At 72.5% G+C, this 55,842-nt stretch carries 57 protein-coding genes, 1 other RNA gene and 1 pseudogene (1 of these 59 only partly in view); 23 read left to right on the top strand and 36 right to left on the bottom strand.

All coding sequences use genetic code 11. The features are described 5' to 3' along the window. The 3 genes from ACI79O_RS07295 to ACI79O_RS07285 form a co-directional block, all read left to right on the top strand. A protein-coding gene (locus tag ACI79O_RS07295; protein WP_456913688.1) for a class I adenylate-forming enzyme family protein crosses the window boundary here: on the top strand, positions 1-872 show its 3' end. Its footprint begins 874 nt before the window's first position; the window shows 872 of its 1,746 coding nt (coding positions 875-1,746); its start codon lies beyond the left edge, outside the window; its stop codon occupies positions 870-872. Positions 873-941: 69 nt separating this feature from the next. Then, positions 942-1,991: a potassium channel family protein gene (locus ACI79O_RS07290; protein WP_456877727.1), complete on the top strand. Its 1,050-nt coding sequence runs from the start codon at positions 942-944 to the stop codon at positions 1,989-1,991. Positions 1,992-2,143: 152 nt separating this feature from the next. Continuing rightward, positions 2,144-3,670 (top strand): glycoside hydrolase family 6 protein, encoded by a 1,527-nt coding sequence (locus ACI79O_RS07285; RefSeq protein ID WP_456913687.1) that lies wholly within the window; start codon positions 2,144-2,146, stop codon positions 3,668-3,670. A 64-nt stretch (positions 3,671-3,734) separates the two neighbouring features. On the opposite strand, the gene ACI79O_RS07280 is transcribed toward ACI79O_RS07285, so the two are convergent. The 6 genes and pseudogenes from ACI79O_RS07280 to ACI79O_RS07255 form a co-directional block, all read right to left on the bottom strand. Next, entirely contained in the window at positions 3,735-3,911 is a 177-nt protein-coding gene (locus ACI79O_RS07280) for a hypothetical protein (protein ID WP_456877728.1), read from the bottom strand. A 159-nt stretch (positions 3,912-4,070) separates the two neighbouring features. Next, positions 4,071-4,400 (bottom strand): annotated as a pseudogene (locus ACI79O_RS07275) (universal stress protein); the annotation flags it as partial. A gap of 371 nt (positions 4,401-4,771) precedes the next feature. Then, positions 4,772-6,028, bottom strand: coding sequence for a tannase/feruloyl esterase family alpha/beta hydrolase (locus tag ACI79O_RS07270; RefSeq protein WP_456913686.1), 1,257 nt, complete (start codon positions 6,026-6,028; stop codon positions 4,772-4,774). A gap of 458 nt (positions 6,029-6,486) precedes the next feature. Beyond that, positions 6,487-7,554 carry an alpha/beta fold hydrolase gene (locus ACI79O_RS07265; protein ID WP_456888300.1) on the bottom strand — a complete coding sequence of 356 codons (1,068 nt, stop codon included), beginning with the start codon at positions 7,552-7,554 and terminating at the stop codon, positions 6,487-6,489. 388 nt (positions 7,555-7,942) lie between these two features. Next, complete coding sequence (locus ACI79O_RS07260; RefSeq protein WP_456877722.1) at positions 7,943-8,077, bottom strand: methionine/alanine import family NSS transporter small subunit; 135 nt, start codon at positions 8,075-8,077, stop codon at positions 7,943-7,945. Further along, complete coding sequence (locus tag ACI79O_RS07255) at positions 8,074-9,708, bottom strand: sodium-dependent transporter (protein ID WP_456913685.1); 1,635 nt, start codon at positions 9,706-9,708, stop codon at positions 8,074-8,076. Before ACI79O_RS07255 ends, ACI79O_RS07260 begins: the two co-directional genes overlap by 4 nt. Positions 9,709-10,307: 599 nt before the next feature. Here ACI79O_RS07255 and ACI79O_RS07250 point away from each other — a divergent pair. Beyond that, the gene (locus tag ACI79O_RS07250; protein ID WP_456913684.1) at positions 10,308-10,613 is read left to right on the top strand and encodes an antibiotic biosynthesis monooxygenase family protein; all 306 of its coding nucleotides are present in this window, start codon (positions 10,308-10,310) and stop codon (positions 10,611-10,613) included. 171 nt (positions 10,614-10,784) lie between these two features. Here ACI79O_RS07250 and ACI79O_RS07245 read toward each other — a convergent pair whose 3' ends face one another. Further along, complete coding sequence (locus ACI79O_RS07245; protein ID WP_456913683.1) at positions 10,785-11,669, bottom strand: MBL fold metallo-hydrolase; 885 nt, start codon at positions 11,667-11,669, stop codon at positions 10,785-10,787. 52 nt (positions 11,670-11,721) lie between these two features. Continuing rightward, a complete protein-coding gene (locus ACI79O_RS07240) occupies positions 11,722-12,387 on the bottom strand; it encodes a GntR family transcriptional regulator (protein ID WP_456913682.1) in 666 nt (221 codons plus the stop codon). A gap of 253 nt (positions 12,388-12,640) precedes the next feature. On the opposite strand from ACI79O_RS07240, the gene ACI79O_RS07235 reads away from it, so the two are divergent. The 11 genes from ACI79O_RS07235 (at position 12,641) to ACI79O_RS07185 (ending at position 23,438) form a co-directional block, all read left to right on the top strand. Then, positions 12,641-14,404: a PEP-utilizing enzyme gene (locus tag ACI79O_RS07235; RefSeq protein WP_456913681.1), complete on the top strand. Its 1,764-nt coding sequence runs from the start codon at positions 12,641-12,643 to the stop codon at positions 14,402-14,404. 11 nt (positions 14,405-14,415) lie between these two features. Next, positions 14,416-15,294, top strand: a complete 879-nt coding sequence (locus tag ACI79O_RS07230; protein WP_456888310.1) for a PEP/pyruvate-binding domain-containing protein — start codon at positions 14,416-14,418, stop codon at positions 15,292-15,294. Between the two features lie 103 nt (positions 15,295-15,397). Next, the gene (locus ACI79O_RS07225) at positions 15,398-16,228 is read left to right on the top strand and encodes an FAD binding domain-containing protein (RefSeq protein WP_456888582.1); all 831 of its coding nucleotides are present in this window, start codon (positions 15,398-15,400) and stop codon (positions 16,226-16,228) included. Continuing rightward, positions 16,225-18,336, top strand: coding sequence for a xanthine dehydrogenase family protein molybdopterin-binding subunit (locus ACI79O_RS07220; protein WP_456888311.1), 2,112 nt, complete (start codon positions 16,225-16,227; stop codon positions 18,334-18,336). Before ACI79O_RS07225 ends, ACI79O_RS07220 begins: the two co-directional genes overlap by 4 nt. A 73-nt stretch (positions 18,337-18,409) precedes the next feature. Further along, positions 18,410-18,865 (top strand): (2Fe-2S)-binding protein, encoded by a 456-nt coding sequence (locus tag ACI79O_RS07215; RefSeq protein WP_456888313.1) that lies wholly within the window; start codon positions 18,410-18,412, stop codon positions 18,863-18,865. Then, on the top strand, positions 18,862-19,710 hold the full coding sequence (locus tag ACI79O_RS07210; RefSeq protein ID WP_456888314.1) for a fumarylacetoacetate hydrolase family protein: 849 nt from the start codon (positions 18,862-18,864) through the stop codon (positions 19,708-19,710). Before ACI79O_RS07215 ends, ACI79O_RS07210 begins: the two co-directional genes overlap by 4 nt. A 1-nt stretch (position 19,711) precedes the next feature. Continuing rightward, complete coding sequence (locus ACI79O_RS07205) at positions 19,712-20,005, top strand: putative quinol monooxygenase (RefSeq protein ID WP_456888316.1); 294 nt, start codon at positions 19,712-19,714, stop codon at positions 20,003-20,005. Further along, positions 19,998-20,687: a histidine phosphatase family protein gene (locus tag ACI79O_RS07200; protein ID WP_456913680.1), complete on the top strand. Its 690-nt coding sequence runs from the start codon at positions 19,998-20,000 to the stop codon at positions 20,685-20,687. The genes ACI79O_RS07205 and ACI79O_RS07200 overlap by 8 nt, the downstream gene beginning before the upstream one ends. 37 nt (positions 20,688-20,724) lie before the next feature. Next, positions 20,725-21,399: an SRPBCC domain-containing protein gene (locus ACI79O_RS07195; RefSeq protein WP_456888320.1), complete on the top strand. Its 675-nt coding sequence runs from the start codon at positions 20,725-20,727 to the stop codon at positions 21,397-21,399. Between the two features lie 19 nt (positions 21,400-21,418). Further along, positions 21,419-22,834 carry an NAD-dependent succinate-semialdehyde dehydrogenase gene (locus tag ACI79O_RS07190; RefSeq protein ID WP_456913679.1) on the top strand — a complete coding sequence of 472 codons (1,416 nt, stop codon included), beginning with the start codon at positions 21,419-21,421 and terminating at the stop codon, positions 22,832-22,834. 7 nt (positions 22,835-22,841) lie between these two features. Then, positions 22,842-23,438 (top strand): adenylate kinase, encoded by a 597-nt coding sequence (locus tag ACI79O_RS07185; RefSeq protein WP_456888324.1) that lies wholly within the window; start codon positions 22,842-22,844, stop codon positions 23,436-23,438. A 154-nt stretch (positions 23,439-23,592) separates the two neighbouring features. Here ACI79O_RS07185 and ssrA read toward each other — a convergent pair. The 15 genes from ssrA to ACI79O_RS07110 all read right to left on the bottom strand — a co-directional run bounded on the left by ssrA (position 23,593) and on the right by ACI79O_RS07110 (position 36,772). Beyond that, positions 23,593-23,968: a transfer-messenger RNA gene (gene ssrA, locus ACI79O_RS07180) on the bottom strand. Positions 23,969-24,114: 146 nt separating this feature from the next. After that, the gene (locus ACI79O_RS07175; protein ID WP_456873985.1) at positions 24,115-25,257 is read right to left on the bottom strand and encodes a magnesium and cobalt transport protein CorA; all 1,143 of its coding nucleotides are present in this window, start codon (positions 25,255-25,257) and stop codon (positions 24,115-24,117) included. 268 nt (positions 25,258-25,525) lie between these two features. Further along, positions 25,526-27,139, bottom strand: coding sequence for an SLC13 family permease (locus ACI79O_RS07170; protein WP_456913678.1), 1,614 nt, complete (start codon positions 27,137-27,139; stop codon positions 25,526-25,528). Positions 27,140-27,184: 45 nt separating this feature from the next. Further along, a complete protein-coding gene (locus ACI79O_RS07165) occupies positions 27,185-27,718 on the bottom strand; it encodes a carboxymuconolactone decarboxylase family protein (protein ID WP_456888328.1) in 534 nt (177 codons plus the stop codon). Beyond that, a complete protein-coding gene (locus tag ACI79O_RS07160) occupies positions 27,715-28,599 on the bottom strand; it encodes an SCO6745 family protein (RefSeq protein ID WP_456913677.1) in 885 nt (294 codons plus the stop codon). Before ACI79O_RS07160 ends, ACI79O_RS07165 begins: the two co-directional genes overlap by 4 nt. A gap of 9 nt (positions 28,600-28,608) precedes the next feature. Next, positions 28,609-29,616: a GNAT family N-acetyltransferase gene (locus tag ACI79O_RS07155; RefSeq protein WP_456913676.1), complete on the bottom strand. Its 1,008-nt coding sequence runs from the start codon at positions 29,614-29,616 to the stop codon at positions 28,609-28,611. 43 nt (positions 29,617-29,659) lie between these two features. Next, a complete protein-coding gene (locus ACI79O_RS07150) occupies positions 29,660-30,037 on the bottom strand; it encodes a VOC family protein (protein ID WP_456913675.1) in 378 nt (125 codons plus the stop codon). Beyond that, complete coding sequence (locus ACI79O_RS07145; RefSeq protein WP_456913674.1) at positions 30,038-30,931, bottom strand: amidohydrolase family protein; 894 nt, start codon at positions 30,929-30,931, stop codon at positions 30,038-30,040. Beyond that, positions 30,928-31,848, bottom strand: coding sequence for an NADP-dependent oxidoreductase (locus ACI79O_RS07140; protein WP_456913733.1), 921 nt, complete (start codon positions 31,846-31,848; stop codon positions 30,928-30,930). Before ACI79O_RS07140 ends, ACI79O_RS07145 begins: the two co-directional genes overlap by 4 nt. Continuing rightward, on the bottom strand, positions 31,848-32,324 hold the full coding sequence (gene smpB, locus ACI79O_RS07135; RefSeq protein ID WP_456888337.1) for an SsrA-binding protein SmpB: 477 nt from the start codon (positions 32,322-32,324) through the stop codon (positions 31,848-31,850). The genes ACI79O_RS07140 and smpB overlap by 1 nt, the downstream gene beginning before the upstream one ends. 9 nt (positions 32,325-32,333) lie before the next feature. Beyond that, positions 32,334-33,383 (bottom strand): hypothetical protein, encoded by a 1,050-nt coding sequence (locus ACI79O_RS07130; RefSeq protein ID WP_456913673.1) that lies wholly within the window; start codon positions 33,381-33,383, stop codon positions 32,334-32,336. A 53-nt stretch (positions 33,384-33,436) separates the two neighbouring features. Continuing rightward, a complete protein-coding gene (gene ftsX, locus ACI79O_RS07125; protein WP_456888341.1) occupies positions 33,437-34,321 on the bottom strand; it encodes a permease-like cell division protein FtsX in 885 nt (294 codons plus the stop codon). 43 nt (positions 34,322-34,364) lie between these two features. Beyond that, entirely contained in the window at positions 34,365-35,054 is a 690-nt protein-coding gene (gene ftsE / locus ACI79O_RS07120; protein WP_456888343.1) for a cell division ATP-binding protein FtsE, read from the bottom strand. Positions 35,055-35,190: 136 nt separating this feature from the next. Continuing rightward, the gene (prfB, locus tag ACI79O_RS07115; protein ID WP_456888345.1) at positions 35,191-36,303 is read right to left on the bottom strand and encodes a peptide chain release factor 2; all 1,113 of its coding nucleotides are present in this window, start codon (positions 36,301-36,303) and stop codon (positions 35,191-35,193) included. Between the two features lie 49 nt (positions 36,304-36,352). Beyond that, complete coding sequence (locus ACI79O_RS07110; protein WP_456888346.1) at positions 36,353-36,772, bottom strand: hypothetical protein; 420 nt, start codon at positions 36,770-36,772, stop codon at positions 36,353-36,355. Between the two features lie 61 nt (positions 36,773-36,833). On the opposite strand from ACI79O_RS07110, the gene ACI79O_RS07105 reads away from it, so the two are divergent. Continuing rightward, on the top strand, positions 36,834-37,121 hold the full coding sequence (locus ACI79O_RS07105) for a DUF6343 family protein (protein WP_456873974.1): 288 nt from the start codon (positions 36,834-36,836) through the stop codon (positions 37,119-37,121). Positions 37,122-37,195: 74 nt separating this feature from the next. Continuing rightward, positions 37,196-38,095, top strand: coding sequence for an NADP-dependent oxidoreductase (locus ACI79O_RS07100; RefSeq protein WP_456913672.1), 900 nt, complete (start codon positions 37,196-37,198; stop codon positions 38,093-38,095). Here ACI79O_RS07100 and cutA read toward each other — a convergent pair. Further along, entirely contained in the window at positions 38,092-38,418 is a 327-nt protein-coding gene (cutA, locus tag ACI79O_RS07095) for a divalent-cation tolerance protein CutA (protein WP_456888350.1), read from the bottom strand. The two genes, ACI79O_RS07100 and cutA, sit on opposite strands and share 4 nt — an antisense overlap. A 50-nt stretch (positions 38,419-38,468) precedes the next feature. Here cutA and ACI79O_RS07090 point away from each other — a divergent pair, with 50 nt between their 5' ends. Together ACI79O_RS07090 and ACI79O_RS07085 are read left to right on the top strand one after the other, a co-directional pair. Next, positions 38,469-38,705, top strand: coding sequence for a hypothetical protein (locus ACI79O_RS07090; protein WP_456888351.1), 237 nt, complete (start codon positions 38,469-38,471; stop codon positions 38,703-38,705). Between the two features lie 250 nt (positions 38,706-38,955). Next, entirely contained in the window at positions 38,956-39,174 is a 219-nt protein-coding gene (locus tag ACI79O_RS07085; RefSeq protein WP_456873970.1) for a hypothetical protein, read from the top strand. Between the two features lie 13 nt (positions 39,175-39,187). On the opposite strand, the gene ACI79O_RS07080 is transcribed toward ACI79O_RS07085, so the two are convergent. The 4 genes from ACI79O_RS07080 to ACI79O_RS07065 all read right to left on the bottom strand — a co-directional run bounded on the left by ACI79O_RS07080 (position 39,188) and on the right by ACI79O_RS07065 (position 44,799). Then, positions 39,188-40,234 (bottom strand): glycoside hydrolase family 6 protein, encoded by a 1,047-nt coding sequence (locus ACI79O_RS07080; RefSeq protein WP_456888353.1) that lies wholly within the window; start codon positions 40,232-40,234, stop codon positions 39,188-39,190. Then, entirely contained in the window at positions 40,231-42,252 is a 2,022-nt protein-coding gene (gene glxA, locus ACI79O_RS07075) for a radical copper oxidase GlxA (protein ID WP_456888355.1), read from the bottom strand. The genes ACI79O_RS07080 and glxA overlap by 4 nt, the downstream gene beginning before the upstream one ends. Next, positions 42,249-44,045 carry a glycosyltransferase family 2 protein gene (locus ACI79O_RS07070; protein WP_456888357.1) on the bottom strand — a complete coding sequence of 599 codons (1,797 nt, stop codon included), beginning with the start codon at positions 44,043-44,045 and terminating at the stop codon, positions 42,249-42,251. Before ACI79O_RS07070 ends, glxA begins: the two co-directional genes overlap by 4 nt. A 571-nt stretch (positions 44,046-44,616) precedes the next feature. Continuing rightward, positions 44,617-44,799, bottom strand: coding sequence for a hypothetical protein (locus ACI79O_RS07065; protein ID WP_456888359.1), 183 nt, complete (start codon positions 44,797-44,799; stop codon positions 44,617-44,619). A 161-nt stretch (positions 44,800-44,960) separates the two neighbouring features. Between ACI79O_RS07065 and ACI79O_RS07060 the strand changes: the two genes are divergently transcribed. Then, positions 44,961-45,470, top strand: coding sequence for a DinB family protein (locus tag ACI79O_RS07060; RefSeq protein WP_456913671.1), 510 nt, complete (start codon positions 44,961-44,963; stop codon positions 45,468-45,470). 8 nt (positions 45,471-45,478) lie between these two features. Beyond that, positions 45,479-45,685, top strand: a complete 207-nt coding sequence (locus tag ACI79O_RS07055; protein ID WP_456888362.1) for a hypothetical protein — start codon at positions 45,479-45,481, stop codon at positions 45,683-45,685. Between the two features lie 295 nt (positions 45,686-45,980). Here ACI79O_RS07055 and ACI79O_RS07050 read toward each other — a convergent pair whose 3' ends face one another. Continuing rightward, complete coding sequence (locus tag ACI79O_RS07050; RefSeq protein ID WP_456888365.1) at positions 45,981-46,169, bottom strand: hypothetical protein; 189 nt, start codon at positions 46,167-46,169, stop codon at positions 45,981-45,983. Then, positions 46,166-46,399 carry a hypothetical protein gene (locus ACI79O_RS07045; protein WP_456888368.1) on the bottom strand — a complete coding sequence of 78 codons (234 nt, stop codon included), beginning with the start codon at positions 46,397-46,399 and terminating at the stop codon, positions 46,166-46,168. The genes ACI79O_RS07050 and ACI79O_RS07045 overlap by 4 nt, the downstream gene beginning before the upstream one ends. A gap of 482 nt (positions 46,400-46,881) precedes the next feature. Between ACI79O_RS07045 and ACI79O_RS07040 the strand changes: the two genes are divergently transcribed. Then, complete coding sequence (locus ACI79O_RS07040) at positions 46,882-47,571, top strand: hypothetical protein (RefSeq protein ID WP_456888370.1); 690 nt, start codon at positions 46,882-46,884, stop codon at positions 47,569-47,571. A 184-nt stretch (positions 47,572-47,755) separates the two neighbouring features. Here ACI79O_RS07040 and ACI79O_RS07035 read toward each other — a convergent pair whose 3' ends face one another. The 6 genes from ACI79O_RS07035 to ACI79O_RS07010 all read right to left on the bottom strand — a co-directional run bounded on the left by ACI79O_RS07035 (position 47,756) and on the right by ACI79O_RS07010 (position 51,300). Next, positions 47,756-48,223, bottom strand: a complete 468-nt coding sequence (locus tag ACI79O_RS07035) for a hypothetical protein (protein WP_456913670.1) — start codon at positions 48,221-48,223, stop codon at positions 47,756-47,758. Continuing rightward, positions 48,220-48,618, bottom strand: coding sequence for a TadE/TadG family type IV pilus assembly protein (locus ACI79O_RS07030; protein WP_456888377.1), 399 nt, complete (start codon positions 48,616-48,618; stop codon positions 48,220-48,222). The genes ACI79O_RS07035 and ACI79O_RS07030 overlap by 4 nt, the downstream gene beginning before the upstream one ends. Further along, a complete protein-coding gene (locus tag ACI79O_RS07025) occupies positions 48,611-48,817 on the bottom strand; it encodes a hypothetical protein (RefSeq protein WP_456873953.1) in 207 nt (68 codons plus the stop codon). Before ACI79O_RS07025 ends, ACI79O_RS07030 begins: the two co-directional genes overlap by 8 nt. Positions 48,818-48,846: 29 nt before the next feature. Further along, the gene (locus tag ACI79O_RS07020) at positions 48,847-49,788 is read right to left on the bottom strand and encodes a type II secretion system F family protein (protein ID WP_456913669.1); all 942 of its coding nucleotides are present in this window, start codon (positions 49,786-49,788) and stop codon (positions 48,847-48,849) included. A gap of 70 nt (positions 49,789-49,858) precedes the next feature. Next, positions 49,859-50,716: a type II secretion system F family protein gene (locus ACI79O_RS07015; RefSeq protein WP_456913668.1), complete on the bottom strand. Its 858-nt coding sequence runs from the start codon at positions 50,714-50,716 to the stop codon at positions 49,859-49,861. Further along, positions 50,713-51,300 carry an ATPase, T2SS/T4P/T4SS family gene (locus tag ACI79O_RS07010; protein ID WP_456913732.1) on the bottom strand — a complete coding sequence of 196 codons (588 nt, stop codon included), beginning with the start codon at positions 51,298-51,300 and terminating at the stop codon, positions 50,713-50,715. The genes ACI79O_RS07015 and ACI79O_RS07010 overlap by 4 nt, the downstream gene beginning before the upstream one ends. A gap of 173 nt (positions 51,301-51,473) precedes the next feature. On the opposite strand from ACI79O_RS07010, the gene ACI79O_RS07005 reads away from it, so the two are divergent. Continuing rightward, a complete protein-coding gene (locus tag ACI79O_RS07005) occupies positions 51,474-55,580 on the top strand; it encodes a tetratricopeptide repeat protein (RefSeq protein WP_456913667.1) in 4,107 nt (1,368 codons plus the stop codon). The last annotated feature ends 262 nt before the right edge of the window (positions 55,581-55,842 follow it).

Here is a 55,842-nt window from a genome sequence, read left to right as displayed (position 1 = left end):
CGGTCATCCACATGCGGTTCGACCCGGTCAGGTACGTCGAGGACGCCGTGCGGTACCGGGTGACCAGCATCGGCGGCGCCCCGCCGGTGTTCGTGGCGCTGCTGCAGGTGCCCGGCATCGAGGACGCCGACCTCTCGTCCGTGCGCGGGGTCTCCAGCGGCGCGGCGCCGCTGCCGGTGCCGCTGATCGAGCGGCTGCAGGCGCTGCTGCCCAACGCGGTCATCGGCGAGGGCTACGGGCTGACCGAGGTCACCATGATGGCCACCGGCAACCCGTCGTTCCGCTCGGGCACCCGCAAGGCCGGCACGGTCGGGGTGCCCATCTTCGACACCGAGATCAGCATCCGCCCGCTCGGCGGCGGCGACCCGTTGCCGGTGGGCGAGCGCGGCGAGGTGTGCATCCGCGGCCCGCAGGTCATGCGCGGCTACGCCCACCGGCCCGAGGCGACCGCGGAGTCCATCGACGCCGACGGCTGGTTCCACAGCGGCGACGTCGGCGTCATCGACGAGGACGGCTACCTGTCGATCGTCGACCGCACCAAGGACATGCTGCTCTACAAGGGCTACAACGTGTTCCCGCGCGAGCTCGAGGAGGTCCTCTTCGGCGTCCCCGGGGTGGCCGGCGCCGCCGTCGTCGGCCGGCCCGACGAGGCCGCGGGCGAGCTGCCGGTGGCCTACGTCGTCCGCCGCGACGACGACGCCGGGCGGGCGCTGACCGCCGAGTCGGTGATGGCCGCGGTCAACGACCGGGTCACGCACTACAAGCGGCTGCGCGACGTCGTCTTCATCGACGCCATCCCGGTGTCGGCGGCGGGCAAGGTGCTCAAGCGCGAGCTGGCCGCGCGGGAGCGGGAGGCGGCCGGGCAGGGCTGACCCGTTCGGGCGGCGGCCGCGGCGTCCTGCACGCCCGGCCGCCGTCCGCTCGCTATCGTCCGCCACGTGATGGGCGGACACGGCGCGGGTGAGGACCCGCACACCGGGGTGCAGATCGCCCACGAGGAGCCCTCGCCGATCCGTCAGGTGACCCGGCGTCTGCTCATCGCGACGGTCATCCTGGTGATCACCATCCTGCTGGTGTGGCTCGACCGGGACGGCTACCGGGACAACGCCGACGGCGACGTCACGCTGCTCGACGCCGCCTACTACTCCACGGTCTCGCTCTCGACCACGGGCTACGGCGACATCGTGCCCGTGACCGACGGCGCCCGTCTGTTCAACTTCGCCGTCATCACGCCGCTGCGGGTCATGTTCCTGATCGTGCTCATCGGGACGACCCTCGAGGCGCTCACCGCGCGCTCGCGCGAGGAGTTCCGCATCCGACGCTGGAGGTCCCGCGTGCGCCAGCACGTCATCGTGTGCGGCTACGGCACCAAGGGGCGCAGCGCCATCCGCTCCCTGCAGGCCACGGGCACGCCGCTCGAGAACATCGTCGTCGTCGATCCCGAGACGCGGGCGATCGACGAGGCCAACTCCACCGGGCTGACCGGGATCGTCGGGGACGCCGGCCGCACGGACGTGCTGCGCCGGGCGCACGTCGAGCGGGCGCGGGCGGTCATCGTGGCGGCCAACCGCGACGACGCAGCGGTGCTCATCACGCTGACCGTGCGCCAGCTCAACCACAGCGTCCCGATCACGACCAGCGTCCGCGAGGAGGAGAACGCCCAGCTCCTGCGGCAGTCCGGTGCCGACACGGTCATCACCACCTCGGCCACGGCGGGGCGGCTGCTCGGCCTGTCCACCGACAGCCCCCGGGTGGTCTCGGTGGTGGAGGACCTCGTCACCGGCGGCCAGGGGCTGGACCTCTCGCAGCGCGAGGTCACCGCCGGGGAGGTGGGTCTCGGCCCGCGGGACCTGCGCGACATCGTGCTGTCGGTGACCCGCGGCGGGCGCACGCTGCGCTTCGACGACCCCCTGATCGGCACGCTGCAGAGCGAGGACGTGCTGGTCGTGGTCCGCTCGCACGGGCCCAACGGCCACTACGCGCGCACCTGACGGGTGCGTCCCGGCGACCGCGCCGGGACACGGACCCGCCCCGGAGTTGACCGTAGCCGGTCGACCACTCAGAGTGACGGGACATCTCGACGCGCCTGCGTCCCGTCCCCTGGAGGACCTCCATGCCCCGTGCCTCGACGACGAGGCGACGGGTGGCGACCGCGGTCGCGGCCACCGCCACGCTCCTGCTCGCCGGACCCACCGCGACGGCCACGGCCGACGACGTCCTCGAGCCCGGCACCCCGCTGTCCACCAACCCGGAGAGCACCACCCTCGAGGCCGCCCAGGACCTCGCGGGCCAGGCGCGCGCCGACTCCCAACTGCTCGGCGGGTACGCCTCGGCCACCTGGTTCACCCGGGGCACACCCGACGAGGTCCGCGCCGAGGTCGCGGAGGTCGTCGCCGCGGCCGACGCGGACGACGCCGCGCCGGTGCTCGTCGCCTACAACGTCCCGTTCCGCGACTGCGCCCAGTACTCCGCAGGCGGTGCCACGAGCGTCGCCGAGTACGAGGCCTGGATCGACGCCTTCGCCGCCGGCATCGGGGACCGCGAGGCGGTGGTCGTCCTCGAGCCGGACGGCCTCGGCATCATCCCCTGGTACACCACCCTCGACGGTCAGCAGGAGTGGTGCCGGCCCGCCGAGGCCGACCCGGCCACGGCCGCCGCCGACCGGTTCACCATGCTGGAGCACGCCGTCGACGTGCTCGGCGCGCTGCCGGCCACCGACGTCTACCTCGACGGGACGCACAGCGGCTGGCTGGGCGTCGGCGAGATCACCGACCGGCTGATCCGGGCGGGGGTGGCCGACGCCGACGGCTTCTTCCTCAACGCCTCGAACTACGTCGCCACCGAGCGGCTCGAGAAATACGGCACCTGGGTGTCGGACTGCATCCACCTCGACCTCAACAGCTGGTGGGACCGCTCCTGGTGCGGCAGCCAGTACTCCCCCGCCGACCCCGCGGACCTCGCGACGTGGACCCGGACCGACGCCGCCTACGACGAGGCGTTCGCCCGGACCGGCCTGGCGCGCGACCCGGCGGGCCAGGCGCACTTCGTCATCGACACCAGCCGCAACGGGCAGGGCACCTGGACGCCGCCGGCCGGCTTCCCGAGCCCGCTGGACTGGTGCAACCCGCCCGGCCGCGGGCTCGGCCACCTGCCCACGACCGAGACGGGGCACGCGCTCCTCGACGCCTACCTGTGGATCAAGGTACCCGGTGAGTCGGACGGCTCCTGCCACCGCGGATCGGCGGTGCCCCACCCGGACGACCGGACGCCCGACCCCGCCGCCGGGCAGTGGTTCCCCGAGCAGGCCCGGGAGCTCATCGCGCTGGCCGACCCGCCGGTGCCGGCGCCCACCTGCCACGTCTCCTTCCGGGTGACCGGCTCCTCGCCGCAGGGGGCCACGACCCAGGTCCGGGTCCGCAACACCGGCACCACCGCCGTCGAGGACTGGCGGCTGGAGTGGACCTTCCACGAGGACGAGACCGTGTCGGACCTGCGGGGCGGCACGGCGCAGCAGGACGGGGCGTCCGTGACGGTGGAGTCCCTCGACCGGAACCGCACCATCCGGCCCGGCCGGGAGATCCCGCTGTCCTTCACGACGGCGGCCGGCGGGACCCCGGTCACCGAGCCGTGGCTGTTCACGCTCGACGGCCGGACCTGCACGTCGGACTGACCCCTGACGCCGGCGGGCGGGATCCCGAGGGACCCGCCCGCCGGCCCGGGCGCCGGGAGTGCGGTCAGACCGGCAGGGCGGCGACCTCCTCGGCCAGCCGGGCGTCGGCCAGCACCAGGTCGGCGGCGGTGGTGTGCCAGCCGGCGACCAGCAGCAGGGGCCAGGGGCGCTCGTCGTCGGCCGAGGCGGTGGCCGCGACGAGGCCGGCCTGCGCCACGGCACGGCACGCGATGGGGTTCATGCTCCGGTGATCGGCACCGATGGCGCGGAGTGCAGCCGGGCGGGCCGGCTCCCTCCTCCGGGGGAGTGCGACGAGATCCGCGGCGTGCACCGGTCTGCCCCGGGTAGGCCGAGGAGAGGAGGACCGATGACCACCTCCGGAGTGGGGCACCGCCCGGGCCACGCTGCCGAGCAGGAGCTCCCGGCCGGCCGACCGGCCCCGGGAGCCGACGGCGATGACGGCGGCGCCCCGGTCGGCCGCGTACTCGGCGAGGGTGGCCGCGACGGCGCGGGCGCTTCCGACCGGCCCAGGTCGGGCAGCCGGACCGTGCCGGCCGGGACCGGCTCCCCGTGGCCGTCCACGGTGACCCGCACGAGCTCCCAGCCGGGGAGGAGGGCTGCGGACGCGGCGGCGGTGCGCTAGGCCCCGGGCGAGCCGTCGGAGGCCACGAGCACCGGACCGGAGGCCGCCGACGCACGCTCGCCGGTGGTCAGCGGGCAGGAACGGCACCCGCAGCGGCCGTTCCCTGCGGGAGCGGCTGTCACGAGCCCGTCCTCGTCGGCGCGGGGTCCGCCGCCGGGTCGGCGCCGGCGCCGGCGCCTCGTCGTGGTGGCGGCTCAGCGAGCAGGACCGGGACCGGCGCGCGTCGTGTCAGGCACTGGGTGACGCCGTGAGGAGGCAGCCAGCCCGCGCGTTCGGCCAGCAGGTCGTGCCACGCCCGCAGCCGCGAGCCGCCTCCGAGCGATGGCCGTGCACACCGGCGACGTCGTGCTCCTCGCCGTCCTCTCACCTGCGACGGGGAGCGGGACGAGCCGCGAGGCGGAGGGCCCCTGGCACGGACGGCGTCCGCACCGGGGCCCCCGCGACGGCGACGGGGCGGCTCAGCCCAGTGAGCAGGAGTCCCGCAGCGCCGGGTCGGTCGCGCCCACCCCGGCCGGACGCGGGACCGTCGTGCCGGCCGGCGGCTGGACCCCCTCCTCCACCCAGCCCGTGAGCGCGTCGAAGGCCGTGCGGAAGCAGGGCAGCATCGGCCGCAGGTGCTGCGGGTCGAGAGTCACCAGGCTGTCGACGTGGTTGCCGCCCTCGATGCGGTAGTACCGGTGCAGCCGGTCCCGGCTCCGGTCCGCGACCATCCCGGCGTAGACGTCGCTGTCGGTGGCGATCGGCAGCAGGGTGTCGAGCGTCCCGTGCAGGGTGAGCAGCGGCTTCTTGATCTTCCCTGTCAGGCTGATCCGGGCGAGCGCGTCGTGCACCGCCCCGGACCGGGGGTCGGCGAACCAGGCGTCGTAGGTGGCGTCGCTCGGGCACGGAGCCAGGATGGCGGGCAGGCTCGTGCCGGCCGTCGGCCCGGGGCAGGCGGGGTCGTAGGAGGGGTCGAACTCGGCCCGGTAGGTCTTCTGCGTCAGGCCCCAGTAGACCTGCTCGTGGTAGTCCCACAGCGGCTCGGAGCCGCGCGCGAAACCGGCGGCGTACATCTCCTCGGCGGTCGCCTGACCCAGGGTGTAGCGCACCGCGGTCGGCAGGTAGGTGAAGAGGTTGGGCCCGTCGGGGGTGAAGAGGGTGCCCTCCCAGTCGACGCCGCCGTCGTAGAGGTGCGCCCGGTTCTCCAGCTGCCACCGCACGAGGTAGCCGCCGTTGCTGATGCCGGCCATGTAGGTCCGTTCCGGCGCCCTGCCGAGGTGCTGGCGGAGGGCGGTCTTGGCCGCGACCGCGAGCTCGGTCACCCGCTCGTGCCACTCCATGACGGCGTCCCCGGGCGCGACGCCGTCCCGGTAGAAGTCGACGCCGTTGTTGCCCTTGTCCGTCGAGGCGTAGGCGAAGCCCTGGGCCAGCACGAAGTCCGAGACGAGGAAGTCGGAGGCGTACTGCTTGCGGGTGCCGGGTGCGCCGGTCACCACGAGGCCGCCGTTCCAGTCGTCCGGGATGCGGAGGACGAACTGGCTGTCGTGGTTCCACCCGTGGAGGGTGTTGGAGGTGGACGTGTCGGGGAAGTAGCCGTCGATCTGCAACCCCGGCACACCGGTCGGGTTCGGCGTGCCGGGCACGTGCAGGCCCGTCCAGTCCGCGGCGTCGGTGTACTGGCCGGGGGGCGCCTGCTGCAGGCCGGACGTGGTCAGGTCGGGCAGGCAGGCGGTCACGCTGTGCTCGGCGCCGGGGACCTCGACCGTGTCACCGGCCGCGCACGGCCGAGGGCCTGCGCCCGGACCTCCCGGTGCGGCTGCGGCCGGTGCTGCCTGCAGCGCGAGCGCCGCCGCGACGCCGAGTGTGATGGAGGTGGTGCGCCTGCGCTGTGACACTGGGACTCCCTCGTCCGGCCGTCGGCCGTCCGCGTCCTCGACGACGAGCCGTCGAGGACGCGGACGACACGGTGGGTCGGATCACATGCTGGGGTGGCCGGCTGCGATGCACCACGTGCCCATCCCACAAGCGGCGACGCCGGGGATGTGCGCCGCGCACACAGCCGTCCGAGGGGTCCGCCGACCGCAGGTGCGTCACCCGGCGGCCGGGGTCCGGCAGGGCGGTGCGGGCTCCGGACGGACGCTCGGCCACCGGTCGTCGCTGGGGCGGGCTCCGGCGGGGAGCCGCCCGCCGCGGGTCAGACCGGGGTGTCGAGCAGCTCGGAGAGGTTGCGGTCGACCTCGTCGAGGTAGGTCTTCTCGAAGCCGAACAGCCCGAAGTGGCCGGCGATGCTGGGCAGCACCCGCAGTTCGCTGCCGGCGATGAGTGCCTGCTCGGCGGCGCAGTCGCGGACGGGGAAGAACATGTCCTCGTCGATCGGCATGACGAAGGTCCTCGCGGTGATCCGGCCCAGCGCCGCGGCGAGGTCCCCGTCGGTGTGGCGGGTGACGTCGCCGCGCTGCCACTTCCAGGCCATGCTCAGCAGCGCGTTGGGGTCCATGGCCTGGAAGGTCGCCCGGACGAAGCGGTCCTGGAACTCCTCGAACGTCGACCAGGTGACGTCGGGCAGCTCGATCTGCCGCCAGTACTCGGTCTTCCAGAACTCGGTCGACAGGCCCAGCACCGCCCAGATGTCGGCGTGCCGGCGCAGCCCGTCGGCGACCTCGGTGTGCGAGCGGTACTCCCCGCCGTTCCACCCGGGGTCGGAGGTGATGGCGTCCATCAGGGTCTGGGTGAACAGGAAGTCGTGCGGGGTGTTCTGCGCGGTGCCGGCGATGGGCGCGGCCCGCAGCACCTGCTCGGGGAACCGCACCGCCCACTCGTAGGTCTGCTGCGCGCCCATCGAGCCGCCGACGACCAGCGCCCACCGCTCGATGCCGAACAGCTCCGCGGCCAGCTGCTGCTGCGCGCGGACGTCGTCGCCGATGCGGACGTGCGGGAAGCCCGACATCGCGATGTCGCCGTCGGCGTTGTGCGGTGAGGTGCACAGCCCGTTGCCGATCTGGTTGACCACCACGATGAACCAGCGGCTGGGGTCCAGCGCGCGGCCGGGACCGATGTAGACCATCTCCCAGGTGGCGTGGGTGCCGCTGAACCAGGTGGGGATGAGGACCGCGTTGTCCTTCGCCGCGTTGAGCTCGCCGTAGGTGGCGTAGGCCATCTGCAGGTCGGGGATGTGCCCGCCCTCCTCCAGGTCGAAGCCGCCCAGGGAGTGCATGCGGTAGGCGCCCTGCACCTCGGGTGTGTAGAAGGGGTTCTCGATCACGGGCACTCCTCGTCTCGGCGGGTGGTGACAGCCGCCACTCTCGCGGAGCGAGACGCTTCGGACCAGCATCCGTGGCCGGACCGACGGTTCCACGGTCAGGCCCGGCGTGCCGCGACCTGCTCGCCGGTGGTCCCGGCGGGTCCCCGCAGGAGTCCGCCCGGCACGCGGTGGTGGGCGGTCAGCACCTCGTCGGCCCTCGCCGGAACGTCTCCTCCTCCACCGCCGTCGGGGTGCGCGGGTGGTGTCGTAGCACGGCAGTGGCGCCGTCGAGGGCCCTGCGCCGGTCCGCGTGGACCCGGGACGTCGGCCAGCAGTGGGGCCGGGGTCAGGTCGTGGAGGGACCACCGGCGCCGGCTGACCCCGGGCACCGTGCGGACGCGACGGGAGGTCAGCGGTCCCGGCGCACGACATCGGCGCGGTCCTCGACGGCGCCGTGACGCACCAGGCTGGCGATGGCGAGTGCGAGGCCGCCCCAGATGACGACCATCGCCACCACCATCATGACGATCGCGGCCGCGCTCACCGGATGCCTCCTTCGTCGTGCCCGGTCACCGGGCGGTCGCGGCGGGCCGGATCAGCCGCGGACGTCGCGTGCAGCGGCGCCGCCGGATCAGAGCCGGGTGGCGGCCCGTCGAGGTGGGTCCCGGCGCGCCACGGCAGCCGGGCGAGGAGGAAGCCGACCAGCGGCAGCGCCAGGACCAGCAGCCAGCCGAAGACCAGCAGGAGCCAGGTGGGGTAGTCCTCGTAGGGCGCGGCGAGGTCGTCGCGCAGCGCGAGGACGAGCACGACCCCCAGGCCCACCGGGGCGACGAGGCTCGTCAGCACGCGCCAGCCCGTGCCGACCCGGGGACGGCCGTGGACGTTGAGGTGGTCGCCGAGGCTGCCCAGGGCCCGCAGCACCCAGGCGACGATCAGCATGCTGATCAGCGCCACGACCAGGATGCCGTACTGGTTGACGAAGTGGTCCACGACGTCGAGCACGTAGATGCCGCTCGTGGTGCTGAACAGCACCAGGCTCAGCACAGCGGCGGGAACGCCGACCGCGAGGGTCGCGGTGAGACGGCTGGTGTCGAGCTTGTCACGGACGGCGGAGATCACGACCTCGATCACGCTGACCAGCGAGGTGATGCCGGCGATGACCAGCGAGCCGTAGAACAGTACGCCGAGGAGCGCGCCGGCCGGGGCCTCGCTGATGATCGTCGGGAAGGCGATGAAGGCCAGCCCGATCCCGTCGCTGGCGACCTCGCCGACCGCGACCCCGCCGGCCTGGGCCATGAAGCCCAGGGCGGCGAACACGCCGATGCCGGCGAGCAGCTCGAAGCCGGAGTTCGAGAAGCCGACGACGAGGCCGGAGCCGATCATGTCCTCGCGACGGCCGACGTACGAGGCGTACGTGATCATGATGCCGAAGCCGATCGACAGCGAGAAGAAGATCTGGCCGAACGCGGCGGCCCAGACGGGAGCCGAGGCGAGTGCCGACCAGTCGGGAGTGAACAGCGCGTCGAGGCCGGCAGCGGCGCCCGGCAGGAACAGCGCCTGGACCACCAGGACGGCGAAGGCGAGCACCAGGACCGGGATGAAGACCAGCGAGGTCGCACCGATCCCGCGCTGGACGCCCAGGGCCATGATCACGAGGACGGCCAGCCAGACGAGCAGGAGCGGCACGAGCACCCCGGGCACCACGTCGGCGGTGACCTCGACGTCTCCGGCCCGGAGGAACTCCCCGAAGAAGAACCCCTCGGGGTCTGCGCCCCACGCCTCGTCGAGGGAGAAGAGGGTGTACCGCAGCGCCCAGGCGATGACCGCTGCGTAGTAGATGGCGATGACGAAGCAGATGCCGACCTGCCACCAGCCGAGGCCCTCGGTGCCACGGCGCAGCCGGGCGAAGGAGAGCGGCGCGGAGCCGCGGTGGCGGTGGCCGATCGCATAGTCGAGCAGGAGGAACGGGATGCCCGCCGTCAGGAGTGCGACCAGGTAGGGCACCACGAAGGCACCGCCGCCGTTCTCGTAGGCGACGTACGGGAACCGCCAGATGTTGCCCAGCCCGACCGCCGAGCCGATCGCCGCCAGGATGAAGACCCGCCTGTTGCTGAAGGCGCCCCGACGGCGCTCCTGGTCAGGCTGCCCCGTCGCTCGCCCCGCCGTCGTGCTCATGCGACCTCCTGCGTCGTGAGCCGCCGAACCGGCGAAGGTCAGGAGCACCGGTCGACGTCGCGCCGTTGGACAGAGGATGCCAGGACCCGGGCGGCTCCGCGGGCGGAGGATCCCGGCCGCGCTCCCGCGGACCTGACGACGGAGGCGGAGCCGTCGACGCCGAGCACCTGTGCCGTCCCCGCGGCGGAGACCCGCGGCCGCCCGGCATCTGCGCGGGATCTGCGAAGACCTCGGGGTGGGATGGGATCTTGGCGGAGTGCAGACCCGCAGCTCAAGAGCCCTGTTCCCGAGCCCTGCGCCGAGTCCGCACACGAACTGCGCCGAGTTCGCACAGCGTCCTCGGACTCGGAGGCGATCGCCTACGCCGAGGAACGCGGGACACCGCTGTACCGGCTGGACCCGCATCCCGGCTGACTGGGCTGCACCTGGCCGGGTGCAGGCGGCCTCACCACGGAGAATGCCGTCACGCCCCGTGCGGTCCGCGCCGCACCGGACGCCCGGGCGCCGTGCGAGCGTGGGTCCCGGCACAGATGCCGTCCCCGGCCGACGCACGGACACGCGAAGATCGGCAGGGCGAGCACTCGGCGAGGGAGCAGACGATGATGACGGTCCTGACGACCAGCAGACTGCGCGCTGGGTCCGAGGACCAGTGGGATGCAGCGATGCGCGAGCGGTTCGAATCCGCGCAACGCCGGCCAGGCTGGGTGTCTGGCCAGCTGTTGATCCCTGGAGACGAGCCTCGGTCACGAGTCATCGTCGGGACCTGGAACAGCCGCGAGGACTGGAAGGCCTGGCATGACGATCCGGCGTTTCTCGACAAGCGCGCGGTGCTCCAGGATCTGGAGTCAGGACCCAACGTGACCCAGTGGTTCACCGTCGTGGCGGACGCCCGAGCCGACGCCTAGGCCACCCGGCCAGCTCATCTGCTGCGTCCGGCCTCAGTCGACAGCGGCCACACGAAGGCCGCCTCGCCTCCCCATGTCGCCAACACGCGATCCTCGAGCGAGGCCTTCACCGGTTCCGCTCCGCCAGCCGCTGTCGCGCCCTTGCCGTGCCAACCGGACATGGATCGCCGCTCAGCTGCTGCGGGGAGGGATCGGCGCCTCCTGACGGGCGCTGAACTTGTCGAACAGTGAGCCGGCGTTGAGCGTCTCGACGTAGTCCAGCATGTACTCCTGGCCGATGTCGACGGGCCCCAGCTTCGGGAACTTCACCCGCGCCTGCGTCTCCTCCTTGTTCCAACCCGCCGCCACGGCCTCCGCAACGGCCGCCTTCCAGCTGAGCAGGGCGGCGCGCTGACGGTCCACGTACGAGAGATCGGTGACCGGCCCGTGCCCGGGCACGACGGTGTCGACGTCGAGGGCCCGGATGATCTCCAGGGAGGCAAGCCACTGGTCGACGTCACTGGTCATCAGCCAGGTCTGGCACTCGCAGAAGACGCTGTCGCCGGTGAAGACCATCCGCTCCTGCGGCACGTAGACCGCGAGCTGTCCGGGGGTGTGACCAGGCGTGTGCAGCAGGTGGAAGTCGTGGTCCCCGACCCGCAGGGAGAGGTCCCCGGTGAAGACGATCTGGCCCTTGTTGGGGTCCGCGTAGTACTCGTCCCGGTCCGGGAAGAGCGCGATCCCGTCGGGGTCGTCAGTGGGCAGGGCCTCGCGGGCGTACTCGAACGGGTCGAGTTCGGGGTACACGGTCATGAAGTTGTCGTAGAGCCCCTTGTGGTTCACGACCGTGCCGGCCCCGCGGAAGTACCAGTTGCCGAAGATGTGGTCGACGTGGTGCTCGGTGTTGACCAGGTACTGGACCTCGCCGAAGGTCTCCACGAACCGGCGCATCTCCACGGCCCGCGTCGGCAGCTGCGGAGTGTCGATGACGACCGGGCCGGCCGAGGTCACCACGAAGCTGGGGTTGCACCCCCGCACCTTGGTCTCGGTGAACACGCGGTCGTTGAGCTGCTGCATCCAAGTCTCCGGGGGGCTCGGTCGGTGCGGACGGAGGGGGCGTGGGACGGGGTCAGTTGTCCCGAGCGGCGGTTGCGCGGTTCAGCAGGGACGCGCCGAAGAACTCGATGTGCGCGCGCATCTCCTTGCCGGCCAGGTCCGGGTCGCGGTACTGGACGGCCATCAGGACGGGGCGGTGGAGCTCGGCGATGGCATGCAGGTCGGAGTGGCCGCGCAGCACGCTGACCACGGTCCTGGCCTCGACCCGCAGGGAGCGCCACACCTCGAGGAGAACCTGGTTGCCCGAGGCCTCGACGATGATCTCGTGGAAGCGGGTGTCGTGGACCAGTAGCGCGTGCAGGTCGCCGGCGTCGGCGGCCTCGCGCATACCGGTCAGCTCATCCTGCAGAGCGTCCAGGTGGTCCGGGGTGATCCGGGTCGCGGCCTCCCGGCCGGCGACCTCTTCCAGGGCGGCCCGTACCGGGTAGATCTGGCCGAGTTCATCCACGGTCATCTCGCGGACGCGGGCGCCCTTGTGCGGCTGCGACTCGATGAACCGCATCGCCTCGAGATCCCGCAGCGCCTCTCGCACCGGTGCTTGGCTGACGCCGAACTCGGCAGCGAGCACGCTCTCCTTGACGCGCTCCCCGGGTCCGTACGTGCCGTCGAGGATGCGCTCGACGATCAGATCCTTGATCTGGTCGCGCAGGACGCCGTTGCGCCGAAGTGGCCGATCCACGCGTTCTCCCTCGGTCAGGACCGCACCCGGGGCCCGTCTGATTATCGATACTACGGCCCGTGACTGTGCTGTCAACCACGGTCATCGAGCGGCCAGCGCCGTAACTTGAGGCGCCAGTCACGCAAATCCGTGCTGCGGGGTTGACGGGCGTCACATCGCTCTGCCAGATTATCGATAGTTCGACCGCCTGCCTCCGAGGCAGCGCCCTCAGTACGGCCCCCCACCGACCCCCTGACCCCCAACCGGAGTGGGCATGAGCGACGACAACGTCTTGGCGACCTTCTTCGGGGACGACGAGTTCCCGGTGCAGTGGGAGGCCGGCCAGCAGGAACTGTTCTGGGTGCACGACGACCTGCACATCCCGAACCCCGTCTCCCCCATGTACGCCGACATCGGCGGCTGGTGGCTCAAGTGCGACTACATGTTCCGGCGCTTCGGTACCCCGTTCGCCTCCGACTGGATCTCCAAGATCGTCAACGGCTACGTCTACACCGCCGCGATCCCGGCGACGCCGGGCCTGTCGGCGGAGGCGTCGGAGTACGGCGCCCGCTACACGCCCCGCGTCCCGCTGGACCCGCAGGACCCGGCCGAGCTCGGCGGCTACATGGGTTGGACGCTCCCCTACTACGCCGAGAACTTCCTCGGCTGGTGGCGCGACCGGCTCCGCCCGGAGATGGAGCGCAACTTCGTCCGGTTCGACGAGTACGACTACGACGCCGCGAGCCTGGTCGAGCTCGCGATCCTCCTCGAGGACGCGATCGACATGCACGACCGGCACTGGCAGATCCACTGGGTGCTCAACTTCGCCCAGTTCTCCTCCACCCTCGCGCTCAACGCCGCCATCGCGGCGGCCAAGGGCGAGGGCGACCACTCGGCGCTGATGGGGCGGCTGCAGAGCTCCACCGAGAACCGCAACTGGGACTCCATCGAGGAGCTGTGGAAGACCAAGGAGTGGGTCAAGAAGGAGCAGGGCGAGGTCGCCAAGGCGTTCACCCGCCCCACCGCCGGTGACGTGATCCGCGCGCTGGAGGGCACCGACGAGGGCCGCGCGTTCCTCGCCGAGCACATCGAGCCCTACCAGAAGACCTTCGGCTTCAAGTCGATGTACGCCCACGAGTTCTCCTTCAAGACCTGGCGGGAGAACCCGGCCCCGATCGTCGAGGCGGTCCGCGGCTACCTCGAGTCCGACTACGACTACCCCTCCGAGCTCAAGGCCGTGGCCGAGGACCTGGAGAAGGCGAAGGCCGAGGTCTTCGTCGGCGTGGAACCCGGCCCCGCACGCGACGAGCTGGAGCGCGCGCTCGACCTGAGCCTGCGGATGAACCCGCTCACCCCGGACCACCACTTCTACATCGACCAGGGCACCAACGCCCGGGTCCGGCTGGTGCTCATCGCCATCGGCAACAAGCTGGTCGCGGACGGCAAGCTCGACGACCCCGAGGACGTCATGTACCTCAAGTACAACGAGCTGCGTCGCCTCATGGCCGACACCAACTCGTTCGACGCCCGGGAGCTGGTCGGGGACCGTCGCGATGCCCGCGAGGACGCCTACGAGCTGCGTCCGCGCGACTGGGTCGGCACGGCCACCAAGGAGGCCGTGGCGTTCCCCTACCTCTCGCTGTGGGCCTTCCCCGAGAAGCTGGAGCGACCCGCGCCCTCGCACGCCGGCGAGATCCCGGGCCTCCCGGCCTCCGCGGGCGTCGTCGAGGGGACCGCGCGGGTCGTGCTCTCCCCGGAGCAGTTCAGCGAGGTGCAGCGCGACGAGATCATCGTCTGCCGGATGACCAGCCCGGCCTGGGTCGTGCTGTTCACCAAGATCTCCGGCCTGGTCACCGATGCCGGCGGCATGGCCTCGCACCCGGCTGTCGTGTCCCGCGAGTTCGGGATCCCCGCGGTCGTCGGGACCTCGGACGCCACCCGGCGCATCAAGACCGGGGACCGCGTCCGGGTCAACGGCTCCACCGGCCGCGTCGAGATCGTGGCCGATGTCCCGGCCGCGTCCTCCCAGGCCCTCTGAAGGTGAGCCCGATGACCGCGATCCTGCCGCCCCCGACCGCCGAGGAGCGATCCGCCGTGTCCACGCACGACCAGCCGCTCGTGCTGCCGTTCAGTGACCCCCGCTGCCAGGTGGTGGAGCTGACCGGCGGCAAGGGCGCCAGCCTGGCCACCATGACCGCCGAGGAGCTGCCGGTCCCGCCCGGCTTCGTCATCACCTCGGCAGCCTTCGCGGCCGCCGTGGACGAGGAGGCCCTGCGGGAGGCGATGCGCCGCAAGGACGTCGAGGCCGCGAGATCCCTCGTCGCCGCGGCGAAGCCTCCGCGCGAGCTGATCGAACGCGAGTACGCCAAGCTGCAGGGTCTGGTCGCCGTCCGGTCGTCGGCCTGTGCCGAGGACTCCGAGGGCGCCAGCTACGCCGGCCAGCAGGAGACCTTCCTCAACACCGACGGTCTCGAGGCGGTGCTGCACGACGTCGTCGAGTGCTGGCTGTCCTTCTTCACCGACCGCGCCGTCTTCTACCGCCAGGAGAAGGGGTCGCTGGAGGACGTCGCGATGGCCGTCGTCGTCCAGCAGATGATCGACAGCCAGAAGTCCGGCGTCATGTTCACCGTGGACCCGGTGCACGGCCGCAGGGACCGCATGGTGGTCGAGGCCGCCCGCGGACTGGGCGAGGCCGTCGTCTCCGGCGAGGTCACCCCGGACAACTACACGCTGTCCCGCCAGGGGGCGGTGAAGAAGTCCAAGGTGGTGGACGCCGAGCCGGTGCTCACCGACGAGGAGTGCGTCGCCCTGGCCCAGATGGGGCAGAAGCTCGCCGAGCTGCACGGTGTCCCCCAGGACATCGAGTGGGCCTTCGACGAGGCCGGCGACCTGTACCTGTTGCAGTCCCGGCCGATCACGACCGTCTGAGCCACGGCTCGCCGGGGGCACGGCGGCCCGAGTCGCCGTGCTCCCCGGCGGAGCCATGCCCGTCGAGCACACGAACCACGAACAGGGAGCACACGTGACCTGGATGGCGCCTCGCACAGTCGCCGAGGCGGTGGAACTCAAGGCGGCCCACCCCGATGCCACCGTGGTGGCCGGAGGCACCTTCGTCGGCATCCTCACCCGGCAGGGGTTGCTCGACAGCGACGAGTGGATCTCGCTGCAGAACATCCGCGAGCTGCGGCACATGAACACCAGCGCCGAGCTGGCTCTCGGGGCGATGGTGACCCACCGGCAGATCGAGCTGCACCCCGACGTGGCCACCGGATGGCCGGGACTGCGCCAGGTGTTCGCCGTCGTGGCCAGCCCCCGTGTCCGCAACGCGGCGACCATCGGCGGCGTCCTCGGCGACGCCGACTACGCCTCCGACCCGCCCGCCATGCTGGTCGCCTGCGGGGCATGGGTCGAGGCGCTCAGCGTCCGGGGGCTGCGCCGCATCCCCGTGGCCGACCTGATCCTCGACCACTACGAGACCAGCCTCGCCGAGGACGAGCTCATCACCCGGGTGCTCGTCCCCCGCGGGCGGCACCACACCACCTACCGCAAGCTGCGCACCCGCAGCCAGGAGGACCGGCCCAGCGTGGCGGTCGCCGCGGCGCTGCACGACGGGACGGTGTCCGTCGTCGTGGGCGCGGTCTCCGGGCGTCCGCAGTTCTTCCCCGACCTCTGCGCCACCTGGGTGCCGGGCCAGGACGCCAGCGTCCGGTCGGTCGCCGATGGCTACGCCGAGCGCATCGAACCGATCAGCGACAACCGCGGGTCGGCCGCCTACCGCACCCGCGCCATCGCCGTCGAGGTCCGCCGCGCCCTGGAGGACCTCACACCGGCGGCCCTGACCTCACGGAAGGCAGCGGCATGACCGACCCCCGCATCCGCGCCCAGCTGCGCTACCCCGTCGACCTGACGGTTCCCGGGATGTGGCACGCACGAGTCGTGCGCTCCGCCTACGCCTCGGCTCGGGTCACCGACGTGGACACGTCGATGGTCCCCGAGGGGGTCGTCGTCCTGACCCCGGCCGACGTCGAGGGCCTGGGGCGCTACGGCGCGCAGATCCGCGACCAGCACATCCTGGCCGGCACCGCGCGGCACATCGGTGACCCGGTCGCTGTCGTCATCGCGCCCGACGAGGCCTCGGCGCGCGCCGCCGCCGCGCTCGTCGACGTCAGCTACGAGGAGCTGCCGGCCGTCTTCGACGAACGCGAGGCGCTCCGCCCCGGCACGCCGTTGGTGCACGAGACCATCCCGGTCAGCTCCAGCGACTCCGCCTACTTCGGCATGCGGCCGCTGGAGGGCACGAACATCTGCCACCGCTTCCGGATCCGCACCAACGGCATCCCCCAGGGCGAGCCCTACAGCGCCGACCCCGAGCCCGACGACGCCGCGGAGGGCTTCTCGGCCGCCGAGGTGATCGTCGACGAGACCTTCTACATGCCGGCGGTGCAGCACGTGCCGATGGAGCCGCACGCCTGCATCGCCACCTGGACCGACGGCCGGCTCGAGCTGACCACCGGCACCCAGACGCCGTTCAACATGCGCCAGGACCTCGCTGTGCTGTTCGGCGTCCCGGAGTCCGACGTCCGCGTCGTCGTCCCACCCATGGGCGGCTCGTTCGGCGCGAAGACCTTCGTCCGGACCGAGGCCATCGCCGCCGCCGCCGCGCAGCGCGTGAACCGCCCTGTGCGCCTGGTGCTGGACCGGGACGAGGAGTTCGTCACCATCACCCGGCACGCGGCCACCGTGCGGATCCGGCTCGGTGCCACCCGCGACGGCCGGTTCGTCGCCAAGCGCGTGTGGTGCTGGGTCAACACCGGCGCCTACGCCGACTGCGGGCCCGGCGTCGCGATGAAGATGGGCTACGCCGGTGTGGGCCCGTACCGCTTCGACGCCGTCGCCGTCGACTCCTACTGCATCTACACGAACCTCCCGCCCGCCGGCGCCTACCGCGGGTACGGAGCCACCCAGTCGGTGTGGGCCTCCGAGCGCGTCACCGACCTGATGGCCGAGCGGCTCGGCATGGACCCCGTGGAGCTGCGGCGCAGGAACGTCCTCGTCGACGGCGACGTGTACTGCACCGGCGAGACCATGCACGACGTCCACTTCGAGGAGCTGCTCGACGACGCCGCGCGCGCGGTCGACTGGCGGCCCGGCGGACCCAACCCCGGCAAGGGCATCGCCGTGATGCTCAAGGGGATGCAGACCCCGAGCAAGGCCGAGGTCGGCATCCGCCGGGTGGGCCCGGACCGGTACGAGGTGCTCAGCGCCACCACCGAGATGGGCCAGGGCTCGGCCAGGGCCATCGCTCAGCTCGCCGCCGAGCTGCTCGGTGTGGAAGCGGACCAGGTCGACGTGCCGCCGCCGGACACCGACCGCGTGCCGTACGACACCCGGACGACGTCGAGCCGTTCGACGCACATGATGAGCCGCGCACTCGAGGCCGCCGTCGCCGACCTCAAGGACAACGGCACCGACCACGGGCACGGGCGCATCGCCAACGAGGGCGGCCTGGACCTCGACACCGGCCAGGGCGTGGCGTCCTCCCACTGGCACCAGGGCGCTGCGTCAGCCCAGGTCGAGGTGGACGAGGAGACCGGCGTCCTCACCCTCCGCCGACTGCACGCCTCCTCCTACGCGGGCCGTGTGGTCAACAAGGCGGCGGCCGAGCTCCAGCAAGAGGGCTCGATGATCATGGCCCTCGGCACCACGCTGTTCGAGGAGATGACCTTCGACGAGGGGCAGGTCGTCGGCCCCAACCTCTCCGACTACAACATCCCCTCCGCCCTCGACTGCTCGCCGATCACCCAGACCATCCTCGAGCTCGAGGGGGCCGAGGTGCACGGCCTCGGCGAGACCGCCCTGCCCCCCGTCCCGCCGGCCATCGGCAACGCGCTCGCCAGCCACGGCTACTCCCCCACCCGGCTGCCCCTCACCCCCGAACGGGTGCTGGCCTGCGCGAAGGAGCCCGCGTGACCGAGCGTGCGAGGTCACCAGAGAACAGAGCAACGGTGTTCGCGCGTGCGACGAGCGCCAGCGAGGAGGACGCGTGAACATCACCCTGCAGATCAACGGCGCCCCGGTCGACCTCGAGGTCGACGAGGGCGTGATGCTGCTGGAGGTCCTCCGCGACCAACTCGGCCTGCTCGGCGCGCGCGGCACCTGCGGTGTCGGCCTGTGCGGCGCCTGCACCGTGCTGGTGGACGGCCAGCCCATCTCGTCGTGCATCATGCTCGCCCCGCTCGCACAGGGCCGCGCGATCACCACCGTCGAGGGGCTGCCCGACGACGACCCGGTGGTCCAGGCCTTCGACCGGCACCACGCCTTCCAGTGCGGCTACTGCATCCCCGGCATGGTGCTCACCTCGAAGGCCTTCCTCGGCGAGTGCGCCGGCAGCGGCACCTGCCCGTCCCGCGAGCGGATCGCCGAGGCCCTCGGCGGCAACCTGTGCCGCTGCGGCTGCTACGTCAAGATCATCGACGCGGTCCAGGAGGTCGGCTCGTGAGGTACGTGACCTACGCAGCTCCCGACGGCACCGGCCGGGTGGGACGCCTGGACGGCGACACCGTCCTCGACGTCGGCTTCGACGGCGACATGATCGCGTTCATCGAGGCCGGCGCCCCGATCGGCACAGAGCGTCCGGCGCCGGACGCTCGCCTGCTCGCGCCGCTGCAACCCCGGTCCTTCCGGGACTTCCTCGCCTTCGAGGGGCATCTGAAGAACGCGTTCAAGAACCTCGGCCGCGACATCCCCGCCGAGTGGTACGAGGTGCCGGCCTTCTATCGCAGCGTCGGCAGCACGGTCACCGGCCCGGACACCGAGCTGACCTGGCCGTCGTACACCGAGCTGCTCGACCACGAGCTCGAGCTCGCCGCGGTGATCGGCAGGCCGTGCAGGGACGTCACCGCCGCCGAGGCGCTGGACTACGTCTTCGGCTTCACGATCTGGAACGACATGTCCGCCCGCGACGTCCAGCGGCGCGAGCTGCCGGTCGGGATGGGGCCGGCCAAGGCCAAGGAGTGGGACGGCTCGAACGTCCTCGGCCCGTGCATCGCCACCCCGGACGAGATCGACCTCGCCACGCTCGAGCTGGAAGTCCGCGTCAACGGCGAGCGCTGGGGCGGCGACACCACCGCGGCCATGCACCACGGCTTCGGTGACCTCATCGCCTACGCCGCCCAGGACCAGACCCTCCTCCCCGGCGAGGTGCTCGGCTCGGGCACTGCCACCGGGGGCTCGGGCCTGGAGCTGGACCGCTGGCTGCAGCCCGGCGACGTCATCGAGATGGAGGCCGGACCCATCGGCGTCCTGCGCAACACCGTCGGAACACCCAACCGGAAGGACCACTGACATGGCATTCGTCGTCGCAGCCACGTGGAAGGCCAAGCCCGGAGAGGCCAAGCGCGTCACCGACGTGATCAAGAAGATGACGCCCCTGTCGCGCGCCGAGCCGGGGAACGTCTTCTACCAGGCACAGGTCAACCCCGAGGACCCGGAGACCTTCTTCCTCTACGAGCAGTACGTCGACGCCCAGGCCTACGAGGACCACAAGAACACGCCGCACTTCCAGGAGAACGTGTTCGGCTACGTCATCGAGTACCTGGCCGAGCGCAGCGTCAAGACGTACGAAACGATCGATGTCTGAGCCGACCGGCACGGACGTCGCCGTGGCGCACCGGCTCCTGCTGGTGCGCCACAGCGAGATCGCCTCCCACCGCGGTGACGTCCCGCTCACCGCCACCGGGGTGGAGATCGCCCGCGAGGTCGGCCGCGAACTCGGCAAGGAGCACGCCGCCTTCCGCGTCCTGACCGGCGGCACCTTGCGTACGCGGCAGACCGCCGATGCCGTGGCCGAGGGCGCCCGGAGCGGAGGGGCGGACGTCGAGGGGCCCCGCGTCGCGTTCGCCCTGCGCAATCCCGACATCTACGTGGCAGGGGAACGGGTCGACATGGTCAGCAGCGCCGCCGCGCTGGCCGAGCAGGTCCCCGGGATGGCCGAGGACGAGGCGGCGACGAACCCGTTCTTCGCCGACTTCTTCGACCACCCCGACCGGATCGGCTGGTGGCTGCGGCTACCGGACGTCCCCGGTGACGACGCGACGACCCTCGCCCGCCGCATCGACGCCTTCGCCGGCAGCCTGGCCGACCCGGGCGGCCCCTCCGGTGGGCTCACCGTCGCGGTCACGCACTCCCCCGTCCTGCGCGCCTGCGCGCTGGCCCACCTCGGCGACGACCCCGGGGAGCCGCCCTGGGTGGGCGGCCTGGAGTACGCCGTCCTCTCCGACCGATCCCTGCGGGTCAGCACCTTCGCCATCGACCGCACCTGACGCCGGACACCCGGCACGACGACTCGAGAGCAGACACATGGAACTCACCCAGACCTTCGCCGTCCCCGTGCCCATCGAGACCGCGTGGAAGGCCCTCAACGACCCCGAGCGCATCGCGCCCTGCATGCCCGGGGCCAGCCTCGAGTCCGTCGACGGCGACAGCTTCACCGGCAACGTCAAGATCAAGCTCGGGCCCATCGGCCTGAGCTACCGGGGGACGGCACGCTTCGTCGACGTCGACCCGGAGACGCGCACGGTCGTCATCGAGGGCTCCGGCAAGGACGCCAAGGGCAACGGCTCGGCCAGCGCCACGGTGACCGCGCGGCTGACCGAGGACGCCGGCACCACCACCGTCGCCACGACCACGGACGTGAACATCACCGGCAAGCCGGCCCAGTTCGGCCGCGGGGTGATGAACGACGTCGCCAACAAGATCGTCGCTCAGTTCGCCGGCAACCTCGCCACGCTCCTCACCTCGGACGAAGGCGCTCCCGCCGCTGCGCCCTCGACGCCGACGCAGGCCGCAGCGGCGACGTCTCCCGTCCCGGTGGCCGCTCGGCCGGCGGTGACGGCTCCGGCCGCCGCCGAGCTCGACGCGTTCGCCCTGCTGGGCATCTCGCCGACGGTCCGCCGTCGGCTGGCCGCCGCCCTGGTTCTCGCTGACGTCTTCGTCCTGGGCTGGGCCATCGGCCGGCTCGGCAACCGCCGCTGACCCGCACCGAGGAGCCCCCGTGCCTTCCACCGTCACCACGGTCAACCCGGCCACCGGCGAGACCCTGACCAGCTACCCCGGTTCGGACGTCGGCGAGGCCCTGTCCGTCCTGGCATCCGTCACTGAGGCGCAAGCCGCGTGGACCGGGACCCCAGTCGAGCAGCGGGCCGAGGTCGTCCGATCGATCGGCGCTCAGCTCCGCAAGCAGGCCGACGAGCTCGCCGCCCTGATGACTGCTGAGATGGGCAAGCCGATCGCCGAGGCGCGCGCCGAGGTGGAGAAGTCCGCCACGGCATGCGACTTCTACGCCGACCACGGGCCGGCCGCCCTCGCGCCGAGAGACGTCGACACGGGCGACCAGCGCAGCTGGGTGGCGCACGAGCCCCTCGGCGTCGTCCTCGCCGTGATGCCCTGGAACTTCCCGTTCTGGCAGGTGCTGCGGTTCGCCGCACCGACCCTGCTGGCCGGCAACACGGCCATCCTCAAGCACTCCCCCAACGTGACCGGCTGCGCGCTGGCCGTCGAGCAGGTCTTCCGCGACGCCGGGCTGCCGGAGAACGCGTTCCGGAGCATCGTCGTCGCCGAGGAGGACGTCCCTGCGGTCAGCCAGGCGCTGCTCGAGGACGACCGGATCGCCGCCGTGAGCCTCACCGGCAGCGAGCGCGCCGGCTCCGCGGTCGCCGCCACCGCCGGACGGGTCATCAAGAAGAGCCTCCTGGAGCTCGGCGGCTCCGACCCCTTCGTGGTCCTCGACGACGCGGACCTCGACGCCGCTGTCGCCGGCGCGGTCAAGAGCCGCTTCATCAACTCCGGGCAGAGCTGCCTCGCGGCCAAGCGGTTCGTCGTCCACCGGGCCGTGGCCGAGGAGTTCAGCCGCCGGTTCGCGGCCGCCGTCGCCGACCTCCGCGTCGGTGACCCGACCGATCCGGCCACCACCATCGGCCCGATGGCCCGCGCCGACCTGCTCGACGGCCTCGAACGGCAGGTCCGCGAGTCGGTCGCGGCCGGGGCGAGCGTGCTCGTCGGTGGCCAGCGGCTCGACCGCGAGGGCGCCTGGTTCGCCCCGACGGTGGTCACCGACGTCACGCCCGACATGCCGGTCATGGCCGAGGAGACCTTCGGTCCGGTGGCCGCCGTCGTCACCGTCTCCGATGACGACGAGGCGGTCCGCGTCGCCAACGCCACCCGGTACGGGCTGGCGGCCAGCGTGTGGAGCAGCGCCCCGCAGCGGGCCCTGGCCGTGGGCCGGCGCATCACGTCGGGTGCGCTGTTCGTCAACGCCGTCGTCGCCTCTGACCCCCGCCTGCCGTTCGGCGGGACCAAGCGCAGCGGCTACGGCCGCGAACTGGGCGAAGCCGGGGCGCTCGAGTTCACCAACACCCGCACCTACGTGATCGGAACCGGTGTCGTGCCGGCCGGTCCGGCGACGGAATGAGGCACTGATGCGCGTCGTGCTGCTCGGACCGCCCGGTGCCGGCAAGGGCACCCAAGCTCAGATCATCGCCCGAGAACTGGGTGTCCCGGCGATCTCCACCGGCGACATCTTCCGCGCCAACGTCAGCGGCGGCACGGATCTCGGCCGACAGGCCAAGGTGTTCATGGACGCCGGCGACCTCGTCCCCGACGAGATCACGGTCGCCATGGTCTCGGCCCGGCTCGCAGAGCCTGATGCCGCCCGCGGCTTCCTCCTGGACGGCTTCCCGCGCACGATCCCGCAGGCCGAACGCCTGGACGAGGCGCTTGCTCACCAAGGGCACCGACTCGACCACGTCCTCGAGCTCGTGGTCGACGAGGCCGAGGTCGTCCGTCGCCTCTCCGGCCGCCGCATGCTGGTCGACGGCCAGTGGACCATGCGCGAGGACGACAAGCCCGAGACGGTGCGCCGCCGCCTGGAGGTCTACCGAGACCTGACCTCGCCACTGACGGCGTTCTACGCCGAGGCCGGTCTCCTACGTGCGATCAAGGCCATGGGTGAGATCGACGCGGTGACCGTGCGGGCCCTCAACGCGTTGGGCCGCAGAGCGCTCCCCATCCCCTGACAGGAGTCGATACTGCCGCCCCCGGCCGACACCGGATACCGACACGGCCGAGACGCTGGGCCCATGGACGACGAAAGCCGGGGCCACCGCTGGTCGCGGTGGCCCCGGCTTCTCGCCAACCAGGGTGCCGGCCTGTCGCCAGCACCCCGGGGTGGGGTGGAGGTGGCGGGAATCGAACCCGCGTCCTGCGACGCATCACCAGGGCTTCTCCGAGCGCAGTCCGCTCTGTCTCTGCTCGGCCCTCCCGATCGTACGAACACGTCGGGATGACGGGCCCAGTCGCTGTGAGGTGTCCCGTGCACGCCCGCGACCGGCACGCACGGTGAGTCATCTAGCTGATGCCAGACTCCGGGCCGATGACGGAACCCGGGCTGACAGCGTCACACTCGCTGATCAGGCAGCGAGGGCGAACGCGCGCTGACTGTTGTCGGCGCTTGTGTGTTTTCCGACGCGTGGTTAACGAGCTCATCGTCGGCTTCCTCGGCTCGCTTCCCCTGGTCACCCGACCGCAGTCGAGACCATTCACCCCCTGTGCAGTTGTGCACCCATCGTAACCGGGACCGCCACCGGGTTGTTCCCCCGGCGCCACGGCGCGTTGATCATCGGATGGGTGCCACTCGACACGCCGCACGACGGCGTGTCGTCGTGCACGCATCCGATGATCAACACGAGCGCGTCAGATCCAGTCGCGGCGCTTGAACACCGCGTACAGGGTCACGCTCACCCCGAGCATCAGCACCAGGGCGAAGGGATAGCCCAGGTGCCACGTCAGCTCGGGGATCTCCTGGAAGTTCATCCCGTACACCGTGCCCACCAGCGTCGGGGCGAACAGGATGGCCGCCCACGCGGAGATCTTCTTGACCTCCTCGCCCTGGGCGATCGAGGCCTCGGTGAGCTCGCGGATCTCGTCGTTCTGCCGCTGCGCCACCAGCGTCGCGTTCACGGTGAGGATGTCCCGCAGCTGCAGCCGGAAGGCCTCGATCCGCTCGTTGACCTGGGTGACGTGGTCGGCGACGTCGCGCAGGTAGCTGCGCAGGTCCTCGTCGACGCCGTACTTGTCGAACCCCGCGGTGATCGCGGCGAGGATGCCGGTCAGCGGCCGGGCGGCCCGCTGGAACTCCAGCACCTCCTGGGAGAGCTCGTAGATGCGCCGCGAGACACCGGGGTCCCCGCGGAAGACCTCGGTCTCGATCTCGTCGATGTCGTTGGCCAGGCCCGCGACCACCGGCGAGTACCCGTCGACGACGGCGTCGAGGATCGCGTACAGCACCGCCTCGCTGCCCTTGGCCAGCAGCGCCGGCTCGCTCTCCAGCCGCCGCCGCACCCGGGCGAGGTCGGGCGACTCCGCGTGCCGCACGGTGATCGCGAACTGCCGCCCGAGGAACAGGTGCAGCTCGCCGAACTCCACCTCCTCGGCCGCGTCGAGGTACCGGGCGGCCTTGAGGACGACGAACAGCGTGTCGCCGTAGCGCTCGAACTTCGGCCGCTGGTGGGCCTGGATGGCGTCCTCGACGGCCAGCTCGGGCAGCCCGTACTGCTCGGCGAGCTCCCCCAGCTCGGCCGGCTCGGGCCGGTAGAGGCCCAGCCACACCATGCGGTCGTCGAAGCCCTCGGTCAGCCAGTCGTGGCTCTCCTCCGCCGACGGCGGCGTGGCGATGCGCCGGCCACCGGCGTACACGGCGTTGTCCACCAGCCGCGACGGGCGCACCGGCTCCACGGGCGCCGGCGGGACGGGCGGGGCGGGACGCAGCACCGGCGGGCGCGGGCGGCGGCCCAGGGTGGACAGGGCGGTGAGGGGCGCGAGGCGGCGGTCGGCCATGGCGGGGCTCCCGGAGGACGCTGGGTGACAGGACTCAGCAGCGGCCCTCCACGCACCGGCACCCCGGCGCGCGCGGCGGCCGGGAGATCAGGTGGTGAGGAGGGCCTCGGGACTGGGACTGGGCGGTTCGCTGCGCATGCGCTCGCCCTCCCTCCCGTCGGTGGCCTCCCTGCGTACGGCCGTCGTCCATCGTGACACGACTCCCGACGGGCCCGCCCGCCCGAGGGGATGACTTCCCCCTCCGTTCACCCCCCGGCCAGGCGTCCGGTCACACGTCCAGGACCAGGCCGACCATCAGCGGCAGCAGGAGGACGATCAGCAGCGCGCCCAGGACGTCGAAGGAGATGCCCGAGCGGATCATCTTGGTGATCGGGACGACGCCGGACCCGTAGACGATGGCGTTCTGCGGCGTGGACACCGGCAGCATGAACCCGAACGACGCCGCGAAGGTCGCCGCCAGCGCGGGCACGAACGGGTTGATGCCCGCGGCCACCGCCACCGGGATGATGATCGGCACGACGACCGCCGCGGACGCGGTGTTCGACGTGGTCTCCGAGATGATGATCGCGAGGATCACCGCGAACACCGTGATCGCAAAGGTGCTGGTCAGCCCGAGGGTGTCGGCCGAGGCGTTGCCGATGGTCTCGGCCAGCCCGGTGTCGGCCAGCAGCGAGCCGAAGATGATCCCGGTGCCGAACAGCAGGATCGTGCCCCAGTCGATCTTCGCGGCGTCGGACCAGTTGAGGGTGAACTCCCGCCGCTTCCAGTCGGTGGGCAGCAGGAACAGCAGCGACGCCCCCAGGACGGCGACGATGCCCTCGTCGATCCGGTCGCTGACCGTCGTGTAGACGTCGGAGTCGGTGCCGGCGGTCAGCGCGATGACGCCCGGGGTGATCCACAGCGCCACGGTGATGCCGAAGGCGACCAGCGTGTTCCGCTCCGCGCGCGAGACCGGGCCGAGCTCGGCGCGCTCGGCCTGTACGTACTCGTGCACGCCCTCGATCCGCTTGATCTCCGGCCGGTTGAGCAGCAGCAGGACGACGGCCAGCGCCACGAACATCAGCGCGCAGATCGGCAGCGCCATGAGCATCCACTGCAGGAACCCGATCCGCTCCCCCGTGGCCTCCTCGATCAGCCCGCGGCCGATCAGGTTCGGCGGGGTGCCGACCGGGGTGATCAGGCCGCCGACGCTCGCGCCGTAGGCCAGCATCAGCATCAGCGCGACGCCCACCCGCAGCCGCAGCGGGTCGAAGTCGGGTGCCACCAGCTCCTTGTCCTGCAGCAGCTTGGCGATCACCGACAGGATGCCGATGGCCGTGGGCAGCAGCATCGCGACGGTGGCGGTGTTGGAGACGAACGCCGACAGCAGCGCGGTGATCAGCCCGAAGGCGATGACCACCCGCGCGGTCGAGCCGCCGACCCACTTCATGGACAGGATGGCCATCGCGAAGCGCCGGGCGACGCCGTGCTTGAGCATCGCCGCGGCGAGGATGAACGCGCCGATGAAGGTGAACACCGTCGTCGACCCGAACGGGGCGACGGCGTCGTCCGCCGGCACCACCCCGAGGACGACGATCGCCCCGACGCCGATGAGGCCGCCGACCGGGATCGGCACGGGCTCGGTGATCCACAGGACGATGACGCCGAGCAGGATCGCGGCGAGCAGGTGCTGGTCGCGCGGCAGGTTCAGCGGCAGCAGCGCGAAGACGATCGTCACGACCGGGGCGAGGAAGAGCCCGACCGTGCGCCGTCCCTTCTCGAAGCGCTCCTCGGCCGGGCTGAGCCGCTGCTCGCCCAGGCTGCGGTAGGTGGCCGAGCCGCGGAACGCGGCGTCGACGTCGGTGCGCTGCCCGGGCTGGCCCGGGCGCTCGATCGTGGCCATGACGCCTCCCCCGGATGGTGTGACCCACACCATAGGGAGGACCGGTCAGCCGGGCACCTCGCCGCCGGGCGGCGGCACGTCGAGCGCCACGAGGAAACGGGCGACCATCCCGTACGCCCCGACCAGCACGGCGAGCTCCACCACCTGCCGGTCGTCGAGGTGCGCGCGGACCGCGTCGAACACCGCGCCGGGGACGGCGACGGCGCGGGCCGACGCGTCGGTGAAGGCCAGGACGGCGGCCTGCACGGGCGTCCACCCCGGCCCGGCGGCGGCGTCCTCGGCCCGCAGTGCCTCGAGCTGCCCGTCGGTGAGCCCCGCGCGGCGGGCGATGGGCTCGTGCGCGGCCCACGGGAACCCCGCTCCGGCGAGGGCCGCGACCCGCAGCACCACCAGCTCGCGCAGGTCGGCGGCCAGCGTGGTGCCGCCGCGCAGCGCGCCGACCAGCGCGTTCCACCCCTCGGCCACCGGCGGGCTGTGCAGCAGCAGCCGGTCGAGGTCGGTCAGCACGCCGCCGCGGCGGGCGCGCAGCAGGTCGGCGGCCGGGCCGTCGTCGGGGGCGGAGGGCAGCCGTGCGCTCACCGGCCGGCGAGGACGCCGGAGGGGTAGGCCCCGTTGCCGACGACGGTGGTCGACAGCCGCTTGCCCAGCTCGACCACCCGGCCGGTCCGCTCGGGCCCCAGGTGGACCCACGGTGCGGCCGAGAGCGCGTCGGTCTCGGTCTCGAGCTCCGCCCGCAGCGCCCGCCCCGCGTCGGTGAGCGCCTCGCCCTCGAGCAGCCCGCGCGCGGCCAGCCGGGCCAGGCCCGCGGCCCACTCCTCGTCGGTCCAGCCGCGCGTCGCCCGGGCGGCGGCGGGCTGGAAGCCGCGGCCGGTGGCGGTGTGGGTGAGCAGCGCCTCCAGCCCGGACAGCCCGTGTCGCACCAGCACGGCCACGTGCCCGTCCCCGCGCCACTCGCGCAGCAGGGTGACCGCGTGCCAGAGACGGCTGACCGGGTCGGCCGGCCAGGCGAGGTCGGCGTGCCCGGCGTAGAGCGGCCGGCCCTCGGCGGTCAGCACGCCGCACGCCTCGGCCAGCAGGTCGCCGAGCTCGCCGACCTCCGGCGCCGCGGCGGCCTCCTCGCCGCCGAGCAGCCGGGTCAGCGAGGCGCGGGCGGCGGCGAACCGCGCGGCGACGACCTGCTCCGGAGTGGCCAGCGTCCAGGCCCGCGGCACGTGCCGCGCCACGATCGCCGGGGAGAAGTTGGAGAAGGTCGCCGTCACCACGCCCGGGCCGACGGCGCCCATCGGGGCCGCGCGCCCGGCGAAGTAGACCATCCGGCCCGGGCGCAGGCCGACCGCCGTCAGGTGCTGCTCGGTCTCGGGCACGAAGTAGACGTGGTCGTGCAGCGGCGCCAGCGCGCGGTACGCGCGGCCGACGAGGACCGGGTCGAGGGCGGGTGCGGGCTGATCGGCGCTGACCATGCGGGCACCCTAGGCGAGCGGCGGGACCGGGTACGCCCAGGAGTGGGAGGTGCGGACGACGCGGAAGCCGACGCGCTCGTAGAGGGCGAAGGCGCCCGTGGTGTTCTCGGTGTCGACGTCGAGCGCCGCCCGGTCGCAGCCGCCGGCCGCGGCGGCGGCCAGCGCGGCGGCGATGACCGCCGAGGCCACCCCTCGACCGCGGGCCGCGGGCAGCACGCCGATCTGGCCCAGGTGCGAGGTGCGGACGCCGGTGGCGCGGGTGTCGGCGTCGTACACGTAGGCCAGCGCGTAGCCGGTGACGGCGCCGTCGGCGAGGGCCAGCACCGACAGGTCCGGGCGGAACGCCTTGACGCCGGTGAACCAGGTCCGCCACGCCTGCTCGTCGCGCTCGGTGGACCCGTGGTGGTCGGCGAAGGCGACGTTGTGTGCGCGGCGGACCTCGTCGTCGCGGTTCCCGTCGAAAGGGACCAGCTCCACACCGGGCGGCGGGGACACCCCGGGCAGGTCGGTCAGCGGGCGCTCCATGGTGGCGAACAGCCGCTCGACCTCGAACCCGGTCCGCTGCAGGAGCGACCCCAGCGAGGTCATGGCCGGCCACACGGAGACGACCAGCCGGCCGGGCAGCCCGGCCGGCGCCACCTCGGCGTGCTGCGCGGTGCCGCGGCGCACCTGCCAGGCCAGCAGCGCGCGGCCGATGCCGCGGCCACGGAACTCCGGGGCGACCCGGCCCTCCGCCCAGATGCGGAGGGCCTCGCGGCCGCCGCGCGAGACGATCGACGTCGCCCAGCCGGCCAGCCGGCCCTCCGCGGTCACCACCGCCCGCCCGTCGCGGGCCAGGTCCACCAGGTCGCTGCCCCACCACTCGGTGAGGTCGTCGGCGTCCTCGTGCTCGCCGGTGCCGTCGACGGCCTCGGCCGCCGCGAGCAGCCCGGCGGCGGCATCGGCGTCGTCGAGGGTGAGCGGGCGGACGGTGAACCCGTCGGGCAGGCCGGTCACGTCGGCGAGGAGGTCGGCCACGGACGAGGACGGTAGGCCGGTCCCTCCCCCGGCCGCGACCGGATTACCGCCGGACGAACAGGCAGAACGGGTGGCCCGCGGGGTCGGCGTAGACCCGCACCACCTCGTGCTCGTCCTCGTGGCCGCCCACCTGCCGGGCGCCGGCCTCCTCGGCGAGCGCGCAGGCGGCGTCGAGGTCGTCGACCTCCAGGTCGAGGTGGACCTGCATCTGCTGGGTGCCCGGCTCCGGCGGCCACACCGGCGGCACGTGGTCGGCCTCCAGCTGGAAGGACAGCCCGGTGCTGCCGTCGGCGGGGCGCAGGGTCGCCCACTCCGGCTCGTCGTCGCGGATCGGCCAGCCGAGCAGCCGCTGGTAGAAGCGGGCCAGGCCGCGCGGGTCCGGGGTGCCGAGGACGGCGGCGGTGAACCGGAACGTGGGCACTCAGTCCTCCAGGGCGAACAGCCGGGCGCCGTTGTCGTGCAGCACCGCGCGCAGCCAGTCGTCGCCGAGGTCGAGCCGGGCCAGCGCGGCCAGCTGCTCGGCGTACGGGTACGGGATCGACGGGAAGTCGCTGCCGAGCAGCACCTTGTCCCGCAGGGCGGCCAGCCGCGGCCGCAGCGCGGGGTCGAAGGGCATGAGCCGCTCGGTGAAACCGGTGGCGAACATCGTGGTGTCCAGGTGCACCCGCTCGTACCGCTGCGCCAGGTCGAGGAACTCGCGGTACTCGGGCATGCCGAGGTGGGCGATCACCAGGCACAGCCCGGGGTGGCGCTCGAGCAGGCCGGCCGCGGGCCCGGGCCCGGTGTGCTCACCGGCGAGCGGACCCGAGCCGCAGTGCACGACCACCGGCGTCCCGGCCTGCTCCAGCCGCGCCCAGACCGGGTCGAGCAGCGGGTGGCGCGGGTCGAAGCCACCCACCTGCACGTGCACCTTGAACACCCGCACGCCGCGGTCGAGCGCCTCGGCGACGTAGTGCGGCGCCTCGGGCTCGGGGAAGAACGTGGCCGAGCGCAGCACCTGCGGGTGGGCGTCGGCGAAGGCGGACGACCAGTCGTTGAGCCACGCCGCCATGCCCGGCCTGTGCGGGTAGGGCAGCGTCGGGAACGCCCGGACGCCGAGCCGGCCGAGCACGGCCAGGCGCTCGTCCTCGGGCAGCGCGTACTGCACCGGCCAGGCGGCGCCGTAGTGGGTCTCCGCGGCGGCGAAGTACGACCACACCTTGGCCTGCACCCGCGGGGGCAGGAAGTGCACGTGGACGTCGACCAGGCCGGGCAGGCCCAGCTCGCGCCAGAACCGCGGGACGTCGTCGTCCCCCGCCGGCGGCCGGACCGTCACAGCGTGACGACCACCTTGCCGCGCACGTGCCCGCCGGCCACCAGGTCGTGGGCCTCGGCGGTGCGCTCCAGCGGGAACGCCCGGGCGATGGACACCCGCAGCTGGCCGGCGTCGGCCATCCGGCCGAGCTCCTCGAGGTCGTGCCGCTCGGGCCGGACGAACACGTAGCGCCCGCCCATCCCGTTCACCGCCGGGTCGACGACGCTGACGAGGCGCGCGACGTCGCGCACCTGCGCCGGGGCGTCGGCCAGCGCCGCCCCGCCGACGAGGTCGAGGACGGCGTCGACCGGCTCCGACAGCTGCCCGCTGACCGGCCCGGCCGAGTGGTCGAGGACCTCGGCGGCGCCGGCGTCACGCAGGAACCCGTGGTTGCGCGGGCTCGCCGTGCCGATGACGTGCGCGCCGAGCGCGACGGCGATCTGCACGGCGAAGAAGCCGACCCCGCCCGCGGCCCGGTGCACCAGCACGCGGTCGCCCTCGCCGACGTCGAGCGCCTCGGTCAGCGCCTGGTAGGCGGTCAGCCCGGCCAGCGGCAGCGCCCCGGCCTCGGCGAACGACAGCGACCCGGGCTTGCGCGCCAGACAGCGCTGCGGCGCCGGCACCAGTTCGGCGGCGGTCCCCCACTGCACCTCGTCGCGGCGCAGGTAGCCCATGACCTCGTCCCCGGGGGCGAGGTCGACCACCGCCGGGCCGACCGCCTCGACGGTGCCGGCCAGGTCCCAGCCGGGGACGATCGGGAAGTGGTGCGGGTAGGCCGCGGCCAGGTGCCCCTCGCGGATCCCGACGTCGACCGGGTTGACCCCGGCGGCGTGGGTGCGGACGAGCACGGTGTCGGGCCCGACCGGGGGCTCGGGCAGGTCGTCGCGCAGCGTCAGGACCTGGGAGGAGCCGAACCGGTCGTAGGCGATCCCCCGCATCACCGGCGGCCCTTGACGTACCGCCCGAACGCCCGCTGGATCTCCCGGCGCGAGTCGCGCTCGGCGAGGTCCTGGCGCTTGTCGTAGGACTTCTTGCCCTTGGCCAGGGCGAGGGTGGCCTTGACCTTGCCGTCCTTGAAGTACAGGTCCAGCGGCACGAGCGTCAGGCCGCCCTCGCGGGTCTTGCCGATCAGCTTGTCGATCTCCTCGCGGTGCATGAGCACCTTGCGCTTGCGGCGCGGGGCGTGGTTGGTCCAGGTCCCCTGCGTGTACTCGGGGATGTGCACGTGCTGGAGCCACACCTCGCCGTCGTCGACGGTGGCGAAGCCGTCGACCAGCGACGCACGGCCGGCGCGCAGGCTCTTCACCTCGGTGCCGGTGAGCACCAGGCCGACCTCGTAGGTGTCGAGGATCGAGTAGTCGTGCCGCGCCTTCTTGTTCTGGGCGATCAGCTTGCGCCCCTGTTCCCGCGGCATATCCCCAGGTTACCGGGCCGGTGCCCGCCCACCGTCGGACACCGCGACCTCCCGGCGCAGCTGCGCGTAGGTGGGCGCCTGCACCGGGAGGAAGGCGACCTCGCGCACCCGGCGGGCGGTGTCGCTGCCGGCCAGGTAGCCCGCTCCCCCGGCGACCGCCGACTCCAGCCGCACCGCGTCGGCGGCCAGGTCCAGCGCGGCCAGCCGCAGCCGGGCCAGGTCGCCGGGGTGCACGCCCACCCGGTCGCCGGCGAGGTCCTCCAGCCGCCGCACGGTGTCGTCGCGCCGCTCGCCCAGGGCGTCGCCGTCGGCCCGCAGCACGGCGGGCCGGTGCTCGGTCGAGGCGGCCAGCGCGGCGTCGGTGACGCCGACGGCCATCGCGGTCTGCATCAGCAGCATCGCCGGCCGGCACACCGCCATGAAGGAGGCGAGGTCGTCGCTGAGCACCTGCCCCGGGCCGATCGCGACGCCGTCGAGCTCCAGCCCGCCGGTGCCGGTGCCGTTGAGGCCGAGCAGGTCGTAGAGCGCGGTCGGGGTCACGCCGTCGTCGGTGCGCCGCAGGCACACGACCAGCCGGCCCTCGTCGGGGATCCGCGCGGGGGTGACCACGACGGCGTCGTCGAAGAGGTTCGACGCCCACGCGACCGTGCCCGACAGCCGCCAGCCGTCCCCGTCGCGGGTGGCGGTGACCGGCAGCGTGCCGGTGCCGGCGAGGTCGGCGACCGCCGGGGCCATCGCGCTGGCGCCGGCCACCGTGCCGGCGCGCAGCCCCTTGGCCAGGGCGCCGAGCGGTCCGGAATGCGTGGCGCCGCCCAGGTACTCGATCACCATCCGCTGGGACCAGGCGGCGAAGGCGGTGGCCAGCGACACCGACGCCAGCCGGCGGACCATCCGCACCGCGGTCAGCAGCTCCTCGGTGGGGTCCTCGTCGTCGGACCCGAACGCGCCGACCCCGCCGAGCCGCCGCAGCGCGGCGCGGACGTCGGCGCGGCCGGCGTCGACGTCGCCCGCCCCCGCTGCCGCCTGCTCGTGGACACCGCTGACGTCGACCGTCGTCATGCCCGCTGTCTACCCGCCTCCGGCCCCGCCCGCGACGGGAGGCGGCGAACCCGCTAGAGACGCACGTAGAGGCGCAGCGTGACGTAGGCGGCGACCGCGGCCAGGCCCACGCCGGCACCGGCGATGATCGGGCTGATCGTGGCGATGGCGCTCCAGTCGACCGGCGGGATGATGCCCGCCTTGATCGGCCCGGCCAGCGTCCGGTCGACGAAGAGCACCTTGGTCAGCACCAGGCCGCCCACCGCGAGCGCCGCGCCGATGAGCCCGGCGAGCGCCGCCTCGAGGATGAACGGCAGCTGGGTGTACCAGCGGGAGGCACCGACCAGGCGCATGATGTTGGTCTCGTTGCGCCGGTTGAACGCCGCCAGCTGGATCGTGTTGGAGATCAGCAGCAGCGCCGCCAGCGCCTGGACCACCGCCACGGCGATGGTCGCGTTGCGGGCGCCGTTGAGCAGGCTGAACAGCCGGTCGAGGAAGTCGCCCTCGTCGCGGACCTGGTCCACGCCGTTCTGCCCGTTGGGGAACTCCGCGGCGATGACCTCGTAGCGCTCGGGGTTGACCAGCTCCACCCGGAAGCTCTCCGGCAGCGCGTCCGGCGGCGTGTTCTCGACCAGCTCGGGCTGCTGGGAGAACTGCTGCCGGAAGCGCTCGTAGGCCTCCTCCTTGGACTCGTAGAGGAAGGTGGCCACCTCCGGCGAGTCGGCGAGCTGGGTCTCGATGGCGCTGCGCTGCTCGTCGGTGACGCCGTCGGCCAGGAAGATGGAGACCTGCACCTTGTCGTAGTAGATCTCCTTCATGTCGGAGATCATCCCGGCGATGAGCAGGCCGGTCCCCATGAGACCGAGCGAGATGGCCGTGGTCAGGATCATCGCGACCGTCATGGTCAGGTTGCGACGCAGCCCGGTGGCCACCTCGGAGAGGACGAAGTTGACGCGCATGGGTTCCCTGTCGTGAGGTGCAGGTCGTGGCGGGGGGCGACCGTCAGCGGCCGACGCCGTAGACGCCGCGCGACTGGTCGCGGGTGATCTGGCCCCCGTTGAGCTCGATGACGCGGCGGCGCATGGAGTCGACGATGTGGTAGTCGTGCGTCGCCATGATCACGGTGGTGCCGGTGCGGTTGATCCGCTCCAGCAGCAGCATGATCCCCTCGCTGGTGTCCGGGTCCAGGTTGCCGGTGGGCTCGTCGGCGAGCAGCACCAGCGGCCGGTTGACGAACGCGCGGGCGATCGCGACCCGCTGCTGCTCACCACCGGAGAGCTCGTGCGGCAGCCGGTTGGCCTTCCCGTCGAGCCCGACCATCTCCAGCACCTCGGGCACGACCCGCTTGATCGTGCGGTGCGGCTTGTTGATGACCTCGAGGGCGAAGGCCACGTTCTCCGCGACGGTGCGGTTGCGGAGCAGGCGGAAGTCCTGGAAGACGCAGCCCATGGTGCGGCGGAGCTTGGGCACCTGCCACTTGCTCATGCCGTTGAGGGTCTTGCCGTTGACCGTGATCGTCCCGCGGGTGGGGTCGTCCTCCTTGAGCAGCAGCCGGAGGAACGTCGACTTGCCGGAGCCCGAGGAGCCGATGAGGAAGACGAACTCCCCCTTGTCGATCTCCGTCGTCACGTCATCGAGGGCCGGCCGGGGGCTGGCCGGGTAGAGCTTGGTGACGTGTTGCAATTCGATCACGAGGGGCCACGGTACCTGTCCGGAGCCGCACCCTGGTCGGTTCGCACCGAGACGCTCCGGGAGCGATTCCGCGACCTCCCCCGCTACCCAGCGGGATCGGCCCGCCAACCGCGCCGCGGTGTGACGGAGGCGATGCTCAGCTGGCCGGCACGCTCTCCTGCTGACGGCGCCAGCGGATGCCGGCCTCGATGAACGCGTCGATGTCGCCGTCGAGGACCGCCGTGGTGTTCCCGGTCTCCTGCTCGGTCCGCAGGTCCTTCACCATCTGGTAGGGGTGCAGCACGTAGGAGCGCATCTGGTTGCCCCAGCTCGAGCCCTCGCCCTTGAGCGCGTCCATCGCGGCGCGCTGCTCCTCCTGCCGCTTGGCCAGCAGCCGCGCCTGCAGCACGCGCATCGCCGCGGCCCGGTTCTGGATCTGGCTCTTCTCGTTCTGGCAGGAGACGACGATGCCGGTGGGCAGGTGGGTGATCCGCACGGCGGAGTCGGTGGTGTTCACGCTCTGCCCGCCCGGCCCGCTCGACCGGAACACGTCGATGCGGATCTCGTTCTCCGGGATCTCGACGTGGTCGGTCTGCTCGACGACGGGCAGCACCTCGACGCCGGCGAACGAGGTCTGCCGGCGGCCCTGGTTGTCGAAGGGCGAGATGCGCACCAGCCGGTGGGTGCCCTGCTCGACCGAGAGGGTGCCGTAGGCGTAGGGCTGCTTGACGGCGAAGGTCGCCGACTTGATGCCGGCCTCCTCCGCGTAGCTGGTGTCGTAGACCTCGACGGCGTACTTGTGCCGCTCGGCCCAGCGCAGGTACATCCGCATGAGCATCTCGGCGAAGTCGGCGGCGTCGACCCCGCCGGCCTCCGAGCGGATGGTCACCAGCGCCTCGCGGGAGTCGTACTCGCCGTTGAGCAGCGTGCGGACCTCGAGCTCGTCGATCGCCTTGCGCAGCGCCTCGAGCTCCCGCTCGGCCTCGGCGGTGGTGGCCTCGTCGTTCTCCTCCGCGGCCATCTCGTGCAGCAGGCCCACGTCGTCGAGCCGGCTGCGCAGCTCCTCCACCCGGCGCAGGTCGCCCTGCAGGTAGGACAGCCGCGAGGTCAGCGCCTGGGCGGCCTCGACGTCGTTCCAGAGGTCGGGCGCGGCCGCCTGCTGCTCGAGGTCGGCGACCTCCCGGCGGAGCCGGTCGACGTCGAGGACCGACTCGATGCTCCGGAGGGTCGTGTCGAGCTCGTCGAGGACGACGGCGAAGTCTGCGGCCACGTCGATCCAGGGTAGTGCGCCCGGGGGCGGCCGGTGCCGGGCGGCAGGGTCAGCCGATCACCTCGGTCATCCACCCGGGGACGGCGTCGGGCGGGCGGGGGAAGTCACGCAGCTCGGCGACCAGCGCCTCCCGCGGCAGCGGCGGGCCGGCGGGCACGGCCTCGGCGTTGAACAGCGGCAGCAGCCGGCCGGTGGACCGGTCGAGCACCATCTCGGTCTGCAGCCATGTGCCGCGCTCGGGCGTCCACATGACCCGCTTGAGCTCCTCGACCCGCGCCCGGACGGCGTCGGTCACCGGCACCGGCACCGGCGGCCCGTCGCCGGGCTCCGCGGTGAGCTGGTCGCGACGGACGTCGCCGACCACCGTGGCGCGGTAGCGCAGCCGCGCCGCGTCCGCCGGCGCGGCGGCCAGCAGGGCCGCGCCGAGCTCGCGGAGGACGGCGGTGGTGTCGCGGGCGGCCGGTGTCACGGCCGCCATCCTCGCAGCGGGCCGCCGGGTGGCCGGGGGCGGCGCCGGGTATCCCCCCGGCATGAGCGAGCCCCGGCGCCGGCGGACCCGCGAGGAGTACGCGCGCGGCCTGCCCGACCACCACGACCCGACGGCGGGCATCGGCGGCGCGGCGCCGGCGCAGTCGGCGCTCACCCTGCGGCTGGTCCTCGCCGCGTTCGGGCTGGTCACCTGCGTCGTGTTCGGGGTCCTGTGGCTGCGCACCGACCTGCCGTCCTGGCCCGCGGTGCTGCTGTTCGTCCTCGCCGCGGTGGCGCTGGTCGACCTGGTCGTGGTGGCCCGGCGGAAGGCGCGCGGCGAGCCCGGTTGACCGGCCCCGCGGAAGGTGACGGCGGCCACGGTGGTTGCAGCCGCACGTCACCGCCGTCCGGGAGGAGCCCGCCCATGCGCGCCGTCGTCTACACCGAGTACGGGGAGCCCGAGGTCGTGGGCGTCGGGGAGGTCGACGAGCCGCACGCCGGGCCGGGCCGGGTCCGCATCGCCGTCCGGGCGGCGAGCGTCAACCCGATCGACTGGAAGCAGGTCACCGGGCTGACGGCCCGCGGCGGCGCGCCGGCGGGGCCGACCGTGCCGGGCTTCGACGCGGCCGGGGTCGTCGACGAGGTCGGCGAGGGCGTGACCGGCGTCGCCGTCGGCGACGCGGTGTTCGGGCTGGGCCGCGCCACGGCCGCCGAGCACGCCGTCCTCACCGCGTGGGCGCCCGCGCCGCCGAGCGTGGACCTCGCGGCCGCGGCCGGGCTCGGCGTCGCCGGGGAGACCGCCGTCCGCGTCCTCGACCTGCTGGGGCTGCCCGAGGGCTCCACCGTCGTCGTCGACGGCGCCAGCGGCGGGGTCGGCATCGCCGCCGTGCAGGTCGCCCTCAGCCGGGGGCTGCGCGTCGTGGGCACCTCGTCGCAGGCCAACACCGAGTTCGTCCGCTCCCTCGGCGCCCTGGCCACCACCTACGGCGAGGGCCTGCCGGAGCGGGTGCGCGAGCTCGTGCCGGACGGGGTCGACGGCGCCGTCGACACCGCGGGGCGGGGGTCGGTGCGCGACCTGGTCACCCTCACCGGCGACCCCGGGCGGGTGGTCACCACCGCCGACTTCGGCGCCGGCGACCTCGGCGTGCAGGTGACCACGAGCAGCGAGGGCGCCGCGCCCCGGCTGGCCGAGGTCGCGCGGCTCGTGGCGGAGGGCAGATTGCAGCTGCCGGTCGCGGGCACCTACCCCTTCGAGCGGACCGCCGACGCGCTGCGGCGCAGCCGCGAGGGGCACGTGCGCGGCAAGCTGCTGCTGACCCCCTAGGGTTCGCGGGTCTCGGCGAGCACCCAGCGCAGGTAGCCGGGATCGCCGTCGGCGACCGGCAGGGCGAGCACGCACGGGACGTCGTAGGGGTGCAGCTCGCGGGTGCGCGCGACCAGCGCCGGCACCAGGGAGCGGCGGGTGTGCAGCGCGACCCGGGCCTCGGCCTCGTCGTGCACCGCCCCCTCCCAGCGGTACACCGAGCGGATCGCCGCGAGCTGCTGCCCGCAGGCGGCCAGCCGCTCCTCGACCAGCGTCCGCGCGTAGCCGGCCAGCCAGTCGGCGTCCGGCCCGGTGACGACGACCTCGACCACCTCGGTCTCCACGCCCCCATCCTGCGGTGCGTGCGCCGGTGCCCGCGGGGTAGGGGCCGCCCATGAGCGACGACCTGACGATCGACGTCGACGGCGACCAGTACGTGCTGCGCCAGGGAACCGAGGGCCTGCAGGTGGGCCGCCGCGTCGGCGGGGAGGTGACCTGGCTCGACGACGTCGACCCCGCACTGCTGCCCGAGGCCGCCCGCGCCGCCCTGGCCGAGGGCGACACCGCCAACCCGGCGCTGCAGACCGCGATCGGCGGCATCGTGCAGGCCGAGGTCGAGCGCGGCGGCTGACCCCGGGGTCCGGACCCCGGGGTCCGGACCCCGGGCGTCGGGATGAGGTCGTGGGGCCCTGCGTCGCGGGACCTCCGGCCCGGCTCACCGGGCGCGCGGACCGCCCAGGATCGGATCGGGAGTCCCGGGGCGGACCGTCAGGTGCCCTCCGGCAGGGACTTCCGACCCGTTCCGGCGCCCCGTGACCGCCCTAGCGTGATCACCGGACGCCGATCACCCGGCGCCCGAGGCGCCCACCCAGGGAGTCGCCATGACCACGCCCGTCGACCGCCCGCCCGCCGCGGACGAGGAGACCCAGCGGCCCTCCGACGAACCGGCCACCCCGCTCACCCCCGAGAAGCGCGGCATCGAGGAGCGCAGCTGGGTGCTGTTCGCCGTCGTGGTGGCGTTCATCCTGCTCGCCTTCACCGGGATGATCGTGCTCACCGCGCTCGGCGGCGGCACGGACTACGCGCCCTGGAGCGAGTGACGCACCGGCGGGGTCAGCCGGCCACCAGCTCCAGGGCCGCCTCCGGCCACCACTGACCCGCCGGCGGGCCGCCGCCGCAGGTGCCGTCGGAGTCGCCGGGCTGCTTGATCCACAGCAGTGCGTCCAGGCGGTCGACGTCGGTCGAGGTCGTCGGCGGCTCACCGAGCGTCCGCCCCGGCGGGTTGCACCAGCGGCCCTCGTCGCTGTCGGCGGTCTCCGGCGGGCCGGAACCGTTGCGGCTGGTGTCGACGACGAAGTGCGCCGGCGGCGCTCCCTCGGGGGCGCCCTCCTCGAGCGCCTGCGAGAGCTCCGTCCCGTACTCCGTGCTGGCCGCGGTCGTCTCGTAGTTGGCGACGTTGAGCGAGAACCCGTCGGCCGAGTCGATCCCGCTGCTGCGCAGGGCGTCGGCGAGCACCGGCAGGTCCTGGATCCAGCTGGCGTTGCCGGCGTCGAGGTAGATCCGGGCGCCGGGCTGCCGGTCGAGGATCTCCACCGCCTGGGAGAGCACCTCGTAGCGGGCCGCAGCGTCGAGCCCCGGGCAGCCCACCACGGCCTGCGGGACGGCGTCGGGCTCCAGCACGACGACGGCGGGACGGTCGCCGAGCGCCGCGGCGAAGCTGCCGATCCAGGCGAGGTAGGCGTCGGTGTCGGGGGCGCCGCCGCTGGAGTAGGAGCCGCAGTCGCGTCCCGGCACGTTGTAGGCCACCAGGACCGGCAGCTGCCCGGCCGCGTCGGCGGCCAGCGAGATCTCCTCGACCGCCGGATAGGGGTTGTCGTTCGTGGCGATCCAGGTGGCGGTCGGCTGCTCGGCCAGCTCGGCGAGCGCCTCGGCGTCCTCGGTCCGCCCCTCGGCCCGCGCCTGCTCCACCGCGACGGGTCCGTGGCCCTCGGGGTTGAGCCACAGCTCCTCGCCCGCCAGGGCGCTCCGGCCCTGGCTGTCCTGCTCGGGAGCGGCGGGCTCGGGGTCGGCCGTGCCGCCGCCGCAGGCGACCGCGGTGCCGGCCACGACGGCCAGCACCGCGGCGCGCAGCGACCGCCGGCGCGGGGGTGCTGCGGTCATCCCACGTGCACCCAGCGCGCCGGGGAGGGGACGCCCTCGTCGTCGACCACGACCAACATGTACCAGCCCGAGGGGGTCAGCCCCTCCTCCTCGGGGACGGTCAGCTCGACCGTCCCGCTGCCGCAGCAGCCGTCCGGGCAGGAGCCGCCGCCGTCGGCGGCCTGGTGACCGGCGCCGCCGTGGGCGGCGTGCGCACCGGAGGCGTCCTCGGGGCAGGACCCCGGCCCGACCTCGAGCGCGACGGACCGCTGCTCGGGGTCGGTCTGGTGGGTCACGGCGCTGGGCCGCATCAGCCGGGCCTCGGCGACGCTGCCCTCGGTCTCGACCCGGAAGCTGCTCCCCCGGCCGATCTCCTGCGGGGCCTCGGTGATGGCCGGCCGGTCCCCGGCGAACAGGTAGGGCGGGGAGTAGATCTCGATACGGGTGTCGAACCGGCCGGGGATGGTGTTCTCCTCGTCGGAGAACAGCGGGTCCGAGCCCATGGTCATGACCCGCCCGTCGGGCAGCAGCAGCGCGGTCGCGTGGTAGTTGCGACCCACCTCGTTGGGCGCCGCCTCGTGCAGGTGGCCGCTGTGCGGGTCGTACCGCGTGGTCAGGAACAGGTCGCTCTGCGAGTTGCCGCGGTAGCCGACCGAACCCCCGGTGAGCAGCGTGGTGTCGTCGGGCAGCGTCACCGCGTTGACGTAGCGGGCCGGGCTCGGGTAGTCGACGCCGGCGGGCTCGTAGCGCGGCTCGGGCTCGCTGAGGTCGACGACGTCGAAGCGGGCCGTGGACTCCTCGCTGTCGCCGACGCCGCCACCACCGACGATGCCGACCCGCTGGTCCTGCACCGGCGCGAGCATGAACGAGGTGCTGGTCTCGTTGAACTCCGGGTCGCGCAGGCCCTCGACGTCCTGCCAGCTGTTGTCCCGCAGGTCCCAGATGCCCGGCTGGCGGCCCTCCTCGGCCGGCCCGTAGCCGGTGTTGGAGCCGCTGTAGAACACCCGGTGGCCGTCGGCGAGGCGGAACAGCGCGGGGTAGGTCGGGAAGTAGCGCTCCAGGTCGGGGCGGTTCTCCCAGGTGCGGGTGGCCGGGTCGTAGACCTCGTTGTCGCCGTCGACGACCTGGCCGTACTCGTCGAGGCCGGAGACGGCGAGCACGCCGCCGTCCTCGAGGCCCACGAGCGTCGGGTACCAGCGCGACTCGGTCAGCCGCTCGGTCTCGACGTAGCGCTCACTGGCGACGTCGTACTCGTAGGAGGCGTCGAGGCCGGTGTAGTTCTGCTTGTCCAGGGTGATCGTGTCGCCCTGGCCGTAGAGCGTGGACCGCTCCTCCGGGCTGAACTCCTCGACCTGGAACTGCTGGCCGCCCCGGACGACGGCCTGCTCGCCTTCTTCCTCGGCCTCGATCCACACCTCCATCTCGCCGGCCATGGAGCTGCCGTCGGGCATGAGGTGCGCGGGTGGCACCGTGACCTCCTCGGCGGTCACGTACGCGTTGCCCAGCGCGGTGAAGCGGGTGCCCGCGGGCAGGGTCACCGGGCCGTCGAGGCGCTCGTTCTTGACGGTGAGGACGCCGGCGGCGTGCGTGACGTCGTCGGCGAGGACCTCGTAGTCGCGGGTGCCGCCCGCGACGAGCAGGTTGCCGTTGGGCAGGTAGGCGTGCCCGGAGCAGAACAGGTCCTCCGGCGTCGGGATCTCCTCGGCCTCTCCGCTGACCGGGTCCCAGAGGATGGTCCGGAAGGTGCCGGCCTCGAAGTCGCGGGCGTTGTTGCCCGACCCCGCGATGAGCAGCACGTCGCCGGTGTGGAGCAGGGCGGCGTGCACGGCCTGGCCGCGGTACTCCTCGGGCAGCTCGATGGTCTCCCAGGAGCCGTACTCCGCCTGGTAGTCGGGGCGGCTGCGCTGGTAGTCGGTGTAGACCTCCTCGGCGACGGCCGTCACGACCGGGCCGTTGGCGGCCACCAGCCCGGCCACCGCGGCGGCGACCAGGGCGGCGTTGCGCAGCCGCCGCGCGGGGCGCGGCCTGCGTCGGGTCATCGGGTGCTCTCCTGGGTCTGGGGGACGTCGACGAGCCGGTTGCCGACGAACCGGACGGCCGGCGCGGCGAGGGCCGGCGCCGGGACGACGTCGGGTGCGGGCAGGGCCGGGGCCGGCGTGCGCAGGCGTGCGCGCGCCCGCCCGGCGCTCCAGAGGGCGACCGGCAGCAGGGCCATGGCGAGGCTCAGCAGCGCCCAGACGCGGATGGCCGGGTGGGTGTGGCCGAGCAGTTGCGAGGCCGCGAGCGCGACCACCAGGACGGCGGCCCAGCCCAGGTGCCGGCCGAAGACGCCGAGCCGGTCACCGCTGACCGCGCCCTTGCGGGTGACGTGGAACCCGGTGCTGCGGTTGCGCACCGCGGCGAGGAAGGCGCTGACGTAGATCGGCGCCGACATCACCGAGATGGCCATCCCGCTGACCCCCGAGGACCCCTCCTCCTCGTGCGGGCTGACGTTGTGCTTGCGGTTCCAGAAGTAGACGGCGACCTGCAGCACCGCGGCGTTGACGTAGAGCATCAGCCACAGCTGGGCGGGCACCATCAGGCCCGCGACGCCGGTGAGCAGGTAGGCGACCAGGTTGGTGATGCCGAGCACCCAGCTGATCGCAGCGGCCGGGTAGTACGACATCAGCAGCGCGTAGTGCGTCAGCCGGCGCAACGGCATCCGCGGGACCAGCCGCCAGAACCGGCGGAGGACGACCTCGTCGGTCCCGCGGGCCCAGCGGCCCTGCTGGGTGAAGTAGTCACGCCAGGTGCTCGGGCCCTCGCCGACCGCCAGGACGTCGGGGGTGTACACCGACTTCCACCGCGCCCCGGTCTGTGGGTTGCGGGCGGCGTGCCAGACGAGGCTGGTCGCGGCGTCCTCGGTGATGGAGTCCTGCAGCCCGCCGACGGCCCGCAGCGCCGAGATCCGCACCGCGTTGTTGGTGCCGACGAACATCGCGCTGGTCGACCGGTTCGCCGCCCGCTGCAGGACGCTGTGGAACAGGTACTGCTGGGACTCGGCGGCCCGGGTGACGAGGTTGTCGTAGTTGCCGTAGACCTGCGGCCCCACGACGAAGGCGACGTCGGGGTCGTGGAAGTAGCCCATGAGCCGCTCGGCCATGTTCGGCATCGGCACGTGGTCGGTGTCCACCGACACCCAGAAGTCGTACTCGGCGCCGTGGGCCTCGAGCCAGGCGTTGTAGTTGCCGTGCTTGGTGCGTGCCTTGTGCCGGCCCGAGCTCTGGTTCCACCGCGGCACCCCGGCCCGGCTGAAGTGCCGGACGCCGAGCTCGGCGCACATGGCCCGCACGGCCGGGTCGTCGCCCTCGTCGAGCAGCCAGACGTCGAACGTGCCCTCGTACCGGACGGCGACGGCGGCCTCGAGGGTCCGCCGCACCATCTCGATGGGCTCCGAGCCCGGCACGATCGTGGTGATGAACGCCAGGCGCTGACCGGTCAGCGGGGTCATCGGGACCGGGTCGCGGGCGTTGAGCGTGGCCACGGCCAGGGTGCAGACGTTGAGCAGCCGCAGCCCCTCGATGACGGCGATGCTGCCGATGAGCGCCATGGCCAGGTACGCCTGCCAGCCGCCGGTGAACACCGGGTGGTTGGCCGGCCGCAGCAGGAAGGCGAGGAACAGGACCTCGAAGAGCAGGGCCGTCGACACCAGCAGCCAGGCCCGCACGCGCGCCCCGCCCCGGGTGACCGGGCGGAAGCGGACGCGGTGGTCCGCGGCCGGCTCCTGCAGCGGTCCGGCGAGCTCGCTGAAGTCGTCGTAGGGGTAGTCCGTCCGGGTGTCGAGGTCAGCCACGCCGGGACGTGACCGGGAGGCTGCCTCCTTCCCGGAGGGCGACCGACGACGACGGCACGCGGCACGACGGAGGAGCTGTGACAGGCAAGAGCGAACCCATTCGTCGGTGGAGCGGTCCGGGCGCGCGCACACGGCGCAGCGCCCGGCGGACAGGCAGGACCAGAGGACCCGCGGTACGGGGCCGGCCGGGGCTGCCGTCCGTGGCAGGCTCCGGCGCCCGGTGCCGCACCCGCGCGCCGCTGCGCGGGGTCGGGGGGAGCCGATCGGTCCTCTCGCTGGCACCCGGTCGGGCGCCTGACGCACCGTAAGCGCGCTAGATCGTCAGATGCCGCACCGATCGGGGGAACCTGCGCTTGGACCCGCTCTACGCGGGGTGTCGCGCACGAGTTAGTCGGTTGTCATCACCCTTCGTGACGATTGTGGAGATCACGAGAGTGGCTCTCGTCACTCCCCGAACACGAAAGGGGGATGTCCGGGCTCCGGGCGGCGCGGGTCGCGACCCCGGCATCGGCCGGCCGGACCCGCCGTCGCGGCCCGTGGGGACGGCTCGGACGACCCTCCTCGTGGCGGGTCACTGCTGGGCGGCGAACCGGTCCTCGAGGAGGCGGTTGACACTGCGCTCCGCCTCGTCGACGGCGCGGCTGTTCTCCGCGCTCGGGCACCGGTCCCACGAGCTGCGGGCGACGCCGAGCGCGATGTAGGCGACCGAGATGTCGAGGTCGAGCTGGTCGATGCTGGTGATGGTCGGGCTCATGACGACCTCCTGGCCAACGGTGCCTGTGAGCTGCACGTTAGGACGCAGGTATGACGGTTCTGATACGCCGGGGTCATCGGCGGATGCCGATCCGTTCCGTCCGGCACTCCCTCCCCCTAGCGTCGGCACCGACCAGTCCGAGGACGGCGGAAGGGGACCCCATGACCGGCTCGACCACCCTCACCCGCGAGCGGGCCGACCTGATCGAGTCGCTGCGGCGGCACCGGGCGTTCCTGCGCTTCACCGTCCGCGATCTCACCGACGAGCAGACGACGCGGCGGCCGACCGTCAGCGCGCTCAACCTGGCCGGGCTGATCAAGCACGTGGCGGCCACGGAGGCCGGCTGGGTGCGGTTCGCCGAGGGCGGCGCCGAGGCGATGCACCGCAACTGGGGCCCCGACGCCGCGACCCGGCACTGGCACCTCGCGCCCGGCGAGACGCTGGCCGGCGTGCTGGCCGACTACGAGGAGGTCGCCCGGCACACCGACGAGCTCGTCGCCACGCTCGACCTGGACGCCGAGCACGCGCTGCCGGAGGCGCCCTGGTTCGAGCCGGGCGCCAGCTGGTCGGTCCGGCGCGTGTTCCTCCACGTCATCGCGGAGACCGCCCAGCACGCCGGTCACGCCGACATCCTGCGGGAGTCGATCGACGGCCAGAAGACGATGGGCTGACCTCCGACATGTCGGGGGACGTCCACCGGCGCGCCGAGGAGACCGGCGAGGGCCTGGAGGAGCCGGTGCCGGCGGGGGTCGTCGAGGACGCCGGTGGGCAACGGCCGGCCGCCGTGGTGTCGGAGGTCCGGGCACACCTGGAGCGCGGCGCCGGTGCGGGGTTCAGCACGTTCTCGTCGGCCGACGTGGTCCGCGCCGACCGCGACAGCGGGTGAAGGTGCTCGACGCGTCCGCCAGCGCGAGGCGACATCGGATTTCCGGCGCTCAAGTCAGGGACGGTTCAGGGTCACCGGTACCGCGCTGGTCCATCTGCCACGCGGCGAGAGCCTGCGCGAAGGGGCTGAAGAACCACGCTGCAGCGACGACGCACACCAGGGACCGACTGCGTGCGCGGCTGCAACCCCTGGTGCCCGGCGGGTGATGGCCCCCCGACGCGCACCCGCTCGTGAAGGCCACACACAGGAGCGTCATCGGGGCGAAGACCATCGACAGCACGCCACCCAGGTGCAGCTATCCACCGACGTACGGGACCGTCGTCGGCCACAGGTCCTTGGGGTCGTGGTAGCCGCCTCCGACCTCGGCCAACGGGAAGCGATCGAGGTCGTTGACGAAGTAGGGCAGCACGACGAGCGTGGCGTACGCCGCGACAGACGCGATGGCGAGAGCGGCCAGCCAGACAGCACCGCGGACGGTGGTCACTCATCCGTCACCTTGCCGTCGACCTTCTCGGTCCTCCTTCTCCGCCCTCTCCTGGATGGCGACAGGTCCAATTGCCCGTTGAGGATCCGCAGCCGCCCCTCGGTCAGCGGGGTCCTGTCCGCCTCCCGGTACACCGCGTACTTCTGCTCGAGCTCAGCTGGGACGCGACGCTCTTCCGCTGCATGGTGCATGTCCTGGCGGTCCTCGTCGGTGATCCAGACGATCGCCATGGCGCACGCCAGGCCATTAGGCCCAATCGAGCCGCGTCACCTTGCTCACACCTGGGTGTCAGCTCAGCGAGCATGCGGCACCCGCCCAGTTCCTTGAGCAACACCACGTGGTCGAGGGCGGAGGTCGTTGAGGCCGAAGCGACGCGACCAAGCCCGATGCCGATCACACGCGCGCTCGTGGCTGATGGCTCTTGGCATGTCCTGCGGCCCGCCTGCGGACCAACGAGACAGGTCACGCCTCGGAGCCCAGCAGGGCAAGCGCCCTGCCAGTAACGCGCAATCGGAACGGTGACGCCCTGGTGACGGACCCGTGACGCCAGGTCGGCCAATATCACGTTGCCTATTAGTGAAGGCGTTGAACGGACGACCACGGCGTCGTCCTCACCCTTTCCGGATGCCACGGGAGCGGAATGGTGACTGATCAGGGCCAGTCTGTCGGACCGGCAACGAAGTCGCGTTGGCTGACTTCGGAGAAGGTCGCCGTGTATCTGATCGCCCCGCTACTCGTCGCTCTGGTGGCCGCAGCATTCACGTGGTGGATGAGTCGACCGCGCACCGAGCTCGAGATCGTCGACATTGCGGTGCAAGACGGCTCCATCGCGGTCGGCCAACGAGAAGGCGAATTCAAGATAGTGGCACCCCGATTGCAGGTCGTATTACGCAATGTCGGTGATCAGGTCTCCGTAGTGGATGGCGCGCGGCTTCAGATTCTCGACCATGCCTTCTTCGACGTTTGCGAAGCTGGCGGCGCGCTGATGGTCAGCCAGACGTATGACGTGACGCTGCCCCTTGACCCGCAGCCCAATCAGATCCTGGACGTTGACGTCGCCCAGGAGATCGAACCCGGCCAAGCCGATCGGTTCGAATTCTCCATGCAGGTGCCCGAGCCTGAGAACGTAGTGGGCACTCACATGTACAGAGTGCAGATATCTCTGACCCGTGATGGCAACTCCGATGTACTCGACGCAGGCGTGGCCATCCTCGGCGCCCCTCATATGGCAATTGATGCCTTGTGGGTTACGGACGAAGACCTTGAGATCCCCGGGCCCGTCGGAGCGTGCTACCGCGACCTACACGAAGAGTATCTACGAGTGCAGCAGTGGGAAGGTGAGAAGTCGCAGCAACTCGGGACTGCACCTGACGACATCCTGCGCGACGAACCGCCAAACTGAGGGCACCGTCGTGCGGCATTCATCCCTTCACGTCGTTCTTTTAGCGGTTGGTGGACCTGCGCGGTGACATGACCGCCCACAACGCCTGGTACGTCGCGCTGGCCGAGGCTCTGGGCGCACCGCTGATCACCGCTGCGCAGTTCTCAGTCCCGAGGAGGCACTCGGCCGCTGAGCCGTGGACGGCTCAGCGGTCGACGTAGCGGTCGGTCTCGACGACGAACTGGCCGGTGGCGGTGTTGGCGTCGACGAACTCCGGCAGCAGCGGGATCCGCACGGTCACCGTGGCGCACACCGAGAACTCCTCCCCCGGCGCCAGCGTGGGCACGTACCCGCCGGCCGACCCGCACGCAGCGCCAGCCGGGACGTAGGCCAGCCGCACGTCAGACGCCTCCACCGACTGGTCGGCCACCGCCAACTGCGCGGCCCGCTCGGCCCGCGCCAGCCCGGAGACGGCGTCCGGCGCGGTGGCCAGCGCGCGGCCGGCCTCCCGCGCGGCCGCGGTCGCGGCGAACACCCCGCGCTGCACCGCGGAGAACCCGGCCACCACGTACACCAGCGGCACGAACACCACCAGCGCCACGAACACGAACTCCACCAGAGCCGAGCCCCGCTCCCCGGCGACCTGCCCGAGCCGGGCGCGCAGCCACCTCACGCCGCCTCCTCCACCGCCCGGCCGGTGACCTCCAGCGGCAGCACGTCACCCAGCCCGGCCAGCAGCGTCGGCACCGCGCCGGTGCAGCGCACCGTCACCAGCACCAGCCCGGTCGGGTCGACCTCCTCCGCGGCGGTGCACACCAGCCCCTCGGCGGTGCCGGTCGACGTCGCCCGGGCCACCGTCGCCAGCGCCCGGCCGGTCGCCGCCGACGTCGGCACGTCGGCGTTGGCCGCGTACCGGGCACCCTCCTGCGCGCTGGCGGTCACCACGTTGCGCACGTGCACGTAGACCGCCACCTGCAGCACCGCCAGCAGCAGCACCACGACCAGCACCGACACCAGCACGAAGTCGACGACGGCGCCGCCTCTCTCGGGGTCCCGCCGTTCAGCCACCGGCCGTGACGGAGGCCAGCGCGTTCTGCACCGCCGACACGATCGCCTCGCGGAACGGCACCAGGATCGCCAGCACCAGCGCCGCGGTCATCACGGTGATCATCACCCAGCCGGGCACGTCGCCCCGCTCGGGATCGTCCTCCCGGAGCCGCGCGGCCAGTGCCGCCGTGAGCGTGAGAAGCCAGGCCAGGGCCCGCATCCGTCGTCCTCCTCGGGTTGTGCCGGCGCTCAGCGCGCCAGCGAGACGATGCTGATTAGCCCCGGGAACAGGGCGAACAGGACGGTGACCGGCAGCACCAGGAAGACGACCGGCACCATCATGGCGATCTCCTTGCGGCCGCCGGCCTCCAGCAGCTGGCGCTTGCCGGCCTCCCGGACGTCGGCGGCCTGTGCGCGCAGCACCTCGGCCAGCGGGGTGCCGCGTTCGATGGCGACGAGCAGGCCGTCGACGAAGCGGGCCAGCGCGTCGACCGACGTCCGGTCGGCCACCTCCTGCAGCGCCTGCACCAGCGGGACGCCGGCGCGGGCCCGGCCGAGGGCACCGCCGAGCTCGCTGGCCAGCTCGCCGCCGGACAGCCGCGAGACCCGGGCGATGGCCGCGGTCGGGCTCTCCCCCGCGGTGACCGCCAGTGCCAGCAGCTCGGCGACCACCGGGAACTCCGCGAGCAGCAACTCCTCGCGGCGGCGTACCTGCTGGGTCAGCCACCAGTCCCGCCCCAGGACGCCGCCGAGCAGCCCGCCCAGGCACAGCAGCGCGACCGACAGCACGTTGACGCTGCCGGCCAGCAGCGACGAGACGCCGGCCAGCAGCGCCGCGCCGAGCAGGCCGAGCCCGCCCCAGACCACCTGCTCGACGCGCAGGTCCTCGACGGTCTGCTCCGCACCCAGGGCGTCGAGCCGGCGCCGGACCGCGGAGCGGCCGCCGAGCACCCGGTCGACCAGCCGCGCCCCGTCGGCGACCAGCGGGCCGAACACCCGACGCACGGCGACCAGCAGACCCGGCTCGGTCGCCGTCCCGAGCAGCCGCGACGGCGGCGGGGTGTCGTGGATGTACGGCGCCAGCCGGTCGACCAGCCGCACCGACCGGAACGGCGGCGCGAAGCCGACCACCAGCAGCAGGCCCGAGGAGGCCGCCAACCCGAGCAGCATGCCCGTCGAGGAGGCGCTCACGACGACACCCCGCCGCTCCGCGGCCCGTTCGCTCCGCTCCTCGCTCGCTGGCGCTCGCTGCGATGCTCGCTCACTGCAGCACCCGCACGTCCTGCGGCAGCCGCCCGATCCGCATCATGAGCCGGTAGGCCACCAGACAGACCACGCCGCCGCCGAGCAGCAGCGCCGTGCCCAGCGGCGAGTCGTAGGCCGCCAGCGTCGTCGACTGGGTGGCCAGCAGCAGCAGGACCGCCCAGGGCGCGCCGACGGCCAGCCTGGCGGCCTGCACGACCCAGCCCTGCCGGGTCTCCAGCTCGGCGCGGGCGCGGGCGTCCTCGCGCAGGAAGGTCGCCAGGGTCCGCAGCACCCGGCCGAGATCGGAGCCGCCGACCTCGCGCGCCACGCGCAGCGTCTCGACGATGCGGTCGCCCACCGGGTCGGCGAGGTCGGCCTTGAGCCGGTCGAGGCTCTCGCCGAACCGGCCGCTGGACCGGTGGTCGGCGGCGAAGCGGGCGAACGGCGGGCGCAGCACCTCCGGCCCGCGGACGGCCAGGGCCGACAGCGCCTCGGGCAGCGACAGCCCGGCCCGCACGGCCGACGCCAGGTTGTCCACGACCTCCGGCCACACCTCCCGCAGGTCGGCGCGGCGGCGGGCGGCCAGCCGGCGCACCTGTACGTGCGGCAGCACGAACCCGAACACGCCGAAGGCGAGGCTCACGCTGACCGTGCCGGTGGTGAGGAGGACGACGACGGTGGCCAGCAGCCCGAGCCCGGCCTGCAGCGCCACGAGCTGGGCGGGGTTGATGCCGGTCAGGCCGGCCTCGGCGAGCAGCCGGGCCCGGCGGCCGGGCGGGCGGGGGCCGGAGCGACGCTGCGGCGCCCGCGGCCCGCTGCGCCAGACCAGCAGCAGGCCGACACCCAGCAGCAGCCCCAGGAGGGCACCGGTCACCGGCGCGCCTCCAGCAGCGCGGGCAGGTCGAACCCGGCGGCGGCGAAGCGGTCGGCGTGTGGCGGGAAGCCCTCGGCCCGGACCAGCCGGCCCTCGCGGGTGGTGAAGACGTCGGCCAGCTCGACCACGCCGCCTTCGGCGCGCCCGGGCACCGCCACGATCTCGCGGACCCGCCGCTGCCCCGAGGCCTCGGTGGCCACGTGCACGACCAGGTCGACGCTCGCGGCCACGGTCGGGACGACGAAGGCGTGGCCGATGTTGTCGCCGGCCAGCAGCGGGAGCGTGCACATCTTGACCACGGCCTCGCGGGCGCTGTTGGCGTGCAGCGTGCACATGCCGGGCAGGCCGCTGTTGAGCGCGATGAGCAGATCGAGGCACTCCTCCTGCCGCACCTCGCCGACGACGATCCGCGAGGGCCGCATCCGCAGCGCCTCCTTGACCAGCCGGCGCAACGGGATCTCCCCGGCTCCCTCGAGGTTGGGCTGGCGGGTCTGCATCGCGACGACGTCGGGCAGCGGGACCCGCAACTCGAAGACCTCCTCGCAGGTGATCACCCGCTCCCGTGCCGGGATCGCCGCGCACAGCGTGTTGAGCAGTCACAACTGTACGGCCCGACATGGGTTACACCGCGTGGCCGCAGCCTGAGCCTGCCTGATGCCGAATCCTGTGAGCACACGTTGGTTCCGCCGTCAGCGCGGCCTCGGCCCAGGGGACACAACAGCTTCCCGACCCGGGCTTGATGCGGTTTGCTTGTTCGGTGGCTGCCACAGAAGGCGCCCGGTGGCGGGTCTTCATTTCGCATACCGCCGAGCTCCGGGAGTTTCCGCGAGGATCGTCCTACGTCGACGCGGTGGAGCGGGCGATCTCTGCCGCCGGGCACGTGATCGTCGACATGGCCGACTTTCCCGCCGCGGATCTGGCCCCCGCACAGGTGTGTATCGACCGGGTGCAGGGGTGTGACGTCTTTGTGGGGGTGCTGGGCACCCGGTACGGCTCCCCGGTGCGCGACAGGCCGGAGGTGTCGTACACCGAGTTGGAGTTCGACACCGCCACCCACGCGAATTTAGACCGGTTGGTATTCCTGCTGGACACCGATGCCGTCAACCTAGGCATTCCGCTGTCGAAGCTAATCGATGCGGAGTTCGGGGCTCGCCAGGACGCCTTTCGTCGCCGCGTGCGTAAAAGCCAGTTGACCACGCAGTCCTTCGCCAACCCCGATCAGCTAGCGCGACTGGTGGAACGGTCGCTGCGGGAGCTGGCCGAGACGCGCCAACGGCAGCGCAGCGGCCTCGTAAGGGAGCAGGTACCGGCCGAGCCGCAGCCAGTCAGGTCATCAAAGTTTCTCAACCCACCCCCGGCAACGGCGCCTGCCTGGTTCCAGGATCGGCAGGTCGAGACGGGGCTGCTGGCCCGCTACATCACCGATCCGGCAATCCGCATGGTGACAGTGGTCGGCCGCGGTGGAATCGGCAAGACCGCGATGGTGTGCCGGCTACTGAAGGGTCTGGAGACGGGCCGCGTTCCCGACTTGGAGGGCGACGTCGCCGAGATCACAGTGGGGGGAATCATTTATCTAAGCCGCAACAGCGTACACAAAGTGGATTACCCAACCCTCGTAGCGGATCTGATGCAGCTGGCGCCGGCCAGCGAGGCACAGCGACTGCAGAACTTGTATCAGGACCCGCACCACACGCCGGCGGAGATGATGCTTGCGTTGCTGGAGGCCTTTCCGGTTGCTGAGCCAGTGGTGGTACTGCTGGACAATCTCGAGTCGGTGATGAATACCGAGCGGGAGACCCTCGACGAGGTGGCCCTGCACGAGGCGTTGAGCGCGGTGCTCAGCGCGGCGGCGCACGCGGTCACCGTGGTCGTCACAACGCGGGTGCGTCCGACGGCACTGCTGCAGGTCGAGCCGGCCCGCCAGCGCCAGCTGCGATTGGAGGAGGGCCTGGGCTCGCCGGAGGCCGAGACGGTGCTGCGAGAGCTCGACGACAACGGTCACCTCGGGCTACGTGATGCGCCCGAGGCGGTGCTCGACGGGCTGCGCCAGCACACCCGCGGATTTCCCCGGGCGCTGGAGGCGGTCAAGGCCATTCTCGACGCCGATGACACGCTCAGCCCGCGGGACCTGCTGAACCGCACCCGCCACCTGCCCGAGGACCAGGTCGTCGAAGTGTTGGTCGGGGAGGCGTACCAATTGTTGGATCCACCAGCGCAGCAGGTGATGCAGGTCTTGTCGGTCTTTCCCGCGCCGGTCTCGGAGGTCGGGGTCGACTTCCTGCTGCGACCGGTTAACCCCACCACGAATGCCGCACCCATCCTCTCCCGGCTGGTCCGCCGGCAGCTGGTGCGCTTCCAGGACGGGCATTACTACCTGCACCCGGTCGACCGGGACTACGCGCGCAGCCATCTACGGTCCGGGAGCCCCGGTGACTCGGCCGCGACGTTCACCTTGACGGGCCTCCAAGCCGGCGCCGCGGACTACTACACCCAAATTCGCACGCCGCGAGAGTCCTGGCGCACCCTTAATGACCTTCAGCCACAGCTGGCCGAGTTCGGATTGCGCTGCGCCACGGGCGACTATGACACCGCCGCCACCGTCCTGGCCGACATCGACTTCGAGTACCTCCAACGGTGGGGCCACTACCGCACTCTCGTGGACCTGCACGAGGTGATCCACGAGCGGATCACCGACTCATCCATAAACCTTAATCACCTGCTCAACCTGGGCAACTCCCGGGGCGCGTTGGGTGACTATCGGCAGGCCATCGACCTGTACACCCAGGCCCTAGCCATCGCCCGGGAGATCGGCGACCGCTTCAGCGAGGCCAGCGCGCTGGGCGGCCTGGGGAGCATCCATTCCGCGGTAGGTCACTATCGGCAGGCCATCGACCTGTCCACCCAGGCCCTGGCCATCGCCCGGGAGATCGGCGACCGCTTGAGCGAGGGCAGCATGCTGGGCAACCTGGGGAACGCCCACTTCATGTTGGACGACTACCGGCAGGCCATCGACCTGTACACCCAGGCCCTGACCATCGCCCGGGAGATCGACGACCCCTCCGGCGAGATCTTCACGCTGAGGGGCCTGGGGAGCATCCATTCCGCGGTAGGTCACTATCGGCAGGCCATCGACCTGTACACCCAGGCCCTGGCCATCGCCCGGGAGATCGGCGACCGCTCGAGCGAGGGCGGCATGCTGGGCAACCTGGGGAACGCCCACTTCATGTTGGACGACTACCGGCAGGCCATCGACCTGTACACCCAGGCCCTGACCATCACCCGGGAGATCGGCAACCGCTCCGGCGAGATCTTCACGCTGAGCGGCCTGGGGGGCATCCATTCCGCGGTAGGTCACTATCGGCAGGCCATCGACCTGTACACCCAGGCCCTGACCATCGCCCGGGAGATCGGCAACCGCTCGAGCGAGGGCAGCGCACTGGACGGCCTGGGGAACGCCCACAGCCAGTTGGGTGACTACCGGCAGGCCATCGACCTGTTCACCCAGGAACTGGCCATCACCCGGGAGATCGGCAACCGCTCCGGCGAGATCTTCGCGCTGAGGGGCCTGGGAAACGGCCACAGCCAGTCGGGTGACTACCGGCAGGCCATCGACCTGTACACCCAGGCCCTGGCCATCGCCCGGGAGATCGGCGACCGCTTCGGCGAGGGCAGCGCACTGGACGGCCTGGGGAACGCCCACAGCCAGTTGGGTGACTACCGGCAGGCCATCGACCTGTTCACCCAGGAACTGGCCATCACCCGGGAGATCGGCGACCGCTCCGGCGAGATCTTCGCGCTGAGGGGCCTGGGGAACGCCCAGACCGCGTTGGGTGACTACCGGCAGGCCATCGACCTGTTCACCCAGGCCCTGGCCATCGCCCGGGAGATCGGCGACCGCTCCGGCGAGGGCAGCGCACTGGACGGCCTGGGGAACGCCCACAGCCAGTTGGGTGACTACCGGCAGGCCATCGACCTGTACACCCAGGAACTGGCCATCACCCGGGAGATCGGCGACCGCTCCGGCGAGATCTTCGCGCTGAGCGGCCTGGGGAACGCCCAGACCGCGTTGGGTGACTACCGGCAGGCCATCGACCTGTACACCCAGGCCCTGGCCATCGCCCGGGAGATCGGCGACCGCTCCGGCGAGGGCAGCGCACTGGACGGCCTGGGGAACGCCTACAGCCAGTCGGGTGACTACCGGCAGGCCATCGACCTGTACACCCAGGCCCTGGCCATCGCCCGGGAGATCGGCGACCGCTCCGGCGAGAGCGCCTCGCTGAGTGGCCTGGGCCGGGCCTGGTTGGCATTCGGGGATCCGCGCCAAGCTGGACCGCTCCTTCAGCAGGCGGCAGGTATTGCGGACCTCACCGGCGACATCGGGTTGGCAGCCACGGCTGGGTCTGGCTTGGCGCGGGTCCACCTCGAGATGGGTGATCCGGCGATGGCGCTCGACGCGACGGTCGCGGCGCGCGACCTGTCGAATCCCACCGAGAAGCCGATCATTCGGCTGCTAGCCGGGGTGGCCCTATTGCAGCTGAACCGCGTCGAGGAGGGCGTGCGGGCGTTCACAACTGCGCTCACGGCTGCCGATGCACTGCTAATCCCTAAAGAAAACAAGCGCGCTGATGTACTCGAGGTCCGAGCCCTGGCGCTGGCCGGACTGGCTGCTACCGGCGACACCGACCGGCAGCGAGCGTTGGAGGCGATGGAGGCGTTCGCCCGGTCATGTAGTGCGGCCAGTGCTGCAGGCTTGCTCGCGGACGCCGAGAGCCTGCTCGACCAATTGGCTGCCCACGCTGAGGGCATGGCCCTCACCGAGGTTCGCGCGGTTCTCGCCAGGTACGGAGACGCATTACAGGCCTAGCCGGGCTGGGTGCGGCGCGTGGTCACGAAGGCGACCTAGGCGACTCGTCAGCGGCCACGCCAGCTTCCCAGCCCTAATTGTGGCAGTCTGCCGTCCGTGACTGAGCCGTCCACTTCGTCGGTCGTGGAATGGGCGTGGCAGCGGCAGAGTGTGTGGTCGCAGGCGGCGGATCAGTTGAAGGCCGGGCCCAGCCGCGCCCGGCGGCTCCTGCTCCTGCTCACCACTGCCGGCGCAGCCATGGCCCTGGCCGGCAATCAACTGG

This window comes from Geodermatophilus sp. SYSU D00696 (assembly GCF_054050235.1).
Note: the sequence above shows the minus strand (reverse complement) of the source record. Positions and strands in the feature narration are given on the sequence as shown.

Excerpts from the sequence above, each read along its gene's own strand:
- ACI79O_RS07290 (WP_456877727.1), top strand. The coding sequence starts at position 942 with ATGGGCGGACACGGCGCGGGTGAGGACCCGCACACCGGGGTGCAGATC.
- ACI79O_RS07280 (WP_456877728.1), bottom strand. The coding sequence starts at position 3,911 with ATGAACCCCATCGCGTGCCGTGCCGTGGCGCAGGCCGGCCTCGTCGCG.
- ACI79O_RS07255 (WP_456913685.1), bottom strand. The coding sequence starts at position 9,708 with ATGAGCACGACGGCGGGGCGAGCGACGGGGCAGCCTGACCAGGAGCGC.
- ACI79O_RS07250 (WP_456913684.1), top strand. The coding sequence starts at position 10,308 with ATGATGACGGTCCTGACGACCAGCAGACTGCGCGCTGGGTCCGAGGAC.
- ACI79O_RS07245 (WP_456913683.1), bottom strand. The coding sequence starts at position 11,669 with ATGCAGCAGCTCAACGACCGCGTGTTCACCGAGACCAAGGTGCGGGGG.
- ACI79O_RS07235 (WP_456913681.1), top strand. The coding sequence starts at position 12,641 with ATGAGCGACGACAACGTCTTGGCGACCTTCTTCGGGGACGACGAGTTC.
- ACI79O_RS07230 (WP_456888310.1), top strand. The coding sequence starts at position 14,416 with ATGACCGCGATCCTGCCGCCCCCGACCGCCGAGGAGCGATCCGCCGTG.
- ACI79O_RS07225 (WP_456888582.1), top strand. The coding sequence starts at position 15,398 with ATGGCGCCTCGCACAGTCGCCGAGGCGGTGGAACTCAAGGCGGCCCAC.
- ACI79O_RS07220 (WP_456888311.1), top strand. The coding sequence starts at position 16,225 with ATGACCGACCCCCGCATCCGCGCCCAGCTGCGCTACCCCGTCGACCTG.
- ACI79O_RS07205 (WP_456888316.1), top strand. The coding sequence starts at position 19,712 with ATGGCATTCGTCGTCGCAGCCACGTGGAAGGCCAAGCCCGGAGAGGCC.
- ACI79O_RS07200 (WP_456913680.1), top strand. The coding sequence starts at position 19,998 with ATGTCTGAGCCGACCGGCACGGACGTCGCCGTGGCGCACCGGCTCCTG.
- ACI79O_RS07195 (WP_456888320.1), top strand. The coding sequence starts at position 20,725 with ATGGAACTCACCCAGACCTTCGCCGTCCCCGTGCCCATCGAGACCGCG.
- ACI79O_RS07185 (WP_456888324.1), top strand. The coding sequence starts at position 22,842 with ATGCGCGTCGTGCTGCTCGGACCGCCCGGTGCCGGCAAGGGCACCCAA.
- ACI79O_RS07175 (WP_456873985.1), bottom strand. The coding sequence starts at position 25,257 with ATGGCCGACCGCCGCCTCGCGCCCCTCACCGCCCTGTCCACCCTGGGC.
- ACI79O_RS07170 (WP_456913678.1), bottom strand. The coding sequence starts at position 27,139 with ATGGCCACGATCGAGCGCCCGGGCCAGCCCGGGCAGCGCACCGACGTC.
- ACI79O_RS07160 (WP_456913677.1), bottom strand. The coding sequence starts at position 28,599 with ATGGTCAGCGCCGATCAGCCCGCACCCGCCCTCGACCCGGTCCTCGTC.
- ACI79O_RS07140 (WP_456913733.1), bottom strand. The coding sequence starts at position 31,848 with ATGCGGGGGATCGCCTACGACCGGTTCGGCTCCTCCCAGGTCCTGACG.
- smpB (WP_456888337.1), bottom strand. The coding sequence starts at position 32,324 with ATGCCGCGGGAACAGGGGCGCAAGCTGATCGCCCAGAACAAGAAGGCG.
- ACI79O_RS07130 (WP_456913673.1), bottom strand. The coding sequence starts at position 33,383 with ATGACGACGGTCGACGTCAGCGGTGTCCACGAGCAGGCGGCAGCGGGG.
- ftsX (WP_456888341.1), bottom strand. The coding sequence starts at position 34,321 with ATGCGCGTCAACTTCGTCCTCTCCGAGGTGGCCACCGGGCTGCGTCGC.
- ACI79O_RS07105 (WP_456873974.1), top strand. The coding sequence starts at position 36,834 with ATGAGCGAGCCCCGGCGCCGGCGGACCCGCGAGGAGTACGCGCGCGGC.
- ACI79O_RS07100 (WP_456913672.1), top strand. The coding sequence starts at position 37,196 with ATGCGCGCCGTCGTCTACACCGAGTACGGGGAGCCCGAGGTCGTGGGC.
- ACI79O_RS07090 (WP_456888351.1), top strand. The coding sequence starts at position 38,469 with ATGAGCGACGACCTGACGATCGACGTCGACGGCGACCAGTACGTGCTG.
- ACI79O_RS07085 (WP_456873970.1), top strand. The coding sequence starts at position 38,956 with ATGACCACGCCCGTCGACCGCCCGCCCGCCGCGGACGAGGAGACCCAG.
- ACI79O_RS07080 (WP_456888353.1), bottom strand. The coding sequence starts at position 40,234 with ATGACCGCAGCACCCCCGCGCCGGCGGTCGCTGCGCGCCGCGGTGCTG.
- glxA (WP_456888355.1), bottom strand. The coding sequence starts at position 42,252 with ATGACCCGACGCAGGCCGCGCCCCGCGCGGCGGCTGCGCAACGCCGCC.
- ACI79O_RS07065 (WP_456888359.1), bottom strand. The coding sequence starts at position 44,799 with ATGAGCCCGACCATCACCAGCATCGACCAGCTCGACCTCGACATCTCG.
- ACI79O_RS07060 (WP_456913671.1), top strand. The coding sequence starts at position 44,961 with ATGACCGGCTCGACCACCCTCACCCGCGAGCGGGCCGACCTGATCGAG.
- ACI79O_RS07055 (WP_456888362.1), top strand. The coding sequence starts at position 45,479 with ATGTCGGGGGACGTCCACCGGCGCGCCGAGGAGACCGGCGAGGGCCTG.
- ACI79O_RS07045 (WP_456888368.1), bottom strand. The coding sequence starts at position 46,399 with ATGGCGATCGTCTGGATCACCGACGAGGACCGCCAGGACATGCACCAT.
- ACI79O_RS07025 (WP_456873953.1), bottom strand. The coding sequence starts at position 48,817 with ATGCGGGCCCTGGCCTGGCTTCTCACGCTCACGGCGGCACTGGCCGCG.